Raw genomic sequence first — 48852 nt, 5'->3', positions numbered from 1 at the left:
GCGACGCCGCCGCTCCTGGCCCAAAAGCTCCCCACTCTTATCGTTGCTGTTAGTCATAAACATAACCGTTTGCCTATCCCTTATCGTAAGGGGGAAACGGTGTCCTGTCTTTCATGGGGCTCGTTCACGGGGCTATAAACACTAACAACAGAAGCATCCCTCCCCATGTCCCTTTTTCGAGGATCTCTCCTTTCTTGCTTACCCGATTCATCAGTAAGTAAACAAACGTCAACGCCACGGATATGAACATCAATCCTGGTATGAGCGCGCCGATGAACGGGATTAGGTCTACCAATCCCATGATGCTGGAGAAGGCGTAGCTGTACCCATACACCAATATGGTAGGGGTTCCGAGTTCCAGCTCGGTCGTGCCGATACCGAACTGCTCATAGTAGGCGCTCAGTTCCAGGTAGCCATACGCAAGCAAGCCCGCCTGCAAGAGGATCGCGAAATAGGTAAGGAGCTTGAATGCAAAGTCCTTGTCCACCTCCCTCACGACTGATGCGGGCTGAGCATCGATCTGTTGAGGGCTGACCGATGGAGAACTGATGCTGATCGGATTCAGAATCTCTACTTGAATTTTGTTATCTCTTTTCCAGAACACGTTTCTTCCTTGAGTAGCGGGGGAGGTAGTGGCGGCATTACCCAACGTATTGGATCCTACGCCAGAAAAGTCGCTGGGGACCCTGGAGGATTTCTCGATACACGGGGTCGGAAACCCGCGACATCCTGTTAGCGACAGGCTGCGCAGCTTACTGAAATTTCAAACGTTGAAATTGAAAGGATCTTGAAGAAAAAGGGGCATCGTTACCGTGTTGGTAATGACGCCCCTTTGTGTTGCTGATAACGCACGCTTGGCGTTCGTCAACCGAGTCAACTCCGTCAACCTGTCAACCAACTTAAAAAATCCAGTCGCTAACACGAACGCGCGGGTTATCCGCCCCGTGTCCTTCAGAAATGCTCAGGGTCCCCCGCAACATCCCAATACCTTGTGCAATTGCACTGGTGAACCATGGTTCACCCGGTTCACCTGTTCACTAAGCTGTGCACTTTTCCGCTAACACGATCACGCGGGTTTCCGACCCCGTACCCACCGAAGATCCCCAGGGTCCCAAGCGAAGTCAGTGAGCGGTCGAATCATAAGACGGCACCTCATAAGCGTGCTGGCGTTCGGCACCCCAGCGCTTGAAACAAAGCCAGTATTGCTTTCGCTGGCGGCGCTCTCAACGATGGGGTGTGGGGCTCGAAAAGACGTGTTACAGGTGTTACAGGTGTTGCGCGAGATACTAACTAATTGAATGCATTGGTTTTTTTGGTGTTGCACACCGTTGTTCCTTCACGTGCATTGGGTGTTACAAGCCAAATTGGTGTTACAGCGGCGTTTACGAAATTGGGTAAACCGTCAGACCACAATCGACCAGAAGCATCCGGTCAGTCATATTCTTCATTGCCCGCTTTAGGGCTGCAGGCCGAAATTTTACCCGCCTTCCGTAAACCCCCTCACGTTGAAAGCGGATACGTAGCTCCTTCCCTTGACGTCTGCTGGAGTGCGACAGAGACCTCTCACCGAGGCCCGCATAACGATCCGCTCAATATTCGTGGTCACGGTCTGTGCGAGTCTGGCTGTCTTATTTTGATTGAACCTCATGTTTCTATGTGTCAAAGTCTCATTAAATTATGATCAAACCACGCCATGACCTACGACAACTTTCTTGCTGAGCTGAACAGTGCGGGCCTCAGTGTAAAGCGCTTTGCTGACCTCGTAGGTATGCAGCCCAACTCGGTTTCCAACTATAAGAAGCGGGGTGAAGTTCCCGTACATCTCGCATTGATCGCCAGTCTCCTCGCTGAAATGTCCACACACCATATCGACTACGAGCCTGTCATAGCGCGAGTACAGCCCGTCAAGAAGCGGCCGCGCGGCGCTGCAAGCGGCCGGTTCGCAGGCGACAAGCAGACCTCGTTGGGGTTCCACCAATGACTGAGCATCAGGGCACTTGGGTATCGGTCGGCATTACGGCCCCGATGCAACTGCGGAGGCTCCTCTCATGAACGCGGTCATCGATTCCCGCTGGTCGAAGGCGCTGACGCTCGACCGGCGCCGGGCTCCCGAGTTCTATGCGGCCGGCAGCAAGGTCGCCGCAGGCGCGCATGCCGAGGCGATCCGCTTTGCACTCGATGAATTGGGCCTATCGGCGGTTAGTTGTATCAACGGCGTTCCCACAATCGCCTTTTTGAGCGATCCCCTCGTTTCCATCGAGCGCATCGACGAGCTTCATCGGATTCTGTGGAATCAAGGTTTGATGAGCATGCTGCTCGTCATTCGCAGCGACGAATTGACTGCGTACTCGCTCGTGCAGCGCCCGTTGCATAGCGACGAGAGCCGGGATAAAGACCCACGCTTAGTCAAGACACTCTCCCTTCTCAGCGATGCCTTAGAGCTGCGCGAGTTACTCGACGCGGCGGAGTCAGGGCGGTTCTGGTACGAGAACGACGGCTATTTCAATCCGGACAACCGGGTTGACAGCGTTCTTCTGGCCAACCTACTGATGGCGTTTCGCAGCCTCAAGGACGAGCTTGGAACAGATGCCTCTCAGGCGTTGCTGATGCAAACCATGTTCGTAGCCTACTTAGAGGATCGTCAGATCATCGGTGAGGCCGTATTTCGTGCCGCGTCACAGGATCGCTTTGGCACTCTGTTGGAGTTGCTCGGGTCCGGAGACCCTGAGCTCTTTGACGTGCTGTTCACATGGCTGCATGGTGCTTTCAACGGCAACCTCTTCAAAGCCCCTTGCGCATTTGAGACCGGAGACGCTCTGCCACCCAAGCTCAAGCCTGAGCATCTAGCCGTGCTCACGCGGTTCCGCTGCGGTCACGAGAACATGGCCACCCGCCAGCTTCGGTTCTGGGGCTACGACTTCCGTTACATGTCGATCGGACTCATTAGCGCGGTTTACGACCGGTTCCTGAAGGAAGAGGCGGATAAGAAGAGCGCAGACGGGGCATTTTATACCCCGATGTTCTTGGCCGATATCGTAGTCAACCAACTGTGGGACGAACTGACCGACGAGCAGAAGACGCATGGCATCTACTGCGATCCGGCCTGCGGATCTGGCATCTTCTTGGTGCGGTTGTTCCAGCGTCTGGTCGAGCACCATTGCCAGGTCAAGAAGAAGCGGCATGCAACGTGGACCGACTTGAAAGCCATTGCGAATCGCCTCCATGGAGGAGACATAAACTCTTCCGCAGTGCGTGTCACGGCGTTTTCCCTGTATATCGCCCTCCTCGAACAATCGAGCCCTTCAGACTTGCCCAAACTCATCAAGGCCGGCAAGTTGCTGCCGCCTCTGTATGGGAAGACTCTACTTCCCGGGTCAGACTTCTTCAGCGTCAAGGATGCCCCCCCATTTGACGTGATCATCGGTAATCCACCTTGGAATGGTCGTACCGGACAGCTGACAACAGCACAAAATTGGACCACCTCCAATGGCTACCTCGCGCCCGCCAAAGACATTGCATGGGGATTCGTGTGGAAGGCCCTGGAAGGGATCAAGCCAACAGGCCTGGTGGCATTTCTGTTGCCTGCCATGGGGATCTTGCACAACACCGAGAGCCAAGCCGCGCGCCGGATGTTGCTGCAGCGGTCCAGGATCCGCCGAATTATCAACATGTCTGATCTCTGCTTTCAGCTTTTCGATGGAGCGCAGCGTCCAACCGCTTTCGTGCTGTATGGGTCTCAGAAGCAAGAGCAAGCTCCTTACCGCTTCGAGTACTGGGTCCCCAAGGCTGACCTTAACCTACGACTCAAGCGCCTGGTGACGCTGTCGCGCGCCGATCGTTTGACGTTTCGCGCCGACCTGGTCGCCGAGGATTCCACCGTTTTCAAGCGTCGCTTGTGGACGCGGGCTCCCGAGGAGCGACTGCTGCAATACCTTCGTACGATCCCGCCCATAAGCTCGCTTGTGCAGGAGTTTAAGGCCTTCAAGCGCTCCAAGGTTGAGTTCAACCGGGACGAGCACTGGGTGATCGGACAGGGCTTTAAGCCGGCGCAAGAGAATCGGCTGGACGATCCTGAGTACCAGACGACCATCGTCGAGATCGTTACTCGGCTGCCCTACCTGGATGCGAGTCAGTTCCAGGCAGTGGCCATACCACGTGTAGAGGCTAGCCCCTGGCATACGTCAGTCGTTCATCGGGCAGGGTTTGACGCCGGATTTTTTGGGCCTCACATCTTGATTCCGCAAGGGGTGGAACGGGCCGTTGGCCGTGTGCGGGCGGCATTCAGCGAACAGGATGTCGTGTTCCGAAGTTCGCTTCAGTCGATCACCGTGCCGCCTGGACAGGAACGTAAAGCTAAGGTGCTGACGGCCGTGCTAAACAGCAGTCTGGCGGCCTGGTTTTATTTCCACGACACGTCATACCTAGGAGCCGATCGGGCCAAAGTACCCCAAGGTGAATTGCTGAGGCTGCCGTTCGACGATCCTGAGAATATGCCGGATCCTGCGAAGGCGTTCAAAGCGGAAAAGAAGTTGGTGGCACTGATTGACAGCGAGCTTGCGACCGCGAAGAAGCTGCTTGCCTCGCAGCACGATGTGTTGGACGCCATCGACCGTCTGGTATTCGAGTATTACGGACTCGATGCCGGTGACGTGGCCATCATCGAGGACACGGTTCAGCATGTCATCCCAGCCATGCAGCCCAGACGCAACTCCGGCTTGCAGTCCATTTGGGCGCAGGCCAACTCAAGTCAGCGGGCGACCTACGCCTCCATGCTGTGCAACGCCCTCTCTCCGTACTTTCGCCTGCCCGTCAAAGCTTCGTTGGTAGCGCGCTCCTCCGATGTGGCGGTGTTGCAGCTGACAATCGGCGATGAGGCTGCGCCGTACACTGAGGACACATCTGGCGAGTTCAATGACTTCCTCGGGTCGATCGCCGCAAAGCTTCCCATCGATTTGCCTGGCAACGTGCAACTGATACCTGATCTGCGTCTGGTCGTTGACCGCGACATGTATCTAGTGAAGCCCGCGGCGCTGCGGCACTGGCTTCGATCCACAGCATTGGCCGACGCGGAGCAGATCGCTGCGGAGTTCGTAGCGGCCGCGGCCCGCCATGGGCAGGAGGGGATGAACCATGCTGGCGGGTAGTCCTGATGCTTGGCTTGCTCATTTCCGGGATCTTGGGGAGCAAATGTCCGAAGCGATTGAAGCTGCCTGGCCGATCTGCATTAGACCTTTACAGGCCAAGAAGGACGCGATGACGCATGAGGATCACATTACCGAGCATCTCGTTCAGGCTCTGAGGCGAACGAAGAAAGTGCCGGGTAGAATCACATACCAATATGTCCTACTGGTCGAGGACGCCAACGGCAACGTATCCCTGTCGAGCAGCATCGACTTCGTGTTGACAGTGGGTGACGATGAAGACGTCTACCTAGCTTATGAATGCAAGCGGCTAAACGTATCTTATGCAGACCGCGTACGTAACCTCTGTGTCCCATATGTCGAAGAGGGCATGATGCGCTTTGTCACAGGTCAGTATTCCAATGGCCTTCCGATGGCTATGATGATCGGCTACGTCATGAACGGGGACAGCGGCAGGGCACGTAGGGGGCTGACCAAAGTCATGAAGTCACGCACAGCTACCCTCGGGTTGACCACCGAAGAGGACCGTCCATCGTTACCGGGGATGCCCACTCGCTTTAGTTCCACGCACACATGCATCCCCGGCCATAGCATGAAGGTAGAGCACCATCTTTTACCTTGGCCATAACAGGTGAAGAAAAATCCGGCCGTGAACTGCCAGGCGTCAGACTCGAACGGAGAGCACGTGACGAGCATCGCCAAGGCGATCTTGGAGGCCGACGAAAACGCCCTTGATCGGTCCCGCAAGGGCCCCCGTTCGGAGCGTAAGCCTTATATCTGATGCTCGCAGCCAGGCCATTGCTTGCTGAGCGTAGGGTGGCTGCTTTGCACCTTTCAGCGTCCGCTAACCAGTCAGCGCTCATTTAACCCCTGCTGGTGGGGATGGCCCTGGTGGTCAAAGAGTCTTGTTGCTGTCAGCCAATCCTTTAAGGTGTTGACGCCGAAGTCGACTAGGCTGACCAATTCTGATTCGCGAGCGATTTTCGCGATGGCTTTATGCACTGGAAAAGAACTACCGATGGCGATCCTGTGGTCAACATGCAAGAGCTGCAGTCATCGGTTGGTAAGCGTGGGCTGTTGACACCAACGTCAACTGTGGCAGAGAATTGCTCTTGAGAGCGCGAAACCGACTGCTTCTAGGTGGCAATAGTCGGCGTTAGGAACCCCGTTGATGACCTAGATATCAGCGCACGGGTGAGACCTCTTCTCCCCCGCTTGAGGGAGCACAATATCAAGCAACACATCCTGAAAAAAGCAGCCAAATGGCTGCTTTTTTCATTTCTGGGACTCGTAGCTCCGATAAACGAGCTCTCCATTGCGATGCTTGTTCAGTGCTTTTTTATCGCAGTTCATGAAGTTCCAAAGCGCTCGACCATGCTCCAAATGGACGATCACCAGCATTTGGTACCTCGCCTGATAGATGCCAATGAAAACGAGTCTTGACGATCCATCATCGTACTTAGTACGCCAGACTTCTAAAGGTTTTTTCACAGTGTCAACCGCGAATGCTGTGAAGCGCTCACGCGAGTTAGGCCGCTTCTTCACAATGTGCGCGAGACCTTTACGCTGCACCGCAACAGCGCCACAAGGTGTCTCGATCAGCACTGCATCGATACCTTCCTGTAGCCCGAACCCCAAGGCCACCTGGCTCAGCGCGCTTTCCATATCAAGCGCGCCGTCCATTTCGGGAAGGGCGAGAGCCTGCAAACTCGCGTCAATGTCACGAATGTCAGGGAGCCCCATCAGTTTCCAGTTTTCCTGACCAAAAATTTTCTTTGCTACTAGCTCGCCCATGGGACCACCTCCTGCAGATCCTAGCGGCTCGCTTCTAAGATCTCGGCTGCGGTAGCAATATCTGCTCGGGCCCCGATATCCATAATGCGGTCGCGAAATTTCAGGTAAAGCTCCTCCTGGATAGGATGCTTACCGCTTTTATGCATCAACTCGATAACGACATTTGGGTTCATCAGCAAAATGTAATGGAAGTCTCCCGACACTCCCTTCCTTGTCTGGATGAAACCAAGCTCCTTAAGCCGTTTCATCCGTCGACGCCAGGTATCCACAGTCCGCTCCCCACTGAAGCCGGCCTCTGCTGCAAAAACAATAGGGTTTTGCACCACCACAAGAGGGCTGTCAGGTGCACGGCACCACAGCGCAAAATATGCGTGCCCCGCAGGTTGTCCTTTGGAAAGGTTATCGATCACCTCCATGGCAATCGGAAGCGTGCGTGGGATAGTGCTGAACCCCTTGTTCTTTTGACGGAGCCACAACTGCTCGGTCGGCACATCAGGGAAATACTCTTTAAGCTGCTCTGCTGCGCGCTCCGCCATTCCATTTTTTCTAGCAGTATTTTGCTTGTCTGTCAGAGGCTTGCCATCAATCTTCGACTCGCTAGAAGGTGCTTTTGCCGATGCCTTTGCTTTAGGTGTCGGGGCTTTTTTCGTTGCTCCGGCTTTAGTTTGCTCTTTCATTTTTTGGATCCCCAAATGTTCAATGAGGAACATTCTGGGGTAGCTGGGGCAGCCAAGCAATGAGTGAAGACGCACGGTTTCATGCAAATTGATGATATTTGCCGATCAATACATCAGCTTCAATTGATACATATAACTCAATTTATATAGTTAGGTTGCGCGGAATCATGCAAAAAAATAAATAAAAAGCCAGGTAAAACAATGGTTTGAGCCGATTACTGTGTACTCCATGGTTATCCATGTACTCAGTGTGCTCCTGTGTACTCCCTGTGCTCCTTGAGATTGTTAAGAGGATTCCGGGGCTATCCAACGCAGCTTCGCCGCACATCATTTTTAACCGGATGGTCTGTAGAGACGTTCCTTGATGCGTCGCTGCGTGGCGACAGCCAGTACCCAGAACTCTGTTAGTGCAGCGGAAACTTTGGCAAGCTTCCGCGTTGTTCTACGGCCGTTTTTTTAACTTATGCTCGATTAGTCCCATTTCTGCCTTGATCGCACTGATGGTGAGCTTTTGCATCGCAGTGCTTTTTCCGTCTTTAGTTTCCACGACTCTGAGCAGGGCATTTAAATGGGCTTTTCTCGCTTTGAGCGTTTCGGATAGGGACGAGCTGTTTTGTATCGCTGCGTTCATTGGCTTCGATCCTTGGCGTGATTTAAACAGCCCGCGAAAGCAGGCTGTTTCAGGGTGAATGAGCAGTTACATCGAGAGCAGATCGCGCGTGCGATGCTGGCGCCCACGGTCCGCCAGTTCGCTCCACCTCCAACTGCCGAAGTTTTCACCCTGCTCGGGGATGTCGAGCTTCATTAAGGACACCGGGTCGCGGCCTATCAGTCGAGCGGCGGCGTAAAGCTTACCTCCCACATCTAGCAGCGCTTGTGCGGCTTCGTTCCACGCTTCCTCCAGGGCGTTGTGGGCCAGCCGCATGGCTGTGTCCTCAATTTTTTGGTGTTCTACCTGAGCCTCGCTGATGTGTCGGTCTACGATGGCCAGCTCTTGCTCCAAGGCGGTGATGATCAGGAGCTGGCGGCGATGTTGTTCGGTGGCGGTAGTGAGGTTTTTCGCGGCTTTCTGAGCATCAGTGCTAGCTGCTTTTTCGCCCTCGACGTCGCCCCACGCCACGGCCTGTGCATAAGCAGTAGCCGCCTGAGTCTCAGCCTGCCGTGCGCTGGTAATCTCTTCCTGTGCTTTCTGACGAATTTCCTCCAGGCGAGTGTTCAGGCTTTGCCGCTTATCGTTAAGTTCCAGCTCATCCGCCATCCAGTTCGCCATGTCGGTGATGTAGCCTTCCATCAAGCTTTCTCGGTTGGCCAGCTTCTCCAAGCGGTCCAACTTCTGATCCAGCCGGAAAATCTGATGATCGAGCGAATCGATCTTTAATTTTCGACTGCTGATTTCATGCCGGACGTCGCTCTGGCGGCCGTGGTTAATGACTTCTTCGCTTTCAAGCGCAACCTCAAAAGGTGGCAGTTCCTTTTTGAGGGCTTCCATTTCAATGACCAATTTGGCGCGTGTGTCTTTCAGTTGTTCAATTCGGTTCATGAGTTTTGTCCTGATGATTTAATTGGGGTTCGGAGTGGCTGGCGAGGCCCGCTTGAGCCGGCTCTACCTCAGTCAGTAGGCCCGCCGTCAGGCGGCCTGAGCCTCGCTTTCATCCGTTCCCGGCACGGTCTTCACCACATAGCAACGCTGAGTGCCCAGGCCGGGTAGGCGGACGGCGCAGGAGGCTTTGCCGTCCGGTCCGGGCTCGAGGACGCCACGGCGTATCAGCTCCTTGTTCACGGCATTGATGTTCATGCCCTTGAACACTTCCGAGCGCCACGCCTCCGGCAATACGTAATAGGTGTTGGTGGTGTGCAACGCGTCACCTAGGCCGTGCTCCAGCGTCTTGCGAAAGCCCAACCGGTCAATGGTGCGTGGACCGTGCTCATCGATCTTTGCGGCCGCCGATTCCCAGCGGGTGAAGCGGCTTTCGCCGAAGCGTTCGATGACCTGGCGCAGCCGTGCCAGGATCGCGTCCCCTTCGAAGTTACCGGCGCCGCCGCGCTCATTCATCCAGGCACTCAGACACACCCGAGCCGCAGTAGTGGCGGTGCCGTCTGGCCAGCCGGTAATCCCCATCGCCGTGGCCAGCTCGCCAGCGGCGGCAGCCAGTCCAAAGCGAGCTGCCGCACGATGCGCCTGACCGCTGGCTGAAGCAGGTAGTGCCTTGGCGATAAAGCCCTCCAAGGTGTGGCGCAGGATCGCCGACCAACCATGCCGCTTGCCCGGTTCACAGAGGGCCGACAGGAAGGCGGTGAGCGGTGTGCCGTAGTACTTGGCCACCCGTGCCTTGAGTGCATCGGAGAGGGCGGCGGCGTCATCGAAACCGTTCAGTACGTCGAACATGCCCAGGCCTTTGCTGGCGTCCGCTGGCACCGCGAGCATCCGTACCTCCATGCCGGCTTTCAGCTCCTTGTTGGCTTCGGCCATGTGCTGCGCCAAGGTCTTCTCGCCGGTCGAGAGAAACAGCAAGCGCCACTCCTGAACCTGTCGGCCGGCTTGTCCTCGATCATTGGCGCGCGCCTTCCCGGTGCCGTTGCCGAGCATGTACACCGTTTCGCCAATGATGCGCGGGTCACACATGCCGATTTCATCAAGCACTAGGAGCCCGTCGGAGTGCGCGGCGGCGATGGATTCCAAGGCGTTATCCGTCGAGCGCCAGGAACGCACCAGACGCGGTCCGCCGTAAATTGAGGCGGCCACTTGCAGGTGGGTGGTCTTGCCGCCGGAGCTGTCACCGTAGAGATGAAAGCCGCCCGATTCATGCCCGAGCATGTGCAGTAGCGGGCCGGCAAACGCCACGCTGGCCACAAACGCCAAGCGGTGATTACCGATGCACAAGGCGCCGATTTGTTCTTGCCACTGCTCCAGGGTGCCAGCTTCGCTGATCGGCGGGAGCTGCGCGCCGGCCTCATAGAAATGCAGGTGCTCGGCGTGCGAACCGACCTGCTGTTCGGGCAGCAGAAAGGCGCTGTCGTGCCAGCCCAAACGGGTGACCAGTCGTGCGCGTTGGGCGCTGTCGAAGCCGCCAAGGTAACTCTGCAGGTCATTGCGGGCATTACGCCCCGAGCGACTGCCAGCGAGACGTAGGCCCATGTCCACCAATGGACCGAGTACGTCCTTGCCAAAGTCGCCGGTCATGGTCCGCGCCGGAATGTTCCAGCGCTTTTTCGCGCCGTCCGGATCGTCGAACTCGACCAGCAAACCCCAGTTGTGGCCCTGCGCATCTCGGGTGCGCGCTAGAATCTCCAGTGTTGAACACACCGGACGCGCCTCGCCATCGTCACCGGAATAAAACACGCCTTCGGGCGTCAGGCGGAAGCCGCCGGGCAGCAGATCGTTTTTGGGTTTCGCGGCGCGCTTGGTCGTTGGCTTGGCTTTGGCTTCGGGTGGTTCGGCCGATGCTTTCTCAGGCTCTACGCCGAACAACTCGCCGCTGCGCTCCAGCTCGGCTATGTGGGCCGCCGTCCAACCTTTGGCCTGTGCATCGGCCGCGTCATCGCCGTCATCCCATTGGCCACCTTTGGCGAAGGTCGGTTGGTCATTCTTGAGCGTGGGCTTGCGTTTGAAGACGTCCAGGGCGATCACGCGCACCGACGCGGAGCCGATCTGGTGCAATTGATCGGCGACGGCGTCCATGCAGCTTTTACCGCTGGCGTCGTTGTCTGGCCACAACACTACGGACCGACCTTTCAGCGGTGTCAGGTCGGCTTTGTGCCAGGAGTTCGAGCCGTTTGGCCAGCACGTGGCCACGTAACCGGGCAGCAACTCCGCTGCGGCGTCGGCGGCCTTTTCGCCTTCGCACAGAATGACCGGAGCTTCTGCGCGTTGCGCCAGTTCATCCAGGCGGAGCAGAGGACGCGGCCCAGGTAGACCCTGCCAACGCCATTGCTGCGTTTGACCGTCGGCACGCTGGCACCAGGTCAAGGGGGCAAATACCTTGCGCGGTTTGCCGTCGTCATCAGGACCCAAGTCGAAGCGATAGAGCGCCATGACTGGCTGACCCTGAGCGTTGCGGTATATCCAGACTTTGGACGGCGTACCGTGTTGCCGGTGTTTGGCCGGGCACTTGCTCATGGCCTCGACCGGGATCGGCTGAATGGCGAGCCATTCCGGTGTTTTGCTTTTACTGGGACTTGGCTTCGATACAGCCGCCCCAGCGGTAACGTGCAGCAGATCCGCCAGCTTGTTGTAGGCTTCGACGTCGGTGCCTCCGTCCAGATAGCGCACCAGATCGATCAGGTCGCCACCTTTGTCTCCGGTGGCAAAATCCGCCCAGGTGCCTTTGCTCAAGTTGACCTTGAGCGAGCCAGCTCGCTTGTCGGCACGGGTTGGATTGGCGGCCGTGTATTCCTTGCCGCCGTCGACGCGTTTACCGTTGGGCAGCCAATGGGAAAGTACCCGGTCGATCTCTTTCAGAGAGGCCGCTTTCACGTCGGCGAAGCTGGGGCGTTTCGCTTTATTGGTCATGGCCAGCCTCCACTCGCAGGAGGGCGGTGGTCACATCATCGATCACCGCCTTGCCCATTTCACTGAGGTAGTGAGCGGCCATTGCGCATTGCTCAGTGTTGTCGCCGTGGGTGGCCAGGAGCGTCATGCGATTCGCGCAGCTCAGCAGGTCGGAAGCGTATTCAAGCGCGTCGGATACCGGGACGCCGGCACTGAGCCGAAACAGCGTCTGATGGGGCTGCCCGCACTGAGCGAAAGTGGTCGCGCCTTGGGTGGTGACGTTGGTCTGAGGGCTCATTGCGCACCCCCGGTTTTAGCCCGGGGTGTCGACGTCGCATCACCGTGCAGAGTCAGGGTTTTGATCAGGCCCAGGGTGCCGCGCACGTCCCAAATAACGGCCGCCAAGATGTGATTGGCCAGGCGCGGTCTGTCGCTGTCGGTTTCGAAGTGGTCCTCGAGCAGGATCAGCACCGAGTCGGCGCGGTTAATGGCACAGGTGATGGCGTCAATCGGAATGCCGGCTTCGACATCACTGCTGACGTCGAGCAGGTCTTCGGGCAGGGAACAGCTCAGGGCGTTGTTCATTGGGCACCGCCTGCGGCTTCGAGCGCGCGGGCTTTGGCCATATGGGTGTTGTATCGAGTGAGACGTGTAGCGAGGCTGGAGTTGGCGTGTAGAGCGGCGAGAGCCATTGCACGATGGGCAGCGGCGCGATTTTTGGACGGATTGAGGGCATGATTCATGCGGTGAGGCTCCTAACGTTGAGGAACCGCCACTACTTGCTGCAAAACAAGATTGGGTGGCGGCTGTACGCAGGTTTGCAGACCGGGACGTTAGGCACCCGGCGCGCTCGAAAGCGCCCCACGCACAGCCACCATAAAACGAAGTTGCAGGCATGAAAAAAGCGCCAGCTTTCGGAACGGTGGCGCTCATGCGCCTAACGATGTTCGGGCTGCAAAACCCGGTCGCTGAATTTGCAGCGACGGCCAAAGAGTAGCGTTCCGGTTTCAAAAGTGCAACCGTGTGGAGATCTTGCGCATTTTTCCGATGCGTCATAAATTGTGCGGGCATGTAGATTTACCTCAACGCCTCCGGATCGCTCCCGGGGGCGTTTTCGTTAGTGCTGGGTAGTGACGGGGCGGGCGAGGGTGAGCCATTGCAAGTGGTGCCCTTGGCGAGCCCTTTGCCGCATCTGCTGTAGCGCTTCGGGATTGCGCAGCAGGTTGGGAATCAACTGGCGAGCATCGTGAATCACCACGTCTGCTGGCGGCTGAACCGCTAACAGAGTCCACTCCAGGTTCTGCCACAGCACGATCAGCACCTGAGCGCCGGCCGAGATCGCCTGATCGCGGAGGGCTCGCAAGCGCTGGCGACCTTTGATCTCTGCGGTAGAAGGCAGAGATGCTTCAAGTACACCGACAAGATCCAATGCTTGGTGGGGAAGAAAGGTCGGAGTCATGCCGCCTCCTGAATGTTGGTGAGCAGGGGTGGCGGTGTTTCGCCTTTGAGCCAAGCCAGGATTTTGCTGTCCTCGACGCACCGTCGGCGGTGTTCTACCGCGAGCAGATCGCGCTGCTGTGCTAGGCATTCCTCCACATAGCTGGACAGATCGGACGTCATGCGCATTTCACGGTGCAGGCGTTCGCTAGCGATCTTTTCCTCCGAAAGATCCTGCTCGGTGATGCGTCGCCATACCGCCGGATCATTCGCGTAACCGGTCGATTGATCGACCAGCCAGTACGTGACCCAGTCGGTCATACCCAGCGATTTCAGGGCGGTGCGGCGGCCCTCTTTCATCGCGAAATGGCCCGTACCGTGGATGCTGGAAAACTCCCGGCGTACCGCGTTTTTGCGGATCAGTTCGGGCAATTCCCACGGATTAGGTTTAAGCGGAAGGACCAAGCCATCAGGGTTGAAAAAGAAGGCCTCTTGTTCCTCACCGTTCCAGCTCACACCCGCGATGGTGCGGTGCCGCCAGTTGATTGCCCCGGATTGATAGAGGCGAAATCCGATGCTGTAGGAGTCGAGAAACGGCCCTTTGAATGGGCAGTGGCTGCGTCTCATGCGGCCACCTGATCACGGGCTTCAATGCGGCTTTTTACCCAGCTCTGAACTTCAGAAAAAACCCAGGCAACTGGTGCGCCACGAGCTGTGCTATTGCTCAGTTTGACGGGCTGTGGAAAACCACTTTCGGGGCACTGCATGAGCTTGTAGATCGTCGAGCGCTTGAGCCCCGTAGCAATCTCAAGACGTGGCATGCGTATGAGGGTGGTAGCAGGGTCGAAAGGTGTAGCGAGATTTGGAACTGCAGAGGCCGCGCGGAGAGGTGTGGCCAGATCTGGAAAGGCAGGATTGAAGCCGAATGGGGAGTGGCTAGTCATTGGTATTGCTCTCGATTGGTTTGGACTGACGAGAGCAATGATCTAAGTGTTGAAATGCGGTGAGCAGTTCACTTCCATTTGAAATTTCTGGTTTACAACACCTTGTGTTGTTTGAGGATGGCTTCCACTCGTTTGCGGGTTATCGCCTTTGTTGTTTCGAGGGGGATCCAGTCGGGCCGCTCATCTTCGAGTTTGGCCGCTTCCCTCTCAAGCCAGCGATGCACCGTTGTTGTGACAGCCCGACGCGACATACCGTTTCTCAGCAAGCTCCGTGCCTGGTTAACGATGGCAGCATCACGTTCATTCATCTCATCCTTTCGATCTATGCCGCTGAACACACCGCCCTTCTGCCGGGTCGCGGTTTTGATGGCTGCGGAAGCAAGATCGGTAATGTCATCGTCGTAAAGCGAGAGCAGCGAGGTCACCACTTCCAAATGCGCGACATAGTTCTCTAATGCGTCAATGCGCTCATCTGGGTTGATTTCGCTCGCGACGGCCTGGCAGAACTCCTCCCAAGGCAACGCCAATATCCGCCAGTTCATCGAAACGGCCTGCTGTTCACTCGCCTGCATCCAGTCGCTGAGCGATTCAATAGCCTTTACTGCACAAGCCATTGCGTAGGCCGCATAAGCCTCTTCGTCGGACGCGGATTGGCAGCGAGTGACATTGCGAACTCCATCCGCTAAGAGGGATCTCGGAGGTGTTGTTGCACATCGGAAAATTGACTCTTCGTACCTGACGGCTTCAATGCAGAGCGAGTTCAGATAACTAGCTACTCCATTGGCCTGAATCCGAAATGCGCATTGGTCGAGTAAATGGCAGGCATCTCGGATTTGCTCGTCGCAGAGTGCATAGAGCGGCTGGGTCGATAAGTATTCAATCAGTCTAGCCGTAGGTTTCAAGCCCACCGCAAGATCAATGCCGTCAATTAATTCCAAGCGATCCTCCATTTCGCCGAAGCGCTGGCTGTTGTCCCGCGCCCTGTGTTTCTGTAGCACAGCCAGCGCGCCGAGCGTGGTCGCACGCGCCGGAAATGGCTGGCCAGCAGTGGCAATGATGGGCCCCCGGTGTAACACGGAAGGGAGGCGTTACACGCCGTGTATGCCACAGCTCTCAAGCGTGTTACAGGCGTGAAGCTCAATATATTCAAGGGTTTAATGTCGCCTGTTACACCAGTAACACGCGTAACACCGTTTTTGGAGGGGGGATGGATAGGGAGCCTCATATCACCTTTCCAAATTGGCCTTGAACGACATTGCCAGTTGCCAGCTCATCAAGATGATCTGCGTACCACTGCATCATGACTTTGCGCTGAGGCAGGTACACCGCCTTGTTGTACACCCCTGCAATCCCCTCTTTTACATGAGAAAGCTGGGCCTCAATGTGGTTCTCGTCAAAGCCTTGTTCATTAAGGATCGTGCTAGCGATATGGCGGAAGCCATGGCCAGTTTGCCGGCCCGCGTATCCCAGTCTGCGCAGCGCCATCAGAAAGACGGTATTGCTACGGGGGATGGTTCGATCTTTTCGCCCTGGGAAGAGAAGGGGGTATGCCCCTGTCAGCGTGCGCAGCTCCGTTATCGCTTCAATGGCCTGGCGAGATAGAGGCACTACATGCTCGCGACGACGCTTCATTCGCTCGGCTGGAATCGTCCATAGCTTTTTGTTGAGGTCGATCTCTGACCAGCGTGCTTCTCGAATCTCACTTGGGCGTGCCGCTAATAAGGCCAGCAATCGGAGACCTAGACGGACGTCCTTCGCGTGAGGGTAAGAGTTGATGGCACGAAGTAATGCAGGCAACTCTTCTATTGATACGTGTGCATAATTTTCAGCACTGCGCGTCTGTAGAAATTTATTGAGGCCTTCAAGGGGGTTGTGGATCGCTCGACCTGTCACGCGTGCCAAGTCGTAGATCTCTTTGCAGAAGGCCCGAACTCTGCCCATTTGCTCAATGATCCCTTTCTGCTCCATGCCGCGCAGAAACTCCATCCATTCAAGGGGCAGTATTTCTGTGTAGATGCGTTTGCCGAAAACGGGGAATACGTGAAGCTCCAGGGCTCCAAGGACTCGACGGGACGTGCCGGCTTCCCAGCTTGAACGCCTAGCCTCAAACCATTCGCGCCCTAATGCTTCGAAAGTGTTGTTGGCTGCCACCCGGTCAGCATTCTTGCGAGCCTGCTTACTGACTAAAGGATTTTTACCAGTCGATGCGTCATCCCGCAGTTGCGCCGCCTTCTGCCTGGCTAACGAGCCACTGATTTCGGGGTAACCGCCTAGGCCCAGCCAGGACCATTTCCCGTCTGGTTTTTTGTAGCGCAACTCCCACGACTTCTGCCCATTTGACTTGACCCGAAAGTACAAGCCGTTGCCGTCTTGCTCCCGATACGTCGCACTCTCCGGCTCCAATCCTGCGAGAGTAGTGTCGGCCAGTGGGCGGCGTTTGATTTCAGTACGCTTCACTGCGTGTATGCCTCCAGTTCAATGAATCTCAAAGCATACACGTGGGCATACACGGCGTGAAGTTATAGGGGTAGACAGGGATGGATAGCTAGAAACAAGAAAGCCCGCGCAGGGCGGGCTTCTTGGGGTGTTTCGTAGACTGTCTGAGACAGGTCTAGACTGCTATATGGTGCACCAGGCGGGATTCGAACCCACGACCCCTGCCTTCGGAGGGCAGTACTCTATCCAGCTGAGCTACTGGTGCAATGCGGGCGCCATGATACTCATATGCGCTGCGGGCGTCCATGCTGCTGAATCGCCTGCGTTTTTCCCAAGCGTAACCTGCGTTTGCTACGTTGATCAGAAAAAATAAGCAAATGCGGCGTTTTCGTTCTTTTTTTCGAACAGCCTATTGTCCTTTACCCCCTTTGATCCTAGGATTCGTTTGAGATTTCAAACGCTCTTGTCTGGGTGCTGAACCGCACGAGTTCGATTTGTGCGCTATTTATGTGCTTCAGCCCGGTGAATGATTTCCCTGACGGCAGCCTATAAGGCGCCTTTCTATAATCATAATTCGCTCCGCGCGTGCCGCGGTGCTGTTAAGGAAAGCCGACATGCAGCTTAAAGACACCCAGTTGTTCCGCCAGCAAGCCTTTATCGATGGCGCTTGGGTCGATGCGGACAACGGTCAGACGATCAAGGTCAATAACCCGGCAACGGGCGAAATTCTGGGCACTGTGCCGAAAATGGGCGCTGCCGAAACCCGCCGTGCGATCGAAGCCGCTAATAAAGCGCTGCCGGCCTGGCGTGCACTGACCGCCAAGGATCGTGCGAACAAGCTGCGTCGCTGGTTCGAGCTGATCATCGAGAACCAGGACGACCTGGCTCGCCTGATGACTCTGGAGCAGGGCAAGCCATTGGCTGAAGCCAAGGGCGAGATCGTTTACGCCGCTTCCTTTATCGAGTGGTTCGCTGAAGAAGCCAAGCGCGTCTACGGTGACGTGATTCCGGGCCACCAGCCAGACAAGCGCCTGATCGTGATCAAGCAGCCGATCGGCGTGACCGCTGCGATTACTCCGTGGAACTTCCCGGCCGCGATGATCACCCGTAAAGCCGGCCCAGCCCTGGCCGCCGGTTGCACCATGGTGCTCAAGCCTGCTTCGCAGACTCCGTTCTCGGCTTTCGCCCTGGCTGAACTGGCCCAGCGTGCCGGTATTCCGAACGGTGTGTTCAGTGTTGTGTCCGGCAGCGCCGGCGACATCGGCAGCGAGCTGACCAGCAACCCGATCGTGCGCAAACTGTCCTTCACCGGCTCGACTGAAATCGGTCGTCAGCTGATGGCCGAATGCGCCAAGGACATCAAGAAAGTCTCGCTGGAACTGGGCGGCAACGCGCCGTTCATCGTGTTCGACGACGCGGACCTGGATAAGGCCGTCGAAGGCGCGATCATTTCCAAGTATCGCAACAACGGCCAGACCTGCGTCTGCGCCAACCGCCTGTACATTCAGGATTCGGTGTACGACGCGTTCGCCGAAAAACTGAAAGTGGCCGTGGCCAAACTCAAGATCGGTAACGGTCTGGAAGACGGCACCACCACGGGCCCGCTGATCGACGAAAAAGCCGTGGCCAAGGTTCAAGAGCACATTGCTGACGCCGTGAGCAAAGGCGCAACCGTGCTGTCCGGTGGCAAGGTGATGGAAGGCAACTTCTTCGAGCCGACCATCCTGACCAACGTGCCGAATAACGCTGCCGTGGCCAAGGAAGAAACCTTCGGCCCATTGGCGCCACTGTTCCGCTTCAAAGACGAAGCCGACGTGATCGCGATGTCCAACGACACTGAGTTCGGCCTGGCCTCGTACTTCTATGCTCGCGACCTGGGCCGTGTGTTCCGCGTGGCTGAAGCCCTGGAATACGGCATGGTCGGCGTCAACACCGGGTTGATCTCCAACGAAGTCGCGCCGTTCGGCGGCATCAAGGCGTCGGGCCTGGGCCGTGAAGGCTCCAAATACGGCATCGAGGATTACCTGGAAATCAAATACCTCTGCCTGGGTATCTGAGTCCATTGCTTCAAGCGTAAAGGGCACGAGAGCGCTGCCCTTTGCGCCGCTTCAAACGGAATTTTCTCTGTGGCCGGGAAAGCTGTGGCAGTCGATCATCGCATGCTGCCGTAGTTGCCTCCCCGCCGCTTAATCCTTGAACCACGCCGCCCGATGAGCGGTGAATGAGGACACTATGAGCAAGACTAACGCATCCCTGATGAAACGCCGCGAAGCCGCTGTACCGCGCGGTGTTGGCCAGATTCACCCGATCTTCGCCGACCACGCGAAGAACGCCACCGTGACCGACGTTGAAGGTCGCGAGTTCATCGACTTCGCCGGCGGTATCGCCGTGTTGAACACCGGTCACCTGCACCCGAAAGTCATTGCGGCCGTGACTGCTCAACTGAACAAGCTGACCCACACCTGCTTCCAGGTCCTGGCCTACGAGCCGTACGTGGAACTGTGCGAAAAAATCAACGCCAAGGTGCCAGGTGATTTCGCCAAGAAAACCCTGTTGGTGACCACGGGTTCCGAAGCCGTGGAAAACGCCGTGAAAATCGCCCGCGCCGCCACTGGCCGTGCCGGCGTGATCGCGTTCACCGGCGCTTACCACGGTCGCACCATGATGACCCTGGGCTTGACCGGTAAAGTCGTGCCTTACTCGGCCGGCATGGGCCTGATGCCAGGCGGCATCTTCCGCGCGTTGTACCCGAACGAGCTGCACGGTGTGAGCATCGACGATTCGATCGCCAGCATCGAGCGCATCTTCAAGAACGACGCCGAGCCGCGTGACATCGCCGCCATCATCATCGAGCCGGTGCAGGGCGAAGGCGGTTTCTACGTCGCGCCTAAAGAGTTCATGAAGCGCCTGCGTGCCCTGTGCGACCAGCACGGCATTCTGTTGATCGCTGACGAAGTACAGACTGGCGCTGGCCGTACCGGCACTTTCTTTGCCATGGAACAGATGGGCGTTGCCGCCGACCTGACCACTTTCGCCAAATCCATCGCTGGCGGCTTCCCGCTGGCCGGTGTGTGCGGCAAGGCCGAATACATGGACGCCATCGCTCCAGGCGGCCTGGGCGGCACTTATGCCGGTAGCCCGATCGCTTGCGCCGCGGCTCTGGCCGTGATGGAAGTGTTTGAAGAAGAGCACCTGCTGGACCGTTGCAAAGCGGTTGGCGAGCGTCTGGTGACTGGCCTGAAGGCTATCCAGGCCAAGTATCCGGTGATCGGCGAAGTGCGTGCCTTGGGCGCAATGATCGCGGTCGAGCTGTTCGTCGACGGCGACAGCCACAAGCCGAACGCTGCTGCCGTGGCATCGGTTGTGGCCAAGGCGCGCGACAAGGGCCTGATCCTGCTGTCGTGCGGCACCTATGGCAACGTTCTGCGCGTGCTGGTACCGCTGACCGCGCCGGACGAGCAACTGGATAGAGGCCTGGCGATCATGGAAGAGTGCTTCGCCGAGCTCTGATTCATTTGTGAACTGATCGACAAAAAACCCGCTTCGGCGGGTTTTTTTATGCCCCTTGGAACACATCAGGGCAATTGAGCTGTATCGAATGGCCAGCATTGACTAAGGTGCAAGCATTGCCGTTGGAGTGTGCAGATGACTGCTGTAGTGTTACCCGCTGTACCGCGTGTGCTGATTGCCGAGGCCGACCCTTGGCCCCGTGACCTGCTCAAGCAGGTGTTGTTGAATGTGCGCTGCGACGCGCGGCTGGACCTGTGTGCTGACGGCCAGGAGGCCCTGCAGCTGTTGGCGGAAAATCCTTATGACCTGGTGATCGTCGACTGGGAGTTGCCCGGCGTCGATGGCCTGAATGTCTTGCGCAGTGTTCGTCAGCGCAAACGTAATCCGCCGCTGCCCTTCATTCTGATGAGCAGCCGCAACGACAGCGCCAGCGTGCGCGAAGCCTTGCCTCTGGCGCCCACGGCGTACCTGACCAAACCCTTGAACATGGAAAGCCTGACCCAGCGCCTGCAGGATTTATTGCTGAACGCTGGTGAAGAGGTGTCCTGCGAGGTGCCGTCATTGGCGCCGGGCATGACCTTGTCGGTGTATCTGGAGCGGCGGCGCGAACTGGCGGACGGTGCGCCGTTGATGACCGATGTGCAGGTGGCGATCAAACGTAGTCTCAATCCCAATGGCCTTGATCTGACGCGGCTGGAAGACGAGATCCGCACCGATCCGCAAATCACCGCTGTCTTGATCGCTGCCGCCAACAGCGCGGCCCAGCATCATGGCGCCGCCGTGCAAACCCTGGCCCAGGCGTTGCATCGCTTGGGCACCGGGCAAAGCATGAACCTGATTCTGGGGCTGGCCCTCAAGCGCAGTGCCCGGCTCAGCGATCCGTTCCTGGCCGATTATGCCGAGCGTTATTGGGAGTTGTCCCTGCACACCGCCGAATACGCGCGAACGTTGGCGCGTTTGCTGGATCTGGATCAGGAGCGCTGTTATAGCGCGGGCATGCTGCATCGTCTCGGCGACCTGGCGTTGCTGCGGTGTTTGCAGGAGTGGAAGCAAGCCGGCGGTGAGCTGGATGAGCTGGAAGAAGTCGGCGACGCACTGGCCGAATTTGGCGCGGCCTATGGTTCGGCGCTACGGACCCGCTGGCGCCTGCCCCTGGAGCTGCGAGAGCTGATTGCGGCGGTTTACCAGCTCGGTGGAGGGGTTTACTCCCGCGAGGCGCTGGTGATGAACATGGCCGCACAACTGGCGCGCCTGACCGAGCATGAGGGGATCGAGGCGTTGTCCAAGAGCCGCACGGCGCGGTTGCTCAAGATCGGATTGCCTGAGCTGATGCGTTTGCGCAAGAAGTGAATCTGACACCAAACCCTGTGGGAGCGAACTGTGGCGAGGGGGCTTGCCTCCGTTCGGTTGCGCAGCAGCCGTGAAGCCAGAGATCGCGGTATTCCTGTCAGAGCGAGGTTGCAGAATTCAGGACTGCTTCGCAGCCCAACGGGGGCAAGCCCAACGGGGGCAAGCCCCCTCGCCACAGGTGGGTATAAGCGCCAGATAGTTCTCAGTCGGAGATAATCCGGTTCTTGCCCTGGCGCTTGGCTTCGTACATCGCTGCATCGGCGCGGGCGAACAGGCTGTCGAGGTTTTCATCCTCGGGCGTGAGGCTGGTCAGGCCCTGGCTGACGGTGATGCCGAACGTCTGGTCGTCATGGCTGAAACTCAACCGCTGAATCTCCCGTTGCAGGCGCTCGGCCACTTGCATGGCCATGTCCGGTGCGCAGCCGGGGAACACCGCAGCGAATTCCTCACCGCCAATCCGCCCGAACAGATCACCACGCCGCAGGGCTGCGCGGCCGCTCTCGGCGATGCGTTGCAGCACCATGTCGCCTTCCGGATGGCCGTAGGTGTCGTTGATCACTTTGAAGTTATCGATGTCCAGCAGCAGGAAGGCCATCGGCGCACCGTGTAGTCGTGCCTGGTCGAATTCGCGATGGGCGCATTCGAAGAAGTGTCGGCGGTTGCTGCTTTGGGTCAGCACGTCGGTGGTGGCCAAGCGGTGTAGCTCGGTTTCCATCTGCTTCTTTTCGGTGATGTCTTCGGCAATGCCGACGATAATCAACGGTTGGCCCGGCTCGGCCTGACGGTTGATGAAGCACTTGTCGCTGAGCCAGCGCACCTGGCCGTCGGCGGTGATGATGCGGTACTCGCGGTCTTCAACGGCGCCGTTGACCAGCACTTGCGCCAGGCTGCGCTCGGCGTAATCCAGGTCGTCGGGATAAACACTGTCGCGCCAGTGGTTGTAGTCGGACAGCAACAGGCCGGCGGGGCGGCCGAAGATCCGGTCATAGGCCGGGCTGACGTAGAGCACCTGACGGGTTTCCCAGTTGAATGCCCAAAGCACCGCGTTGACGCTGACCAGCAGCGAGCTGAACAGCTGTTCGCGTTCGCTCAGGCGCGCCACTTCGCCTTGCGCATGCATCAGCGCCATCAGGGTTTGCGCGGCCTCGGGCCACTGTGGAAGGGATGAGTCTTGTAGGTTTTTATTGACCATCGGCACAAATCTCAAAGGGCGTGCCGCTATTTCGACAGCGGCCAGCACAAAGCCCGCCTGGATGGCGAAGTGTCTGTGAGATAGGGGATTTGGAGCGAAGTTCCCGCTTTTTTTGTGGCGAGGGCACGCTTGCTCCCGCTGGGTGGTCCTGGCGACGCGTTTTTTCCGTTAAAACGCGTCGTCAGATATTGCGGCTGCTGCGCAGCCGAACGGGAGCAAGCTCCCCCGCCACAGGAGCGGCCCTTGATTCAAGGTCAGGCAGCGGCAGGGCGCAGGGAGTAGGTTTTCAGCTGGTCGGCGAAGTCGCGCAGGGATTGAATCCCGCTGGCCTCGGCTTCGTGTACCCAATCCTTGATGGCGGCCAGCATGTCGTGACCATTTGAGCTGGTCTTGACCCAGATCTGCTGCAAGGCCAGGCGTTTCTCGTAAATTACCTTCAGCGCCTGGCTGTGTTCGAGCATGGTCTGGATGCGCACATGGTGCTTGTCATCCAGCAGGCTGGTTTCCCGCGAGAGCAGGCGCTTGGCCCGGTGGAACTGGTGACGGACCGAGTGATCGACCTTTTCCAGTTCTTGCTTGACCAGTGGTGCGATGACCAATTTGCGGTACTGGGCCATGATCTGGAAGCGGTTGTTGAGGATCGCCATGGCGGTGTCCATGTCCAGGCTGCCTTTGCCTTCGACACGGTGGGCGATCGGCGCAACCCGCTGGACCTTGGCCAGGCGCAGGAAGCTGAAGACCTGGATCCATGCCCAGCCGAGGTCGAATTCCCACTTCTTCACCGACAGTTTGGCCGAGTTAGGGTAGGTGTGATGGTTGTTATGCAGTTCTTCGCCGCCGATCAGGATGCCCCAGGGCACCAGATTGGTCGCCGCATCGCGGCATTCGAAATTGCGGTAGCCGATGGCATGGCCCAGGCCATTGACCACGCCGGCGGCCCACACCGGGATCCACATCATCTGGATGGCCCAGATGGTGATGCCGATGGTGCCGAACAGCAGCAGGTCGATGACGCCCATGATCGCCACGCCCAGCAGCGGGAAGCGGCTGTAGAGGTTGCGTTCGATCCAGTCTTCGGGGCAGTTCTTGCCGTAGATGCGCAGGGTCTCGGGGTTTTCCGCTTCGGCGCGGTACAGCTCGGCGCCTTTGCGCAGAACCGTGGACAGCCCCTTGATGACCGGGCTGTGCGGGTCATCGACGGTTTCGCATTTGGCGTGATGCTTGCGGTGGATAGCGGTCCACTCGCGGGTGTTCTGCGCCGTGGTCAGCCACAGCCAGAAACGGAAGAAATGTTTCAGGCCGGCATTGAGCTCGAGGGAACGATGGGCTGAATAACGATGCAGATAGACCGTGACGCCGACGATCGTCACGTGGGTCATCAGCAGGGTGACTGCCACCAGTGACCAGGGCGATAAGCCAAGAAAACCTTCGTACCACATAGGCTATAGGGCCCTCGAAAAAGAAAAAACAGCCTTTGCATTATCACTAAGCCCACAGATAAAACCAGTCGCCCTTTCAGATAAGAGTGGCCGGGTGTTTCTTTAATCTATAATTCCAACCTGTTTTGTAGGGACATGGACGTTCTAATGCCAGCCACATATCGCGATGCCTTGCGTGCAGCGCTGCTCTATCTGGTGCTTTCCGTAGCCTGGTTCCAGTTTAGTGGTTATTTATTGAACAGTTTCTTCGATAACTCCACCGACCTGCTGCGCTGGCAACTGATCAACGGTTATGCCTGGGTGGCCTTCAGTGCCGGGTTGATCTTTATGGCGCGGGCACGATTGTTTCGCTGCCTGGGTGTCGGCGCCAGATTGCGCGAGCGCAAAGCGGATCGGGAACGTTTGCGTCAGGCGGCCGCGGTGTTCGATTGCACCCGCGAAGGGGTGCTGGTCACCAATAGCAAAGGGCTGATCGTCCATGTGAACCGGGCGTTCATGGAAATCACCGGTTACCAGTGCGAGGAAGTGTTGGGTCAGCGACCGAACATGTTCAAGTCGGGCCATCACCCGCCGGGTTTCTACCAGGCGATGTTCGCGACACTCGACAGCCTCGGTGAGTGGAGCGGGGAAATCTGGAATCGTCGCAAAAGCGGCGAGATTTACCCGCAATGGCAGACGATTCGCCTCATTCCCGACGATCAGGGGCGGCTCAGTCAGTACGTTGCGGTGTTTTCCGACATCAGCGCGATCAAGGACTCCGAGCATGAACTGACGCACCTGGCCCACCACGATCCGCTGACCGATCTGCCCAATCGCCTGCTGTTTACCGACCGTGCCGAGCAGGCCGTGGCCTCGGCGCAGGCCCATAAGCGCGGTTGTGCGTTGCTGATGATCGATCTGGATCACTTCAAGTTGATCAACGACAGCCTTGGTCACAACGTCGGTGACCAACTGCTCAAAGCTGTGGCCCAGCGTCTGCAAGGCACATTCGACCCGGGCATCACCCTGGCGCGGCTCAGTGGCGACGAATTTGCGGTGTTGGCTGAAGATTGCCCGCAACCGGGGCCTGCCGCGGCGCTGGCTCAGCGGGTCATCGATGGCCTCAAGGAGCCGTTTCAGATCGACGGGCATCCGTTGTTCATCAATGCCAGCATCGGCATCGGTCTGTTCCCCAGCGATGCCTTGAGCGCCGAGCAACTGTTGCGCAACGCCGACTCGGCGCTGTTCAAGGCCAAGAGCGCCGGTCGCGACGGCTATGCCCTCTATACCGAAGAATTGACCACGCATGCCCAGCAGCGCGTCGAGATTGCGTTCGAATTGCGCCGGGCGCTGGAGCAGCAGGAGTTGCGTGTCTATTACCAGCCCGTGCATGACCTCAAAACCAGTCGCCTGATCGGCGTCGAGGCGCTGGTGCGCTGGGAGCATCCGCAGCGCGGGCTGGTGTCGCCGGCTGAATTCATCCCCATTGCCGAACGCACCGGGCTGATTGCCGAGATCGATGCCTGGGTCATGCGCCAGGCCTGTCAGCAAATGTGCCAGTGGCAAGCGACAGGCGTGCTGCTTTCGTTTGTCGCGGTGAACGTTTCTTCTCGCCTGTTCGCCCGCCGCGAGTTGTATCAGCAGGTGGCTCAGGTGCTGCACGACACCGGGCTGGATCCGGCGTATCTGGAGCTGGAAGTCACCGAAAGTGCGGTGATGGAGGACCCGGAAGTGGCGCTGGAGCAGATGCATCGCTTGCGTGAGTTGGGCGTGCGGCTGGCCATCGATGACTTCGGCACGGGTTATTCGTCGTTGCTGCGACTCAAGCGGTTGCCGGTGCAAAAGCTCAAGATCGATCAGGGATTTGTCGCAGGCTTGCCGGGTGATGAGGATGACGCGGCGATCGTGCGGGTGATCATTGCCCTGGCGCAGAGCATGGGGATGCAAGTGCATGCCGAGGGGATCGAGCAGATCGAGCAGGCGGGTTTCCTGCTCGAGCACAACTGCGATCTGGGGCAGGGGTATTGGTTTGGGCGGCCAGTACCGGAGGCCGCGTTGGATTGGGCTCGGGCGCCAGTGATTTCCTGAAAGCGAAAAGATCGCAGCCTTCGGCGGCTCCTGCAAGGGATCGGCGTACACCTGTAGGAGCTGCCGAAGGCTGCGATCTTTTGATCTTCAAGCCACTCATGCTCAGCAAATCCTTGCTTCATCAAATAATGTCTTCTGGTTATATAAACATTCTTAAATAGTCTTTTTAAGAATATCTGCACCTATCTACTATTGCTCTCACGCCGTACGCAGTGCCCGCCACTGCCAGGCATATCTCATTAAAGGAGCAGCACCATGAGCGCATCCCTACGTAGTGTTGACGGGCAGGACGAAGCCACCATTTTGCGTGAGATCCAGAGTGCCTTGCGCGATCTGCGCTTTGGCGCAGTGGAAATCACCGTGCACAACGCCCAGGTGGTTCAGATCGAACGCAAAGAGAAATTCCGTTTGCAGAATCCGGGCAACAAACCGAGCTGAAGCGAAAGATCAAAAGATCGCAGCCTTCGGCAGCTCCTGCGCGCCTGTGGGCGCCGCCGCAGGCTGCGATCTTTTCAAACAGGCAACCCGATTCCAGAAATCCATAAGAAAAGCCAACACACCAAGAATTCCAGGAGCTTTCACCATGTCGTCGATTCGCCATTTTGCCTTGGCCGCCCTGGCCAGTGCCCTTTTTGCGGGTTCCGCGGTTGCCAAGGATTACGAGTTGCTCAACGTGTCGTATGACCCGACCCGTGAGCTGTATCAGGACTACAACGCCGAGTTCATCAACTACTGGAAGAAAGACCACGCTGGCGACAACGTGAAGATCCAACAGTCCCACGGTGGTTCGGGTAAACAGGCTCGCGCCGTAATCGACGGTCTGCGGGCCGACGTGGTGACCCTGGCCCTGGCCGGTGACATCGACGAAGTCGCCAAGCTCGGCAAGAGCCTGCCGGCTGACTGGCAGAAGCGTCTGCCGGAGGCGAGCACACCTTACACCTCGACCATCGTGTTCCTGGTGCGCAAGGGCAACCCGAAAGGTATCAAGGACTGGGGTGACCTGACCAAAAATGGCGTGGAAGTCATCACTCCGAACCCGAAAACATCCGGCGGCGCGCGCTGGAACTTCCTCGCGGCCTGGGCCTATGGCCTGAAAGCCAACGGCGGTAACGAAGCCAAGGCCAAAGAGTACGTACAGACCCTGTTCAAACACGTGCCTGTGCTGGACACCGGTGCTCGCGGTTCGACCATCACCTTCGTCAACAACGGTCAGGGCGACGTGCTGCTGGCCTGGGAAAACGAAGCCTTCCTGGCTTTGAAAGAAGACGGTGGCGCCGACAAGTTCGACATCGTTGTACCGTCGCTGTCGATTCTTGCCGAACCACCGGTGGCCGTGGTCGATAAAAACGCTGAGAAAAAGGGCAACAGCGAGCTCGCCGAAGCGTACCTCAAGCACCTGTACAGCCCGGCCGGCCAGGAAATTGCGGCGAAAAACTTCTATCGTCCACGGGACAAGGACATAGCCGCCAAATACGCCAAGCAGTTCCCGACACTGGAGCTGGTGACCATCGACAAGGATTTTGGCGGCTGGAAAACCGCGCAACCGAAATTCTTCAATGACGGTGGCGTGTTCGACCAGATTTATCAGGCGCAGTAACCTGAAATGGATTAGTCAATGGACCTGATTCCAGTCAGTTAAGGTGCTGAACCTGTGGGAGCGAGCCTGCTCGCGATGACGGCGGTACATTCAGCATAAATGTTGGTTGGCCCGCCGCTATCGCGAGCAGGCTCGCTCCCACAGGGGCTGCGGTGTCCAAATCCTTAACTGGCTGGCATTAGCCAACAGGCCCCGATTTCACTGTCGGGGCTTAGCGCGTTCTCAACCAAGGACTTTTATGTCGCGTCGTATCTCCCCCGTCATACCCGGCTTCGGGCTGACGCTGGGCTACACCTTGGTGTACCTCAGCCTGATTGTGCTCATTCCACTGGCGGCGATGTTTGTGCATGCCGCTCAACTTACCTGGGACCAGTTCTGGGCGATCATCTCGGCGCCACGGGTGCTGGCGGCGTTGAAGCTGAGCTTCGGCACCGCGCTGTACGCCGCGATCATCAACGGCGTGATCGGCACGCTGCTGGCCTGGGTGCTGGTGCGCTACACCTTCCCGGGGCGCAAAGTCATCGACGCGATGATCGACCTGCCCTTTGCTTTGCCCACTGCGGTGGCCGGTATCGCGCTGACCGCGCTGTACACCCCCACCGGGCTGGTGGGGCAGTTCGCGGCGGACCTGGGTTTCAAGATCGCGTATACCCCCCTCGGCATCACCCTGGCGCTGACTTTTGTGACGCTTCCATTCGTGGTACGTACGGTACAGCCTGTACTGGCTGATATCCCGCGTGAAGTGGAGGAGGCGGCGGCTTGCCTCGGGGCGAAACCGTTACAGGTTTTTCGCCATATTCTGGTGCCGGCGCTGCTGCCAGCCTGGCTCACCGGTTTCGCTTTGGCCTTTGCCCGCGGGGTCGGCGAGTACGGTTCGGTGATTTTCATCGCCGGCAATATGCCAATGAAAACCGAAATTCTGCCGCTGCTGATCATGGTCAAACTCGACCAGTACGATTACACCGGCGCCACCTCCATTGGTGTACTGATGCTGGTGGTTTCCTTTGTCCTGTTACTGCTGATCAACTTGTTGCAGCGGCGCATCGAAACCCCATAAGGAGGCGCGAAAAATGTCCCAATCGTCTATTGCAGCGGCCTCCTCGAACGCCGCCCGCCGTGGCAGTGCCTCGTCGCGGCGAATCCTGATCGGCCTCGGCTGGCTGATTTTTGCGCTGTTTTTGCTGTTGCCGCTGTTCATCGTGGTATCCCAGGGTCTGAAACTGGGCCTGGGGGCGTTCTTCACGGCGATTTTTGAGCCGGACGCTTTGTCGGCGTTGAAACTCACTGTGATTGCGGTGCTGATCTCGGTGCCGCTGAACCTGGTGTTCGGTGTCAGCGCGGCGTGGTGCGTGAGCAAATACTCGTTCCGTGGCAAGAGCATGCTGGTGACCCTGATCGACCTGCCGTTCTCGGTATCGCCGGTGATCGCGGGCCTGGTCTACGTGTTGATGTTCGGCGCCCAGGGCCTGTTCGGCCCGTGGTTGCAGGATCACGACATCCAGATCGTCTTCGCCTTGCCGGGTATCGTGCTGGCGACGATTTTCGTTACCGTGCCGTTCGTGGCCCGTGAGCTGATCCCGCTGATGCAGGAACAAGGCACCCAGGAAGAAGAGGCCGCGCGCCTGCTCGGCGCCAATGGCTGGCAGATGTTCTGGCACGTTACCGTCCCCAATATCAAATGGGGCCTGATTTATGGCGTGGTGCTGTGCACGGCCCGGGCGATGGGTGAGTTCGGTGCGGTGTCGGTGGTTTCCGGGCACATTCGCGGGGTGACCAACACCTTGCCGTTGCACGTCGAGATTCTCTACAACGAATACAACCACGTGGCCGCGTTCGCCGTGGCGAGCCTGTTGCTGATCCTGGCGCTCTTCATCCTGCTGCTCAAGCAGTGGAGCGAAAACCGTATTAACCGCCTGCGCGCCAGCGCCGCGGAGGAATAGTCATGTCGATCGAAGTGCGTAACGTCAGCAAGAACTTCCACGCGTTCAAGGCGCTGGACAACATCAGCCTGGACATTCAAAGCGGCGAGCTGGTGGCGCTGCTGGGGCCGTCCGGCTGCGGCAAGACCACGTTGCTGCGAATCATCGCCGGCCTCGAAACCCCGGATCAGGGCAGCATCGTGTTCCATGGCGAAGACGTCTCCGGCCACGACGTGCGTGATCGCAACGTCGGTTTCGTGTTCCAGCACTACGCCCTGTTCCGCCACATGACGGTGTTCGACAACGTCGCGTTCGGCCTGCGCATGAAGCCGAAAAACCAGCGTCCGAACGAGAGCCAGATCGCGGTGAAAGTCCACGAACTGCTGAACATGGTGCAACTGGACTGGTTGGCGGATCGCTACCCGGAACAACTCTCCGGCGGCCAGCGTCAGCGCATCGCGTTGGCCCGCGCCTTGGCGGTGGAGCCAAAGGTTTTGCTGCTCGACGAACCTTTCGGCGCACTCGACGCCAAGGTCCGTAAAGAACTGCGTCGCTGGCTCGCGCGGCTGCACGAAGACATCAACCTGACCTCGGTGTTCGTGACCCACGACCAGGAAGAGGCGATGGAAGTCGCCGACCGTATCGTGGTGATGAACAAGGGCGTGATCGAGCAGATCGGCTCACCGGGCGACGTCTACGAAAACCCGGCCAGCGATTTCGTCTATCACTTCCTCGGCGATTCGAACCGTCTGCATTTGGGTGAAGACCGGCACGTGCTGTTCCGTCCACACGAAGTGTCACTGTCGCGTCATGAACTGGAAGACCACCACGCCGCTGAAGTGCGGGATATTCGTCCGTTGGGCGCCACCACGCGGGTGACGCTGAAGGTCGAAGGCCAGAGCGAGTTGATTGAAGCCGAAGTGGTGAAGGATCACGACAGCCTGGTTGGATTGGCGAAGGGCGAGACGTTGTTCTTCAAGCCGAAGGTCTGGCAGAAAGTCGCCAACATATAAAGCAAAAGCATCGCGGGCAAGCCCGCTCCCACAGGGGATTTGTGAACGACACAGATCACTGTGGGAGCGGGCTTGCCCGCGATGGCGTCCTACACCGCTGCGTTTTTCTGACGCAAACGCACACCCCCCACCCGCGCTTCAATTTGTTCTTTCAGCTCATGCCGCATCCCGAGCAAAAACGCCAACTCAACCACCACAAACAGCGGCCCGACAATCAACCCCGTCACATCATCGACAAACGCCGGTTTGCGTCCCTCATAATGATGGCCGACAAACTGAATCGCCCAGCCCACCACAAACATCCCTATGCCGCTGGCCAGCCAGACCAGCGTACTTTGCTGCGCGAGAACCTGACCCGCCCAAATGCACAGACCGAGCAACACGGTCATCAACACCCCAAGACGCACCTCCAGGCGCAGGTAAAACCACGCCGATGCCATTGCGACCAGCACCGCCGGCGAAACCCAGCCTCCGCCCCATTGAGGCCGTGACAGCAACACCGCGACCGCCACGACGATCAGCGGAATACCCACGAAGTGGCTGGCGATATTGCGTGGGTCACGGTGGTAGGCGGCGTATTGACTGAGATGGTCAACGAGGCTTTTCATTGTTATTCCTCCTGTAGGGTGATTGATGATGCCCCGGGTTCATCTCTCGCTCTGTCAGCCAGGCGACAATCTCCAGGAGTTTTCATGGACATGCAGGTTTGGCGTTCGCGCCTGATGACGGGGCAGTGGTTCAGTCATTTACCTGTTCCCTTGCAGGATAGTCTGCTGGCCGCCGCCCGAGTGCGGCGGTTGTCGCCGGGGCAGCGGTTGTTCAAGCGCGGCGATCCCCCGTGCGGGTTGTACGCGGTGCTCGAAGGTTCGGTGCGCATCGGCGCGGTGAGCGAGCAGGGCAAGGAAGCGTTGCTGAGCCTGGTGGAACCGCCGCACTGGTTCGGTGAAATCTGCCTGTTCGATGGCCAGCCGCGAACCCATGATGCGTTCGCAGCAGGCCAATGCATCCTGTTGCATATCCCGCAAACGGCGCTGCTGGCCTTGCTCGACAAACACCCGGTGTACTGGCGGCAACTGGCGTTGCTGATGAGCCACAAACTGCGCCTGACCTTCATCAACCTTGAGCAACTGAGTCTGATGCCGGCCCCGGCGCGCCTGGCCCATCGCTTGCTGATGATCGCCGAGGGCTATGGCGAAATCGACCCGCCGCGCCGTGTTCTGCAACTGCCCCAGGAGCAACTGGCGTCGATGCTGTCACTGTCGCGCCAGACCACCAACCAGATACTCAAGGATTTGCAGGGGAAAGGGATTCTGAATCTGAAATATGGCGAGATCGAGATTCTGGATGCGCAGCGGTTGCGGGCGTTGGCGTTGGTTTGAAAAAAAGTTCGCCACGGTATTGGTGGGCTTTGTCCGCGAACGCGCCTAGCCTGTGACGACGATAATCGAGGTGTGCCATGCGTGTATTGCTAGTGGAAGACGAACCCGAGACCGCCAGGCTCCTGGCCAAAGGCCTGAGCGAAGCGAGTTACTCGGTGGATGTGGCGCTCAATGGCATGGACGGCCGGCGCTTTATCGAGTCCGGTGAATACGAGTTGATCATCCTCGACGTGATGCTTCCCGGCCTCAACGGCTGGCAGTTGCTGCAACAGATACGCAAGCTCGGCGATACGCCGGTGCTGTTCCTCACCACCACGGACGGCATCGAGGATCGCCTGCGCGGGCTGGAGCTGCATGAGGATGATTATCTGCTCAAGCCGTTTGCCGTCAGTGAGCTGGTGAAGCGGGTGCGCAAGCTGTTGCGGCGCGATCGCGGGCGCTGAAGGTTATGCGGTGTCTGAGCAATCGCCATCGCGAGCAGGCTCGCTCCCACATTTGATCCTTGGTGAACACAATATCGATAAACAATGAAGACCCAGTGTGGGAGCGAGCCTGCTCGCGAAGAGGCCGGAAAACCCAGCACACCTTGCTGATCTATCACCGCAACCCATCCCGAAACTGCCCCGGCGTCATCCCGGTCCAGCGCTTGAACGCACGACTGAAGCTGCTGGTATCGGCGAACCCCAGCAGGTAACTGACCTCGCTCAACGAACACTGTGGGTCGCGCAGGTGCAGCAGCGCCAGGTTCTCCCGGCTTTCATTGAGCAGCGTATCGAACCGACAACCTTCATCCGCCAGGTGCCGTTGCAGGCTGCGTAGACTCAAGTGCAGCGCTTGGGCGATGCAATCGGCCGACGGTTCGCCCTCGGGCAATTGCTCTTCAATGGCGTCGCGAACCTTGCGCTCCCAGGTCAGAGGCTTGAGTTGCGCCAGGGTGCGTTTGAGCACGGTTTCGTTGTGCTCGGCCAGTTCCGGGTTGGCGTCGTCCAGGTGGCTGTCGAAATCCACCAGGGCGAATTCCAGTCGGTCTTCGTCAGCGGCGAAATACACCGGCGAGCGGAACACTTTGTGCCATTGATGCGGGTCGGCAGGTTCCGGGCGGCGCAGGTACACCGCCAGTGGCGCGTAGTCACGGCCCAGGCGATTGCGGCAGGTGCGCACGTAAATCGCCGCGAAGGCATCGATGGCTTCGAAGGCGGGCGCGGGGTTGCCTTGGGGGATTTTCAGGCGGAAACGGTAGCGATCCTCGGTTCGGGTCAACTCCAGGTCCAGCGCATCGCTGACCACCTGGTGATAACGCACGATGCGCTCGAACACTTCCCGCAGGCTGCCGCTGGCCACCAACGCATAACCCAGCGCATGAAAGGTGGTGGGGCTGACGAAACGCGACACCCGCAAGCCAATCGCGGGGTCGCCACTGACCTGCACCGCGATTTCCCACAGGCGCGTGGTGCCGGACAACGGGTAACGGGCGTTCGGGTCGTCCATCAACTGCGGGTCGAGCCCCGCCTGTTGGCACAGGGCGGTGCTGTCGAGGCCCAGCGCGTCGAGCTGCTTGCGCAGGGCGCGGGTCCAGCTGGCGAGGGAGGTCGGTTCAGTCATGTTGATTGGCGCGTCCGGTCAACAGGTTGGCGTTCACGGCTACCACTCTGTAAAGCATCACAGGGCAGGATGCGAACATCAATAACCAGAGGATGGAAGCATGGACGGTACTTCTGCAAGTCCCCAGCGACTGAATGCAGCACAACGATCAGCGCATATTCGCCAAGTGGTGCTGGCCAAGGGCGTCGAATTGCGTCAGCGCTACCCGATTCTCAACCATCAGGACGCCTTGGGCGCGGGCATTCTGGCCTTTGCCCTGGCCGGGATGATCGGTTCGGCAGCGCTGTACATCACCGGGTACATGGCCTGGTGGGCATGCCTGTTGCTCAACGCGTTTTTCGCCTCGCTGACCCACGAGCTGGAGCATGATCTGATCCACAGCATGTACTTTCGCAAGCAACGCGTGCCGCACAACTTGATGATGGGCCTGGTCTGGCTGGCGCGGCCGAGCACGATCAACCCGTGGATCCGCCGCCATTTGCACCTCAACCACCACAAGGTGTCCGGCACCGAAGCCGACATGGAAGAGCGGGCGATCACCAACGGTGAGCCTTGGGGAGTCGCACGCCTGTTGATGGTCGGCGATAACGTGATGTCGGCATTCATCCGCATGCTTCGGGCCAAGACCCGGGCGTACAAGCTCAGCATCCTCAAGCGTTCTCTGAAGGTTTACGCACCGCTGGCGCTGGTGCATTGGGGGGTGTGGTACGTGTTTCTCGGTTTTCACGCCGCCAACGGCATCGCACATCTGTTGGGGACGCCCATCGAATGGTCGGCGACTACGTTGGCGGTGATGCAAGTGATCGACATCGCTGCGGTGGTGATCATCGGCCCGAACGTGTTGCGCACGTTCTGCCTGCACTTTGTCAGCTCGAACATGCACTACTACGGTGATGTGGAGCCGGGCAATGTGCTCCAGCAGACCCAGGTGCTGAACCCTTGGTGGATGTGGCCATTGCAGGCGTTCTGCTTCAACTTCGGCAGCAGCCACGGGATCCATCATTTTGTGGTGAAAGAGCCGTTTTACATCCGCCAGATGACCGTGCCGGTTGCGCATGAGGTGATGCGTGAGATGGGGGTGCGGTTCAATGATTTCGGGACGTTCGGGCGGGCGAACCGGTTTGTTCGCAAGGAAGCCATAGGGTCGCAGGAGGTGCGTGCCGCTCGGGTTTGATCGATGTGCCCGGAAACTCAAACGCTGGTCATCAATTTGACCCAAAGGAACGTTACGTTGTGACGCAAGCAGCGATGGCTTGGATGCATCGTAATGATTGGCATATGTGTTTTTGATCTAATAAAGTAATTAAATATTCCTTTATCGAATAACCGTTTCAGCCAATCATTCACATCCCAGCGATGTGGTTCGCGCTAACCGATTTTGAGTTTCCGGGGCCGTCTCCTTGGCAGGGTGCGGCCCCTTTTTTTGCCCGGGATTTGGTAAGTGGACACGAAATCCCTGTGGGAGCAACTGTGTGAGCGGGCTTGCCCGCGATGGCGTCAGGCCAGTCAATATCATCAGTGACTGATACATCGCTATCGCGGGCAAGCCCGCTCCCACAGGTGATCAGCCTTATATTCTATATTGATCTTAATAAATAGCTTCTTATTCCTTAACGAGTATAACTCACCTCCCTATACTCGGTCAGGAACAGACACGCAGCAGGAGAGTTCCCCCATGCACAACGAATCAATTCGCTACCTGATTGTGCCGGGCTGGCAAGGATCGCCAGAAGATCATTGGCAAACCCATTGGCAGAGCAGCCTGCCCAACAGTGCACGGGTGGAGCAGGCCGATTGGCTGACGCCTCGTCGCGAAGACTGGGTCGCGGCGTTGGCCGAGGCGATTACCGCCGACAGCACGCCAGTGATTCTGATCGCCCATAGCCTGGGTTGCATCACCGTCGCCCATTGGGCGGCCACTGCGCCGTTGCAATTTTTGCGTCAGGTGCGCGGTGCCTTGCTGGTCGCGCCAGCGGACGTCGAGCGCCCGGCCTGCTCGCCGGCCTTGCGCAACTTCGCGCCGATCCCGACGCATTTATTGCCGTTCCCGAGCCAGGTCGTCAGCTCTGACAACGACGCCGCCGTGAGCGCGCCACGAGCGCTTGAACTGGCGCGCCAGTGGGGCGCCGAGGCGGGGATTTTATCGGGGGCCGGGCACATCAATGTGAAGTCCGGTCACCGGCGCTGGGAGCAGGGTTTTGCGTACCTCTATCGTCTGCAAAACCGCATGGAACAGCACGCCCTGCGTCGGGCTTGAACCTTTTCTTTTTTCCTTTTTTTAGAATCGGCCCCCGCCTCCCGGCGGTTTGGGCGGGAGTCTGCCATGAGTTTGCATGAAGCCTTCGGTCAGCCGCTGCTGACCTTTCCCGACGCGGAAAAAAGCCCGCTGAGCATTCGCGCCAAAGCGTTGGTGTTCGTTGATCCGCGTTCCCGGCAGTTGCGCCAGGAACTGGAACAATTGGCGCCACGTTCGATCTCGGTGTTGATTCGCGGTGAAACCGGCAGCGGTAAAGAACTGTTGGCCCGGCACATCCATCGCGCCAGTGATCGCGGCGGGTTGTTCGTGTCAGTCAATTGCGGCGCGATCAGCCCGACCTACGCCGATGCTGAACTGTTCGGCTATGCCGCTGGCAGTTACAGCGGTTCGGCCAGCAGTCGTGCCGGGTGGTTCGGTTCGGCCAACGGCGGCACCTTGTACCTGGATGAGATCGGCGACCTGCCGTTGCCGATCCAGATCAAGTTGCTTGCGGCCCTGGAAAACCACGAAGTCACCCGCGTCGGTGCTCACCAGCCGAGCCCGGTGGACGTACGTCTGGTGGCGGCCACCAGCATCGATCTGGCCCAGGCGGTGGCTGCCGGGAAATTCCATGAGCGGCTCTATCACTACCTCAGCGAAGGCCAGCTCGAACTGCCGGCCTTGCGTGAGCGGGTGGGCGATATTTTGTCGCTGGCCGAATACTTCCTCGGCATCTACAGCCAACGCCTCGACCTGCCGGTGCCATTGATCAGCGAAGCCGCGCAGCAGGTGTTGGAGCAGCACAGTTGGCCGGGCAATACCCGGGAACTGGAGAACGTCATTCACTTTGCGTTGCTGGTGAGTACCGGCGACGAGATTTTGCCGGAGCATTTGAATCTGCCTGAGGCGCCGGCGTCGCTGGTGACGATCGAGCAGCAACTCAAACACATTCTCGGCAACGGCACTGCCGCCGAGAGAGAGGCCTTGAAACAACTGCTCAAAGACGCCGGACTGTCGTAGGCGCGAAGCGCAATCCATGTGGGAGCGGTTGTATGAACAAAATGGAATATGAAAGTGAATAAAAGATATTATTCTGGAATAAAAAATCCCGGTATTGTCCGCGTCACGCCAGCGATAGCACTTCAATGGCACCTAACTATTTAGCCGTCGTCGATGACGACCGTGATTTTCGATAAGGACACTGCATGAAAAAGGTTCTGTTGTTCACCGCATTGGCGGCTGCCCTGACTGCGGGCCTGGCCCAGGCTGGCGAGAAACTGGTGGTGGCGGCGACCCCGGTTCCACATGCCGAGATTCTTGAACTGATCAAGCCAACCCTCGCCAAAGAAGGCGTGGACCTGGAGATCAAAGTCTTCACCGACTACGTTCAGCCGAACGTGCAGGTCGACCAGAAGCGTCTGGACGCCAACTACTTCCAGACCCTGCCGTACCTGAAAAACTTCAATGAAGGCAAAGGCACTAATCTGGTGACCGTGATCGGTGTACACGTCGAACCGTTCGGCGGTTACTCGAAGAAAGTCAAAAGCCTGGCTGAGCTGAAAGACGGCGCAACCATCGCCATCCCGAACGAAGGCAGCAACAGTGGCCGTGCCCTGATCCTGCTGCAGAAGGCTGGCCTGATCGAGTTGAAAGACCCGAAAAACGCCGTGGCCACACCGAAAGACATCGCCAAGAACCCGCATAACTTCAAGTTCAAGGAACTGGAATCGGCCATGCTGCCGCGTGTTCTGGATCAGGTCGACCTGGACATGATCAACACCAACTACGCGCTGGACGCAGGTCTGAACCCGGCTAAAGACGCGCTGGTGATCGAAGGTGCCGATTCGCCCTACGTGAACTTCCTGGTGGCTCGTCCAGACAACAAGGACAGTGTCGCCATCCAGAAACTGGCCAAGGCCCTGACCAGCCCGGAAGTGAAGGCGTTCATCGAGAAGAAATACAGCGGCGCGGTCCTGCCGGCGTTCTGATTTAACGCAGTCTCGAACCCCTTCAAGGTTTCAAACGCCGACGGCTCTCGATAGCGTCGGCGTTTTTTATGGCGCTTGAAATCAAAAGATCGCAGCCTTCGGCAGCTCCTACAGGTGTTCACATAACCCCGTAGGAGCTGCCGAAGGCTGCGATCTTTTTGCTTTTTACGGTCAGGCCACCCGGGTTTTCAGTGCCTTGCGCAACGCCACCAGCAATTTCACGATGTCCTGCGGATCCAGCCGCTGTGGCACTTTTACGTCAGCCATTTTCTCTTCCTTGTGATGGTTCGGCCGGGGAAGTCTGGCCAAAAGCTGTCCGTCCTTGGAGGGGCATTTTGAGAAAAAGATCCTTCCTACAGCGCAAAGAAAAATAGTCGTCTTCCACGTCTGCCGCAAATCCACGGGATAGTTTTTTGCGTGATATCAATATGCTTTAACGGTATTTAAATTCTTCTTTTTATACCATTAAAGTCGGTGCCTGCCGGGTGGTTATCCACTGCCCATGGACTGCGCCATCGTCGCTTACCGAGCGGCGTACAGGGATGTTCAATGACTTTCGATTACGCTTTTATCCTCAGCACTCTGCCGGCATTTCTCAAAGCCGTGGGCGTGACGCTGCAGGTCGGCTTGATCGCCATCGGCACTTCGTTGCTGGTGGCGCTGATCAACGCGACGATTCTGGTGTTCCGCACGCCTTACCTGCAGCGCCTGGTCGGGTTGTACGTGGAGCTGGCGCGCAACACCCCACTGCTGATCCAGCTGTTTTTCGTTTACTTTGCCTTGCCGGCCCTGGGCATCAAAGTCTCGGGCTTCGCGGCGGCGATCATCACCATGACTTTCCTTGGCGGCGCCTACCTCACCGAAGTGCTGCGCGCCGGCGTGGATGCGGTGCCCCAGGCGCAACTCGAGTCCGGCCGCTCCATCGGCCTGTCCCACGGGCAATTGCTGCGTTACGTGATCCTGCCGCAAGCCGGCATCCTCAGCCTGCCGTCGCTGTTCGCCAATTTCATTTTTCTGCTCAAGGAAACCACCGTGGTCTCGGCGGTGGCGGTGCCGGAGATTCTCTACACCACCAAGAGCTACATCGCGCTCTATTACAAAACCTACGAAATGCTCGCCGTGCTGACGCTGATCTGCGTGCTGCTGTTTTTGCCGTTGTCGCTGCTGCTCAGCCGTCTGGAAAGGAGGCTCCAGCATGGCCAGTTCGGGTCTTGAATTGCTCTGGGTGTCGTTGCCGCAATTGGGCAAGGGCGCTGCGCAAACCCTGTCGATCTCTTTCCTGAGCATCGCCATCAGCACCATCGGCGGCGTGCTCTACGGCGTGTTGTGCACGCTGAATTCGAAATGGCTGAACGCGCTTCTGCGGGTCTATCTGGAACTGTTCCGGGCGATCCCGGTGCTGGTCTGGCTATATTTGCTGTTCTTCGGCTTGCCGATCTTTTTTGGGCTGAGCATTCCGAGCTTCTGGTGCGCGGTGCTGGTGTTGTCGCTGTGGGGCGCCAGCGAAGTCGGGGAAGTGGTGCGCGGTGCGTTGCATTCGTTGCCTCGCGGGCAGCGTGAGGCGGGGTTGTCGATTGGGCTGGATGGCCCGCAACTCTATGGCTACGTGCTGCTGCCGCAAGCCCTGAAGCGCATGACGCCGCCGACCATCAACGTCTACACGCGCATCATCAAGACCAGCTCCCTGGCGGTGCTGATCGGCGTGGTGGACGTGATCAAAGTCGGCCAACAGATCATCGAACGCACCTACGAATCAGTGCTGATATACGGCACGCTTTTCCTGTTTTTCTTTTTCATCTGCTACCCGCTCTCGGCCGCCTCGCGCGTGCTGGAGCGGCGCTGGACGCAAGCATGAGTGCATTGATCGAGTTCAAGGGTTTCAACAAGTTTTTCGGCGAGCAGCAGGTGCTCAATGGCATCGACCTGAAGGTGAAACCGGGCGAAGTGATCGTCATCCTCGGCCCCAGCGGCTGTGGCAAAAGCACCTTGCTGCGTTGCCTCAACGGCCTGGAAGTCGCCCACGGCGGCAGCTTGAATTTTGCCGGGCGCGAGTTGCTGGACAAGGGCACTGACTGGCGCGAAGTGCGTCAGCAGATCGGCATGGTGTTCCAGAGTTATCACCTGTTCCCGCACATGAGTGTGCTCGACAACTTGTTGCTCGGCCCGCTCAAGGTGCAGAAACGCGATCGCCGTGAAGCCCGCGCACAGGCTGAAGCGCTGCTTGAGCGTGTCGGTCTGCTGGACAAGCGCGATGCCTTCCCGCGCCAGCTCTCCGGCGGCCAACAGCAACGCATCGCCGTCGTCCGTTCGCTGTGCATGAACCCCAAGGTCATGCTCTTTGACGAAGTCACCGCCGCCCTCGACCCGGAGATGGTCAAGGAAGTGCTCGAAGTGATTCAGGGCCTGGCCCGCGAGGGCATGACGCTGCTGATTGTCACCCACGAAATGGCCTTCGCCCGCGCCGTGGCTGATCGCATCGTGTTCATGGATGCCGGGCGCATTCTTGAGCAACACCCCCCCGAGATTTTCTTTACGAACCCGCAAACCGCACGAGCGCAGCAGTTCCTGGAGAAGTTCTCCTACGTCGCCGCACTACCTAAAACGACTCAAACAAAGGAATTGGAACTGCCATGAAAACTGCCAAGTCTTCTCTGCTGCTACTCCCGCTGTTCAGCCTGGCGCTGCTGGCCGGCTGCAACAAAACCGAAGAACCGGTGAAGCCGAAAGTCGCCAGCGTCAGCACCGCACCGGCCGGTTACCTGGAAAAAATCAAAGCCCGGGACAAGCTGATTGTCGGCGTGTTCACCGACAAACCGCCGTTCGGTTTTGTCGATGAAGCCGGGCGCTACGTGGGGTTCGATACCGACATCGGCCGCCAATTCGCCAAGGATCTGTTGGGCGATGAGAACAAGGTCGAGTTCGTGGCGGTGGAGCCGGCGAGCCGGATACCGTTCCTGCAAAGCGACAAGGTCGACCTGATCCTGGCCAACATGACCGTTACTCCGGAACGCAAGGAAGCAGTGGACTTCACCAATCCGAATTTGAAAGTCGCGGTTCAGGCGTTGGTGCCTCAGGCAAACTCGGTGAAGAGCCTCGATGACCTGGCGACCCGCACCACCATCGTCACCACGGGCACCACGGCGGATATCTGGCTGACCAAGAACCACCCGGACTGGAAACTGCTGAAGTTCGAGAAAAACTCCGAGTCCCTGCAAGCCCTGGCCAATGGTCGCGGCGATGCTTATGCGCAGGACAATCTGGTGTTGTTCAGCTGGGCCAAGCAGAACCCGGGCTACCGCGTGCTGGAGGAAAAACTGGGGGCCGAAGCACCGATCGCGCCGGCGGTGAAGAAGGGCAATATCGAACTGCGTGATTGGGTGAATGCGGAGTTGGCCAAGTTGGGCGAGGAGAAGTTTTTGCTCAAGCTGTACGACCAGTACGTGCGTAAAGAGCTGAGCGATGACACCAGGCCTGAGAGCGTGATTGTCGAGGGTGGGAAGTGGCAGGGGTGAGTCTCTGAGCTATGCGGTGACTTTCCGATCGCCATCGCGAGCAGGCTCGCTCCCACAGGGGGATCTTCGATGAACACAACTTTTGTGTCAGTCGCCGATCCAGAGTGGGAGCGAGCCTGCTCGCGATTCGGTTGTTCAAGCGCCGATCAATCCGGCCAATACCACGCCGGTTCATCCAGCATCCGCTGTCCGACCATCCCGGTCTGGCCGAAATTTTTCTCCAGCACGATGCAATTGCATTCCGGGTCTTGCTGCAACGCCGAAATCAACCGTCGCGCGTGGGACACCACCCATACCTGACACTGTTCGGACGCTCGAATAATCAACCGCGCCAATGCCGGCAACAAATCCGGATGCAAACTGGTTTCCGGCTCGTTCAGCACCATCAGCGTCGGCGGCCGGGGTGTCAGCAATGCCGCGATCAGCAGCAGATAACGCAATGTCCCGTCCGACAACTCGGCGGCGGATAACGGCCGCAACAACCCTTCCTGATAAAACTCGATCGCAAACCGTCCGCCCTGCAGCGGTTCGATGTTCAATGTCGCGCCGGGGAACGCATCGCTGATCGCCGCCTGCAAGGCTTCGGGATCGCCTGTTTCGTGGATGGTCTGTAACGCCGCCGCGAGGTCGCGACCGTCGTGGTGCAGCGCCGGTGTGCGGGTGCCCAGTTGCGGTTGGCGTGCCGGGGCATCGGCATCGCTGCGAAAGTGATCGTAGAAACGCCAGCGGCGGATGAGCTCACGCAGCTGCGTGACTTCCGGCGAAGCGGTAATTGGCCACCGCGAGGGTTTTGAGCATGGGTAGCTTCCTGCTGCAGGGTTCGTCATTCTGCCTTATTGTCGGCCTGTGGCGAGGGGGCTTGCCCCCGTTGGGTTGCGAAGCAGCCCTAAAACCAGTCACCGCGTTTCTTTCAGGAGCACGGCGTTAGCCGGCTTACGACTGCTGCGCAGTCGAACGGGGGCAAGCCCCTCAGCCACAGGGAATGCAGCAAACCCGTGCACCTGTTGAACCCTGTTCTAAGCTCACAGTCGTATCGACACTGGCACGCCCGTACAACGCAAAGGAGTCTGCATGGTGGGTCCCGGATTGAAATTAATGGTTGGCCTGAGCCTCGTCGCCTTGCTGACCGCCTGCGGTGAAAAAGCACAGGTCGAAAAGGACCGTCCGCGAGTCTTCGTGCAAGAGGTCAAGCCAACCGATTACGCCGCTTCGGTGACACTCACCGGCGATGTCCAGGCGCGAGTACAAACCGAGTTGTCGTTCCGCGTGGGGGGCAAGATCATCCAGCGCATGGTCGACGTCGGTGACCGGGTTTCGGCCAAACAAGTGCTGGCCAGGCTCGACCCCAAAGACCTGCAAACCAATGTCGACTCGGCCCAGGCCCAGGTCGTGGCCGAACAGGCCCGGGTCAAACAAACCGCCGCCGCCTTCGTTCGCCAGCAGAAACTCCTGCCCAAGGGCTACACCAGCCAGAGCGAATACGACTCTGCCCAAGCCGCCTTGCGCAGCAGTCAGAGCGCGCTGAGCGCTGCTCAAGCGCAATTGGCCAACGCCCGTGATCAACTGAGCTACACAGCGCTGATTGCCGATGCGCCAGGGGTGATTACCGCACGTCAGGCTGAAGTCGGCCAGGTGGTGCAAGCCACGGTGCCGATTTTCAGCCTGGCCCGGGATGGCGAGCGTGACGCGGTGTTCAACGTTTATGAATCGCTGTTGGCCGAGCCGCCATCGGACAGATCGATAGTGGTCAGCCTGCTCGACAACCCGACGATCAAGACCACGGGCACCGTTCGCGAAGTCACGCCGGCGGTGTCCGCGCAGACCGGCACGGTGCAAGTCAAAGTCAGCCTCGACGGTCTCCCTGAGGGCATGCAATTGGGGTCGGTAGTGAGCGCCACCGCCAAGCCCGTGGGCAAAACCGCAGTGGAACTGCCTTGGTCGGCCCTGACCAAAAACCTCAGCGACCCGGCCGTGTGGCTGGTGGATGCCGAGGGCAAGGCGCAGCTGCACACGGTCACTGTCGGCCGTTACCTGACCGGCAAAGTCATTGTCAGCGCTGGCCTCACCGGTGGCGAAAAAGTCGTCACCGCGGGCGGCCAACTACTGCATCCGGGTGTGCGGGTGGATATCGTCGAAAACACCTACCAGACCCCAGCGATAGGAGCCCAGCCATGAAGCGCCTGTTGCTGTTGTCCGCCGCTGTGCTGCTGGTCGCCTGCTCCAAGGAGGAAGCGCCACCCGAGCCGGTTCGGCCGGTGTTGTCCGTGGAGGTGAAAGCGCTCAATCAAGAAGACCTCGGCCGGTTTGCCGGCAGCATTCAGGCCCGTTACGAAAGCAACGTCGGTTTCCGGGTGCCGGGGCGTATCGCCAGCCGTAACGTCGATGTCGGCGCCGAAGTTCAGAAGGGTGCCTTGCTCGCCACCCTCGACCCCACCGATCAGCAAAACCAGTTGCGCTCGGCTCAGGGTGATCTGGCGCGTGTTCAGGCGCAGCTCATCAATGCTCAGGCCAACGCCCGGCGTCAGCAGGAACTGTTCAATCGCGGGGTCGGTGCCCAGGCACAACTGGACATCGCCCAGACAGACCTGAAAACCACCCAGGCATCCCTCGATCAAGCCAGGGCCACAGTCAGTCAGGCGAAGGACCAACTCAACTACGTTGAGCTGCGCACCGATCACAAAGCCATTGTCACCGCGTGGAACGCCGAAGCCGGGCAAGTGGTGACGGCCGGCCAACAGGTGGTGACCCTGGCGCAGCCGGACATCAAGGAAGCGGTGATCGACTTGCCCGACACCCTGGTCGATCAGTTGCCGGCCGACGTGGTGTTCCAGGTTGCCTCACAACTGGACCCGAGCATCACCAGCACCGCCATCGTGCGCGAAATCGAACCCCAGGCCCAAAGCGCGACCCGTACCCGTCGCGCGCGTCTGAGCCTGACCGATACGCTGCCGGGCTTTCATCTTGGCACGGCAATCAGCGTGACCCTCAGCTCCGCGATCAAGCCACGGCTCGAACTACCGGTGAGTGCGTTGCAGGAAGTCGACGGCAAACTGCGGATCTGGGTCGTCGACCCGCAAACACAAACTGTTTCCCCACGGGAGGTCAGCCTGATCAGCCGGACCGATGCCACAGTGGTCCTGGCCAACGGCGTGAAGTCTGGCGAGCGGGTGGTCAGTGCGGGTGTGAACAGCCTCAAACCGGGGCAGAAAGTGAAAATTGACGAGGGCAGCCCGCAATGAAAGGGAGTTTCAACTTATCCGAATGGGCCCTCAAGCATCAGTCGTTTGTCTGGTATTTGATGTTCGTCGCGCTGCTGATGGGCGTGTTTTCGTACCTGAACCTGGGGCGCGAAGAAGACCCGTCGTTCACCATCAAAACCATGGTGATCCAGACCCGCTGGCCTGGCGCGACCCAGGAAGAAACCCTCAAGCAGGTGACTGACCGGATCGAGAAAAAACTCGAAGAGCTCGACTCCCTCGACTACGTGAAAAGCTACACCCGCCCAGGCGAATCAACGGTTTTCGTTAACCTGCTCGACACCACCAGCGCCGAGGACATTCCGCAAATCTGGTACCAGGTGCGCAAGAAGATCAACGACATTCGCGGCGACTTCCCGCAAGGCCTGCAAGGGCCGGGCTTCAACGACGAGTTCGGCGATGTCTTCGGTTCCGTGTATGCGTTTACCGCCGACGGCCTGTTGATGCGCCAGTTGCGCGATTACGTGGAACAGGTGCGTGCCGAAATCCGCGAAGTACCGGGATTGGGCAAAGTCGAAATGATTGGCGAGCAGGATGAAGTGCTGTACCTGAACTTCTCCACCCGCAAACTCGCCGCCCTCGGCATCGATCAGCGTCAGGTGGTGCAGAGCCTGCAATCGCAGAATGCCGTGACCCCGGCGGGAGTGATCGAGGCCGGTCCGGAGCGGATTTCGGTGCGAACCTCGGGGCAGTTTGCCTCTGAGAAAGACCTGGCCAACGTCAACCTGAAGCTCAACGACCGCTTCTACCGACTGGCCGATATCGCCGACATCAGCCGTGGCTATGTCGACCCGGCCACCCCGGAGTTTCGCTTCAATGGCCAGCCGGCCATCGGCCTGGCGATCGCCATGAAGAAGGGCGGCAACATTCAGGCGTTCGGCAAGGCACTGCACCTGCGCATGAACGAGCTGACGGCCGACCTGCCGGTGGGCGTTGGCGTGCACAACGTTTCCGACCAGGCCGAAGTGGTGGAAGAAGCCGTCGGCGGCTTCACCAGTGCGTTGTTCGAAGCGGTGGTGATCGTGCTGATCGTCAGCTTCGTCAGCCTTGGCGTGCGCGCCGGGTTGGTGGTGGCGTGTTCGATTCCGTTGGTGTTGGCGATGGTCTTTCTCTTCATGGAATACAGCGGCATCACCATGCAGCGGATTTCCCTCGGTGCGCTGATCATCGCCCTCGGCCTGCTGGTGGATGACGCGATGATTACGGTGGAGATGATGGTCACGCGCCTGGAGATGGGCGAAACCAAAGAGCAGGCAGCGACCTTCGCCTACACCTCGACCGCCTTTCCGATGCTCACCGGCACGTTGGTCACCGTCGCCGGTTTCGTGCCGATCGGCTTGAACGCGAGCTCCGCCGGTGAGTACACCTTCACGCTGTTCGCGGTGATCGCGGTGGCCATGCTGGTGTCGTGGATCGTCGCCGTACTGTTCGCCCCGGTGCTCGGTGTGCACATTCTGAGCGCCAAGGTAAAACCTCACGACGCAGAGCCGGGGCGCATTGGTCGGGCGTTCAATGGCGGTCTACTCTGGGCCATGCGCAATCGCTGGTGGGCCATCGGCATCACCGTGGCGCTGTTTGTGCTCTCGGTGTTTTCCATGCAGTTCGTGCAGAACCAGTTCTTCCCGTCTTCGGACCGCCCGGAAATCCTTGTCGACCTGAACCTGCCGCAAAACGCCTCGATTGCCGAAACCCGCAAGGTGGTGGATAAGCTTGAAGCGACGCTCAAGGACGACCCGGATATCGTGCGCTGGAGCACTTACATCGGCGAAGGGGCGATCCGTTTCTACCTGCCCCTCGACCAGCAATTGCAGAACCCCTACTACGCGCAACTGGTGATCGTCAGCAAAGGCCTGGAATCACGCACGGCGCTGACTGCACGTTTGCAAAAGCGCCTGCGTGAAGAGTTCGTCGGTGTCGGCAGTTACGTCCAGGCCCTGGAAATGGGCCCGCCAGTGGGGCGGCCGATCCAGTACCGGGTCAGCGGCAAAGACATCGATCAGGTGCGCAAACACGCCATCGCCCTGGCCACCGAACTGGATAAGAACACGCACATCGGCGAGATCATTTACGACTGGAACGAGCCGGGCAAAGTGCTGCGCATCGACATCGCGCAAGACAAGGCGCGGCAACTTGGGTTGTCGTCGGAAGACGTGGCGAACCTGATGAACAGCATCGTCGTCGGCTCGCCAGTGACGCAGGTCGATGACGATATCTACCTGATCGACGTGGTCGGCCGCGCTGAAGATGCTGAGCGCGGTAGCCCGGAAACGCTGCAAAACCTGCAGATCGTCACCCCCGGCGGCACGTCGATTCCGCTGCTGGCGTTTGCCACGGTGCGGTATGAGCTCGAGCAGCCGCTGGTGTGGCGTCGCGATCGCAAACCGACCATCACCATCAAGGCCGCGGTTCGCGATGAGATTCAGCCGACCGACCTGGTGAAACAGCTGCAACCGGACATCGATAAATTCGCCGCCGGTTTGCCGGTGGGCTACAAAGTCGCCACCGGCGGTACCGTGGAGGAAAGCGGCAAGGCTCAGGGGCCGATTGCCAAGGTCGTACCGCTGATGCTGTTTTTGATGGCGACCTTCTTGATGATCCAGTTACACAGCGTGCAGAAGCTGTTTCTGGTGGCCAGCGTCGCGCCTCTCGGGTTGATCGGCGTGGTGCTGGCGCTAATCCCGACCGGTACGCCGATGGGCTTCGTGGCGATCCTCGGGATTCTGGCGCTGATCGGGATCATCATCCGCAACTCGGTGATTCTGGTGACTCAGATCGACTCTTTCGAGAAGAATGGCTACACGCCGTGGGATGCGGTGGTGCAGGCCACGGAACATCGTCGCCGACCGATTTTGTTGACGGCGGCGGCGGCGAGCCTGGGGATGATCCCGATTGCCCGGGAAGTGTTCTGGGGGCCGATGGCCTACGCGATGATTGGCGGGATCATCATCGCGACGTTGCTGACGCTGCTGTTTTTGCCGGCGTTGTATGTGGCCTGGTACAAAATCCGCGAACCGAAGTCTGCCTAATGATCGTTCCCACGCAGAGCATGGGAACGATCAGTCGACTCGACGCCAAACACTCGCCAACCAAGGCTGCTGCTCCCGCGGCAGCCCCGCCGGCCGGTAATAATGCTCAAGCTCCACAAACCCCGCCTCGGTCAGCATTTCCTGCCACGCCTGAAGATCGTAATACGCCCCATAACGCGGTCCGTTCCAGCCTTCCTGATTCTCACCACGGGGATTGGAACTGAACAACACACCGCCCGGCTTCAACGCCTCGCGCAGCTGCTTCAACACCCGAGGCAATTCCTGACTAGGGATGTGGAACAACACCGCATTGGCAAATATTCCGTCAAACCGCTCGGCCGGCAGATCGAGCTTCAGGAAGTCCTGCTGCCAGACCTCGCAACCGCTGTCCTCCCGGGCCATCTGCGCAAGCTTTTCCGAACCGTCGAGCCCGACGGCGATGTGGCCCATGCGCGTGAACGTTTGCAAATCACGCCCCGGCCCACAGCCAAAGTCGAGAATGCTGAAGGGCGCATCACCCTGAATATGCCGTAGCAGGGTATCGATGTTCTGGCTGACATCGTGATCGCGAGTGCCTTCACGGAAGTCTTCGGCCACTGAGTTGTAATGGCCCAGGGTGGTGGAGGTGATCTGCTCCAGGTCGTCGGGAGTCTGTTTCATGGTTGGCTGCACAGGCAATTGGGATTCGCCGAATATACGCCATCAAGCCTGGGGCTGCTGCGCAGCCATTCGCGAGCAGGCTCGCTCCCACAGTTGATCTGCTGTGAACACACAACCTGTGTTCGACACGATCCATTGTGGGAGCGAGCCTGCTCGCGATGGCGGTATCACTGACAACCAATGACTA

At 58.6% G+C, this 48852-nt stretch carries 43 protein-coding genes, 1 tRNA gene and 1 pseudogene; 25 read left to right on the top strand and 20 right to left on the bottom strand.

Going from position 1 to position 48852, the window contains the following annotated elements; translation table 11 throughout:
• Positions 1 to 124: 124 nt before the first annotated feature.
• A complete protein-coding gene (locus tag AACY49_RS15060) occupies positions 125 to 649 on the bottom strand; it encodes a hypothetical protein (protein ID WP_339524752.1) in 525 nt (174 codons plus the stop codon).
• Positions 650 to 1693: 1044 nt separating this feature from the next.
• Between AACY49_RS15060 and AACY49_RS15055 the strand changes: the two genes are divergently transcribed.
• The 3 genes from AACY49_RS15055 (at position 1694) to AACY49_RS15045 (ending at position 5769) form a co-directional block, all read left to right on the top strand.
• A complete protein-coding gene (locus AACY49_RS15055; RefSeq protein WP_307343184.1) occupies positions 1694 to 1981 on the top strand; it encodes an XRE family transcriptional regulator in 288 nt (95 codons plus the stop codon).
• A 67-nt stretch (positions 1982 to 2048) separates the two neighbouring features.
• Positions 2049 to 5144 carry an HsdM family class I SAM-dependent methyltransferase gene (locus AACY49_RS15050; protein WP_339524746.1) on the top strand — a complete coding sequence of 1032 codons (3096 nt, stop codon included), beginning with the start codon at positions 2049 to 2051 and terminating at the stop codon, positions 5142 to 5144.
• Positions 5131 to 5769, top strand: a complete 639-nt coding sequence (locus AACY49_RS15045) for a hypothetical protein (protein ID WP_339524744.1) — start codon at positions 5131 to 5133, stop codon at positions 5767 to 5769. Before AACY49_RS15050 ends, AACY49_RS15045 begins: the two co-directional genes overlap by 14 nt.
• A 647-nt stretch (positions 5770 to 6416) precedes the next feature.
• Here the strand turns inward: AACY49_RS15045 and AACY49_RS15040 are convergent.
• The 13 genes from AACY49_RS15040 to AACY49_RS14980 all read right to left on the bottom strand — a co-directional run bounded on the left by AACY49_RS15040 (position 6417) and on the right by AACY49_RS14980 (position 17183).
• A complete protein-coding gene (locus tag AACY49_RS15040) occupies positions 6417 to 6935 on the bottom strand; it encodes a PBECR2 nuclease fold domain-containing protein (RefSeq protein ID WP_339524742.1) in 519 nt (172 codons plus the stop codon).
• Between the two features lie 20 nt (positions 6936 to 6955).
• Positions 6956 to 7612 (bottom strand): hypothetical protein, encoded by a 657-nt coding sequence (locus AACY49_RS15035; protein ID WP_339524740.1) that lies wholly within the window; start codon positions 7610 to 7612, stop codon positions 6956 to 6958.
• A gap of 442 nt (positions 7613 to 8054) precedes the next feature.
• Complete coding sequence (locus AACY49_RS15030) at positions 8055 to 8243, bottom strand: hypothetical protein (protein WP_339524738.1); 189 nt, start codon at positions 8241 to 8243, stop codon at positions 8055 to 8057.
• Positions 8244 to 8309: 66 nt separating this feature from the next.
• Positions 8310 to 9152 carry a chromosome segregation protein SMC gene (locus tag AACY49_RS15025; protein ID WP_339524736.1) on the bottom strand — a complete coding sequence of 281 codons (843 nt, stop codon included), beginning with the start codon at positions 9150 to 9152 and terminating at the stop codon, positions 8310 to 8312.
• Between the two features lie 87 nt (positions 9153 to 9239).
• Positions 9240 to 12122 (bottom strand): DUF927 domain-containing protein, encoded by a 2883-nt coding sequence (locus AACY49_RS15020; RefSeq protein ID WP_339524734.1) that lies wholly within the window; start codon positions 12120 to 12122, stop codon positions 9240 to 9242.
• Positions 12112 to 12399, bottom strand: a complete 288-nt coding sequence (locus AACY49_RS15015) for a DUF3077 domain-containing protein (RefSeq protein ID WP_339524732.1) — start codon at positions 12397 to 12399, stop codon at positions 12112 to 12114. The genes AACY49_RS15020 and AACY49_RS15015 overlap by 11 nt, the downstream gene beginning before the upstream one ends.
• The gene (locus tag AACY49_RS15010) at positions 12396 to 12686 is read right to left on the bottom strand and encodes a hypothetical protein (protein ID WP_339524730.1); all 291 of its coding nucleotides are present in this window, start codon (positions 12684 to 12686) and stop codon (positions 12396 to 12398) included. The genes AACY49_RS15015 and AACY49_RS15010 overlap by 4 nt, the downstream gene beginning before the upstream one ends.
• 532 nt (positions 12687 to 13218) lie before the next feature.
• On the bottom strand, positions 13219 to 13560 hold the full coding sequence (locus tag AACY49_RS15005; RefSeq protein ID WP_339524728.1) for a hypothetical protein: 342 nt from the start codon (positions 13558 to 13560) through the stop codon (positions 13219 to 13221).
• The gene (locus AACY49_RS15000; protein WP_339524726.1) at positions 13557 to 14165 is read right to left on the bottom strand and encodes a hypothetical protein; all 609 of its coding nucleotides are present in this window, start codon (positions 14163 to 14165) and stop codon (positions 13557 to 13559) included. Before AACY49_RS15000 ends, AACY49_RS15005 begins: the two co-directional genes overlap by 4 nt.
• Complete coding sequence (locus tag AACY49_RS14995) at positions 14162 to 14482, bottom strand: helix-turn-helix transcriptional regulator (RefSeq protein WP_339524724.1); 321 nt, start codon at positions 14480 to 14482, stop codon at positions 14162 to 14164. The genes AACY49_RS15000 and AACY49_RS14995 overlap by 4 nt, the downstream gene beginning before the upstream one ends.
• 92 nt (positions 14483 to 14574) lie before the next feature.
• Complete coding sequence (locus AACY49_RS14990) at positions 14575 to 15420, bottom strand: hypothetical protein (RefSeq protein WP_339524722.1); 846 nt, start codon at positions 15418 to 15420, stop codon at positions 14575 to 14577.
• 283 nt (positions 15421 to 15703) lie between these two features.
• Complete coding sequence (locus AACY49_RS14985; RefSeq protein ID WP_339524720.1) at positions 15704 to 16939, bottom strand: tyrosine-type recombinase/integrase; 1236 nt, start codon at positions 16937 to 16939, stop codon at positions 15704 to 15706.
• A gap of 167 nt (positions 16940 to 17106) precedes the next feature.
• Positions 17107 to 17183, bottom strand: a tRNA-Arg gene (locus tag AACY49_RS14980).
• A gap of 349 nt (positions 17184 to 17532) precedes the next feature.
• Here AACY49_RS14980 and gabD point away from each other — a divergent pair.
• The 3 genes from gabD to AACY49_RS14965 all read left to right on the top strand — a co-directional run bounded on the left by gabD (position 17533) and on the right by AACY49_RS14965 (position 21778).
• A complete protein-coding gene (gene gabD / locus AACY49_RS14975; RefSeq protein WP_223486364.1) occupies positions 17533 to 18975 on the top strand; it encodes an NADP-dependent succinate-semialdehyde dehydrogenase in 1443 nt (480 codons plus the stop codon).
• Positions 18976 to 19150: 175 nt separating this feature from the next.
• Positions 19151 to 20428: a 4-aminobutyrate--2-oxoglutarate transaminase gene (gabT, locus tag AACY49_RS14970; RefSeq protein ID WP_258698095.1), complete on the top strand. Its 1278-nt coding sequence runs from the start codon at positions 19151 to 19153 to the stop codon at positions 20426 to 20428.
• Between the two features lie 135 nt (positions 20429 to 20563).
• Positions 20564 to 21778: a response regulator gene (locus tag AACY49_RS14965; protein ID WP_258698094.1), complete on the top strand. Its 1215-nt coding sequence runs from the start codon at positions 20564 to 20566 to the stop codon at positions 21776 to 21778.
• Between the two features lie 202 nt (positions 21779 to 21980).
• Here AACY49_RS14965 and AACY49_RS14960 read toward each other — a convergent pair whose 3' ends face one another.
• Both AACY49_RS14960 and desA read right to left on the bottom strand, forming a co-directional pair.
• The gene (locus AACY49_RS14960) at positions 21981 to 22970 is read right to left on the bottom strand and encodes a GGDEF domain-containing protein (protein WP_339524716.1); all 990 of its coding nucleotides are present in this window, start codon (positions 22968 to 22970) and stop codon (positions 21981 to 21983) included.
• Positions 22971 to 23224: 254 nt separating this feature from the next.
• Positions 23225 to 24409 carry a delta-9 fatty acid desaturase DesA gene (desA, locus tag AACY49_RS14955; protein WP_258698092.1) on the bottom strand — a complete coding sequence of 395 codons (1185 nt, stop codon included), beginning with the start codon at positions 24407 to 24409 and terminating at the stop codon, positions 23225 to 23227.
• A gap of 147 nt (positions 24410 to 24556) precedes the next feature.
• Here desA and dibA point away from each other — a divergent pair, with 147 nt between their 5' ends.
• The 6 genes from dibA (at position 24557) to AACY49_RS14925 (ending at position 31005) form a co-directional block, all read left to right on the top strand.
• Positions 24557 to 26476: a phosphodiesterase DibA gene (dibA, locus tag AACY49_RS14950; RefSeq protein WP_339524714.1), complete on the top strand. Its 1920-nt coding sequence runs from the start codon at positions 24557 to 24559 to the stop codon at positions 26474 to 26476.
• Between the two features lie 255 nt (positions 26477 to 26731).
• Positions 26732 to 26914: a sulfur starvation response protein OscA gene (gene oscA / locus AACY49_RS14945; protein WP_007941032.1), complete on the top strand. Its 183-nt coding sequence runs from the start codon at positions 26732 to 26734 to the stop codon at positions 26912 to 26914.
• Between the two features lie 145 nt (positions 26915 to 27059).
• Positions 27060 to 28073: a sulfate ABC transporter substrate-binding protein gene (locus tag AACY49_RS14940; RefSeq protein WP_339524712.1), complete on the top strand. Its 1014-nt coding sequence runs from the start codon at positions 27060 to 27062 to the stop codon at positions 28071 to 28073.
• A 238-nt stretch (positions 28074 to 28311) separates the two neighbouring features.
• Positions 28312 to 29130, top strand: coding sequence for a sulfate ABC transporter permease subunit CysT (cysT, locus tag AACY49_RS14935; RefSeq protein ID WP_258671906.1), 819 nt, complete (start codon positions 28312 to 28314; stop codon positions 29128 to 29130).
• A 13-nt stretch (positions 29131 to 29143) separates the two neighbouring features.
• Positions 29144 to 30013 carry a sulfate ABC transporter permease subunit CysW gene (cysW, locus tag AACY49_RS14930; protein ID WP_258698089.1) on the top strand — a complete coding sequence of 290 codons (870 nt, stop codon included), beginning with the start codon at positions 29144 to 29146 and terminating at the stop codon, positions 30011 to 30013.
• Between the two features lie 2 nt (positions 30014 to 30015).
• Complete coding sequence (locus tag AACY49_RS14925) at positions 30016 to 31005, top strand: sulfate/molybdate ABC transporter ATP-binding protein (protein WP_038978455.1); 990 nt, start codon at positions 30016 to 30018, stop codon at positions 31003 to 31005.
• 89 nt (positions 31006 to 31094) lie between these two features.
• Here AACY49_RS14925 and AACY49_RS14920 read toward each other — a convergent pair whose 3' ends face one another.
• On the bottom strand, positions 31095 to 31613 hold the full coding sequence (locus AACY49_RS14920) for an Mpo1 family 2-hydroxy fatty acid dioxygenase (RefSeq protein ID WP_258698088.1): 519 nt from the start codon (positions 31611 to 31613) through the stop codon (positions 31095 to 31097).
• An 84-nt stretch (positions 31614 to 31697) separates the two neighbouring features.
• Here AACY49_RS14920 and AACY49_RS14915 point away from each other — a divergent pair, with 84 nt between their 5' ends.
• The gene (locus AACY49_RS14915; protein WP_339524700.1) at positions 31698 to 32384 is read left to right on the top strand and encodes a Crp/Fnr family transcriptional regulator; all 687 of its coding nucleotides are present in this window, start codon (positions 31698 to 31700) and stop codon (positions 32382 to 32384) included.
• A gap of 77 nt (positions 32385 to 32461) precedes the next feature.
• A complete protein-coding gene (locus AACY49_RS14910; protein WP_258698086.1) occupies positions 32462 to 32827 on the top strand; it encodes a response regulator in 366 nt (121 codons plus the stop codon).
• Positions 32828 to 32981: 154 nt separating this feature from the next.
• Here AACY49_RS14910 and AACY49_RS14905 read toward each other — a convergent pair whose 3' ends face one another.
• Positions 32982 to 33986 carry an AraC family transcriptional regulator gene (locus AACY49_RS14905; protein WP_339524697.1) on the bottom strand — a complete coding sequence of 335 codons (1005 nt, stop codon included), beginning with the start codon at positions 33984 to 33986 and terminating at the stop codon, positions 32982 to 32984.
• Between the two features lie 100 nt (positions 33987 to 34086).
• On the opposite strand from AACY49_RS14905, the gene AACY49_RS14900 reads away from it, so the two are divergent.
• From AACY49_RS14900 to AACY49_RS14865, 8 genes are all read left to right on the top strand, one after another.
• Complete coding sequence (locus AACY49_RS14900; protein ID WP_339524695.1) at positions 34087 to 35160, top strand: fatty acid desaturase; 1074 nt, start codon at positions 34087 to 34089, stop codon at positions 35158 to 35160.
• A gap of 501 nt (positions 35161 to 35661) precedes the next feature.
• Positions 35662 to 36243 (top strand): alpha/beta hydrolase, encoded by a 582-nt coding sequence (locus tag AACY49_RS14895; protein WP_339524693.1) that lies wholly within the window; start codon positions 35662 to 35664, stop codon positions 36241 to 36243.
• 66 nt (positions 36244 to 36309) lie between these two features.
• A complete protein-coding gene (locus AACY49_RS14890) occupies positions 36310 to 37242 on the top strand; it encodes a sigma 54-interacting transcriptional regulator (protein ID WP_339524691.1) in 933 nt (310 codons plus the stop codon).
• Positions 37243 to 37427: 185 nt separating this feature from the next.
• The gene (locus AACY49_RS14885) at positions 37428 to 38210 is read left to right on the top strand and encodes a MetQ/NlpA family ABC transporter substrate-binding protein (RefSeq protein ID WP_258698082.1); all 783 of its coding nucleotides are present in this window, start codon (positions 37428 to 37430) and stop codon (positions 38208 to 38210) included.
• A gap of 549 nt (positions 38211 to 38759) precedes the next feature.
• Complete coding sequence (locus tag AACY49_RS14880; protein ID WP_258698081.1) at positions 38760 to 39425, top strand: amino acid ABC transporter permease; 666 nt, start codon at positions 38760 to 38762, stop codon at positions 39423 to 39425.
• Positions 39406 to 40065, top strand: coding sequence for an amino acid ABC transporter permease (locus AACY49_RS14875; protein WP_258698080.1), 660 nt, complete (start codon positions 39406 to 39408; stop codon positions 40063 to 40065). The genes AACY49_RS14880 and AACY49_RS14875 overlap by 20 nt, the downstream gene beginning before the upstream one ends.
• Complete coding sequence (locus AACY49_RS14870) at positions 40062 to 40844, top strand: amino acid ABC transporter ATP-binding protein (protein ID WP_320392595.1); 783 nt, start codon at positions 40062 to 40064, stop codon at positions 40842 to 40844. The genes AACY49_RS14875 and AACY49_RS14870 overlap by 4 nt, the downstream gene beginning before the upstream one ends.
• Positions 40841 to 41722 carry a transporter substrate-binding domain-containing protein gene (locus AACY49_RS14865; protein ID WP_339524685.1) on the top strand — a complete coding sequence of 294 codons (882 nt, stop codon included), beginning with the start codon at positions 40841 to 40843 and terminating at the stop codon, positions 41720 to 41722. Before AACY49_RS14870 ends, AACY49_RS14865 begins: the two co-directional genes overlap by 4 nt.
• 146 nt (positions 41723 to 41868) lie before the next feature.
• Here AACY49_RS14865 and AACY49_RS14860 read toward each other — a convergent pair.
• A pseudogene (locus AACY49_RS14860) lies at positions 41869 to 42495 on the bottom strand (AAA family ATPase); the annotation flags it as partial.
• Between the two features lie 298 nt (positions 42496 to 42793).
• On the opposite strand from AACY49_RS14860, the gene AACY49_RS14855 reads away from it, so the two are divergent.
• The 3 genes from AACY49_RS14855 to AACY49_RS14845 are packed head-to-tail and all read left to right on the top strand — an operon-like array spanning position 42794 to position 48005.
• Positions 42794 to 43897: an efflux RND transporter periplasmic adaptor subunit gene (locus tag AACY49_RS14855; RefSeq protein WP_339524683.1), complete on the top strand. Its 1104-nt coding sequence runs from the start codon at positions 42794 to 42796 to the stop codon at positions 43895 to 43897.
• Positions 43894 to 44961 carry an efflux RND transporter periplasmic adaptor subunit gene (locus tag AACY49_RS14850; protein ID WP_258698076.1) on the top strand — a complete coding sequence of 356 codons (1068 nt, stop codon included), beginning with the start codon at positions 43894 to 43896 and terminating at the stop codon, positions 44959 to 44961. The genes AACY49_RS14855 and AACY49_RS14850 overlap by 4 nt, the downstream gene beginning before the upstream one ends.
• Positions 44958 to 48005 carry an efflux RND transporter permease subunit gene (locus tag AACY49_RS14845; protein WP_339524681.1) on the top strand — a complete coding sequence of 1016 codons (3048 nt, stop codon included), beginning with the start codon at positions 44958 to 44960 and terminating at the stop codon, positions 48003 to 48005. The genes AACY49_RS14850 and AACY49_RS14845 overlap by 4 nt, the downstream gene beginning before the upstream one ends.
• A 30-nt stretch (positions 48006 to 48035) precedes the next feature.
• On the opposite strand, the gene AACY49_RS14840 is transcribed toward AACY49_RS14845, so the two are convergent.
• Positions 48036 to 48665: a class I SAM-dependent methyltransferase gene (locus AACY49_RS14840; RefSeq protein ID WP_339524679.1), complete on the bottom strand. Its 630-nt coding sequence runs from the start codon at positions 48663 to 48665 to the stop codon at positions 48036 to 48038.
• Positions 48666 to 48852: the final 187 nt, after the last annotated feature.

This window comes from Pseudomonas sp. EL_65y_Pfl2_R96 (assembly GCF_963970905.1).
Taxonomy (GTDB): Bacteria; Pseudomonadota; Gammaproteobacteria; order Pseudomonadales; family Pseudomonadaceae; genus Aquipseudomonas.
Note: the sequence above shows the minus strand (reverse complement) of the source record. Positions and strands in the feature narration are given on the sequence as shown.

Coding starts and splice junctions, on each gene's coding strand:
- AACY49_RS15055 (WP_307343184.1), top strand. CDS start 1,694: ATGACCTACGACAACTTTCTTGCTGAGCTGAACAGTGCGGGCCTCAGT.
- AACY49_RS15050 (WP_339524746.1), top strand. CDS start 2,049: ATGAACGCGGTCATCGATTCCCGCTGGTCGAAGGCGCTGACGCTCGAC.
- AACY49_RS15045 (WP_339524744.1), top strand. CDS start 5,131: ATGCTGGCGGGTAGTCCTGATGCTTGGCTTGCTCATTTCCGGGATCTT.
- AACY49_RS15040 (WP_339524742.1), bottom strand. CDS start 6,935: ATGGGCGAGCTAGTAGCAAAGAAAATTTTTGGTCAGGAAAACTGGAAA.
- AACY49_RS15035 (WP_339524740.1), bottom strand. CDS start 7,612: ATGAAAGAGCAAACTAAAGCCGGAGCAACGAAAAAAGCCCCGACACCT.
- AACY49_RS15030 (WP_339524738.1), bottom strand. CDS start 8,243: ATGAACGCAGCGATACAAAACAGCTCGTCCCTATCCGAAACGCTCAAA.
- AACY49_RS15025 (WP_339524736.1), bottom strand. CDS start 9,152: ATGAACCGAATTGAACAACTGAAAGACACACGCGCCAAATTGGTCATT.
- AACY49_RS15020 (WP_339524734.1), bottom strand. CDS start 12,122: ATGACCAATAAAGCGAAACGCCCCAGCTTCGCCGACGTGAAAGCGGCC.
- AACY49_RS15015 (WP_339524732.1), bottom strand. CDS start 12,399: ATGAGCCCTCAGACCAACGTCACCACCCAAGGCGCGACCACTTTCGCT.
- AACY49_RS15010 (WP_339524730.1), bottom strand. CDS start 12,686: ATGAACAACGCCCTGAGCTGTTCCCTGCCCGAAGACCTGCTCGACGTC.
- AACY49_RS15005 (WP_339524728.1), bottom strand. CDS start 13,560: ATGACTCCGACCTTTCTTCCCCACCAAGCATTGGATCTTGTCGGTGTA.
- AACY49_RS15000 (WP_339524726.1), bottom strand. CDS start 14,165: ATGAGACGCAGCCACTGCCCATTCAAAGGGCCGTTTCTCGACTCCTAC.
- AACY49_RS14995 (WP_339524724.1), bottom strand. CDS start 14,482: ATGACTAGCCACTCCCCATTCGGCTTCAATCCTGCCTTTCCAGATCTG.
- gabD (WP_223486364.1), top strand. CDS start 17,533: ATGCAGCTTAAAGACACCCAGTTGTTCCGCCAGCAAGCCTTTATCGAT.
- gabT (WP_258698095.1), top strand. CDS start 19,151: ATGAGCAAGACTAACGCATCCCTGATGAAACGCCGCGAAGCCGCTGTA.
- AACY49_RS14965 (WP_258698094.1), top strand. CDS start 20,564: ATGACTGCTGTAGTGTTACCCGCTGTACCGCGTGTGCTGATTGCCGAG.
- AACY49_RS14960 (WP_339524716.1), bottom strand. CDS start 22,970: ATGGTCAATAAAAACCTACAAGACTCATCCCTTCCACAGTGGCCCGAG.
- desA (WP_258698092.1), bottom strand. CDS start 24,409: ATGTGGTACGAAGGTTTTCTTGGCTTATCGCCCTGGTCACTGGTGGCA.
- dibA (WP_339524714.1), top strand. CDS start 24,557: ATGCCAGCCACATATCGCGATGCCTTGCGTGCAGCGCTGCTCTATCTG.
- oscA (WP_007941032.1), top strand. CDS start 26,732: ATGAGCGCATCCCTACGTAGTGTTGACGGGCAGGACGAAGCCACCATT.
- AACY49_RS14940 (WP_339524712.1), top strand. CDS start 27,060: ATGTCGTCGATTCGCCATTTTGCCTTGGCCGCCCTGGCCAGTGCCCTT.
- cysT (WP_258671906.1), top strand. CDS start 28,312: ATGTCGCGTCGTATCTCCCCCGTCATACCCGGCTTCGGGCTGACGCTG.
- cysW (WP_258698089.1), top strand. CDS start 29,144: ATGTCCCAATCGTCTATTGCAGCGGCCTCCTCGAACGCCGCCCGCCGT.
- AACY49_RS14925 (WP_038978455.1), top strand. CDS start 30,016: ATGTCGATCGAAGTGCGTAACGTCAGCAAGAACTTCCACGCGTTCAAG.
- AACY49_RS14920 (WP_258698088.1), bottom strand. CDS start 31,613: ATGAAAAGCCTCGTTGACCATCTCAGTCAATACGCCGCCTACCACCGT.
- AACY49_RS14915 (WP_339524700.1), top strand. CDS start 31,698: ATGGACATGCAGGTTTGGCGTTCGCGCCTGATGACGGGGCAGTGGTTC.
- AACY49_RS14910 (WP_258698086.1), top strand. CDS start 32,462: ATGCGTGTATTGCTAGTGGAAGACGAACCCGAGACCGCCAGGCTCCTG.
- AACY49_RS14905 (WP_339524697.1), bottom strand. CDS start 33,986: ATGACTGAACCGACCTCCCTCGCCAGCTGGACCCGCGCCCTGCGCAAG.
- AACY49_RS14900 (WP_339524695.1), top strand. CDS start 34,087: ATGGACGGTACTTCTGCAAGTCCCCAGCGACTGAATGCAGCACAACGA.
- AACY49_RS14895 (WP_339524693.1), top strand. CDS start 35,662: ATGCACAACGAATCAATTCGCTACCTGATTGTGCCGGGCTGGCAAGGA.
- AACY49_RS14890 (WP_339524691.1), top strand. CDS start 36,310: ATGAGTTTGCATGAAGCCTTCGGTCAGCCGCTGCTGACCTTTCCCGAC.
- AACY49_RS14885 (WP_258698082.1), top strand. CDS start 37,428: ATGAAAAAGGTTCTGTTGTTCACCGCATTGGCGGCTGCCCTGACTGCG.
- AACY49_RS14880 (WP_258698081.1), top strand. CDS start 38,760: ATGACTTTCGATTACGCTTTTATCCTCAGCACTCTGCCGGCATTTCTC.
- AACY49_RS14875 (WP_258698080.1), top strand. CDS start 39,406: ATGGCCAGTTCGGGTCTTGAATTGCTCTGGGTGTCGTTGCCGCAATTG.
- AACY49_RS14870 (WP_320392595.1), top strand. CDS start 40,062: ATGAGTGCATTGATCGAGTTCAAGGGTTTCAACAAGTTTTTCGGCGAG.
- AACY49_RS14865 (WP_339524685.1), top strand. CDS start 40,841: ATGAAAACTGCCAAGTCTTCTCTGCTGCTACTCCCGCTGTTCAGCCTG.
- AACY49_RS14855 (WP_339524683.1), top strand. CDS start 42,794: ATGGTGGGTCCCGGATTGAAATTAATGGTTGGCCTGAGCCTCGTCGCC.
- AACY49_RS14850 (WP_258698076.1), top strand. CDS start 43,894: ATGAAGCGCCTGTTGCTGTTGTCCGCCGCTGTGCTGCTGGTCGCCTGC.
- AACY49_RS14845 (WP_339524681.1), top strand. CDS start 44,958: ATGAAAGGGAGTTTCAACTTATCCGAATGGGCCCTCAAGCATCAGTCG.
- AACY49_RS14840 (WP_339524679.1), bottom strand. CDS start 48,665: ATGAAACAGACTCCCGACGACCTGGAGCAGATCACCTCCACCACCCTG.